Consider the following 57468-nt stretch of genomic DNA (forward strand, 5'->3'; position numbering starts at 1 on the left):
TCCATTTGTCCCCAACGTTGAGGGTTTGATGTCCTTCAAGGGGCAACAGTTGCACTCAGCTCAGTACGCATCTCCTGAGCCGTTCACAGGCAAGAGGGTTATGGTGGTCGGCGGAGGAAACTCCGGCGCACAGATCCTGGCGGAGGTCTCGCTGGTTGCGCAGTCCACGACCTGGGTCACGCTGGAGCCTCCAGCCTTTTTACCGGACGAAGTCGATGGGCGAGTACTCTTCGAGAGGGCTACTGCACGTTGGCAGGCATTGCAGGAAGGCAAAGATCCGGAGAACCTGCCGGGTGGCTTTGGCGATATCGTGATGGTTCCCCCTGTCCTTGACGCACGCCAGCGCGGCGTGCTGCAGTCTGTCGGCCCGTTTGAGAGCCTCACGGCGGACGGGGCCGGATGGCGCGACGGGAGTACCAAATCCTTTGACGCGGTCATCTGGTGTACCGGCTTTAGGCCAGCGTTACAGTCTCTGGAGACTCTTGGCGTTGTCAACGAATCCAGAGTCACGGTAGACGGCACCCAGGTGCATGGCGTCCCAGGTTTATGGCTTGTGGGCTACGGTGAATGGACCGGGCCAGCGTCTGCCACGCTCATTGGAGTCATGCGCACAGCTCGTAGCACAGCAAGCGAGATTACGCGGTACCTATTGAACTGAATGACCGCTGCTCCTGAATCTAAAGGTCTGCTGTGGGTCGTGAGCAGCCCCTTTTCGTTGGCAGCGACAGGCCAGAAGCGGGCATTGAGAGAGTCATTCCAAGCGACTGCTTGCGCTCCGAAGGACTCCACTTTGAGCCCGGTGCACCACTTCGATCCTAGACTGTCCCCCAAGGTCTGGGGCCCATGGGAGGGCTAATCGAGCCAGACAACCGCACTTGTATCAATTCCAGCAGTGCCCGGGCACGAGCAGTCACGGAATGGCGATGGCTGTATGCCCCCAGCAATTGCAGAGGGGCAGGACGAAGGTCCAGTGACACTTCCTGCAACCGACCCGTTGCAAGGTCTTCCTGGCAGGGATAGGCCGCCACAATCGCGAAGCCGATGCCTTGCCGTGCGCCTGCCACGGCCAGTTCTCCACTGTTGACGCGGTAGCGGCTGCGGACCGGCACCTTGACGATTTCTCCCGCGGCGTCCTGAAACTGCCAAGGTTGACCCTTCAGCGCACTGAGGGTGGTGATGCAGGGCAGGGATTTCAGTTCGCGCACATGGCGTGGCATACCGGTCCTGGCCAGCAAGGAGGGGGCGGCAACCACGATGCTGGGCAGTGTGGCGAGTTCGCGGGTGATGAAAGCACTGTCCTCTTGATGGCCCCGATGGAAGACGATGGAAAGGTCGACGTCCTCTCGAAGTACCTCCAGCCCGGTCATCCGGGTATCGCATTCGAGCTCGATGCCTGGATGGAGGCTACAGAATTCGGCGAGGATGGGAGCCAGCAGCCTTGGTGCCTCCCCGGGCATGCAGATCTTCAGAGGTCCACGCAGTTCGCGCTGCACCGCGCCAAGCTCCTCCTGTGTAGAGAGCAGTGTGTCGAGCAGGGGCTTGGCGCGTTCGTAGAGCAATCGGCCGGCTTCCGTCATGCGCAGGTGGCGGGTGCTTCGCTCCAGCAGGCGTGTACCGAGTCGGCGCTCCAGTGATGCAACGTGGCGGCTGACGTTGGACGAGGGCATGGCCAAAAGCCGCGATGCGCCGGCAAAGCTTTGCTCATCAACAACCGCCGTATAGACGCGTACGGTATTCAGGTCGAGTGCATCGCGCATTGATTATCCCGTTTGAGGTATGAAAACGTCCCAATTTTGCATGCTAGTTCTCTGTAGTGGCGAAATCTAAGATGCCCTTTTGCTCGATGCAACGCAGTGCGCCATACATCGGGCATCGTATGGACAGGAGAGATTCAGCGTGGAAATTGGAATACTTGGCGGTGGCATTGCAGGCTTGAGCGTGGCGCTGGCTTTGCGCAAGCAGGGTTACAACCCTCGGGTCTATGAGCGTCGAACGGAGCCGGCAACCATGGGGGCAGGCGTGACGCTCTGGCCCAATGCGAGCTTTGTGCTGGAAGAGCTGGGGCTGCTGCAAGACATAGCGGCCATTGGCGGTCGGCCGCTGACAATGCGCCGCCAGGATGCCATGGGCAATGCATTGGGAGGCCTCGATATCGCCTTGCTGGACCGGACGATGGGATACCCAACCTACACGGTGCTGCGCAGGCACTTGCAGAAGGTGTTGCTCGACCATGCGGCACGGCAGGGGATTCCGGTGGAGTTCGGATACCAGGCGGTGGCCATTGAGCTGGATACCCATGGCAGAGCCGTGGCCCGTTTCGAAAATGGCGCGAGCATCCGCCCGGATCTGCTTATTGGCGCCGACGGCCGCATGGAGTCGGTGGCGCGCAAGTTTGTCGCGGGTGACAACACACCTGTCTATCAGGGCTTTGTCAACTGGATCGGCGTGGCGCAGGGGCCGCATGCGCTGGTGGACGATATTGCGATTCAGGATTTCTGGGGGGCGGGCGAGCGCTTTGGTTGTGTGCCGATTCGACCCCAGCTGGTGTACTGGGCCGCGGCGCAGGCTCGGCCCCTGACTGAAGCCGTACCGGCCGCAGATATGCGCAAGGAGGTCGAAGATCTGTTCACAGGGTGGCCCGAACCGGTCGCGCATCTCATCCGGGCCACGCCCGGGCATGCCATCCGGCTGATTGCAGTGCATGACCTGGAGCCGCTGCATACATGGAGCAGGGCGAATGTGCTGCTGGTTGGCGATGCCGCGCATGCGCCGTTGCCGACGTCGGGGCAAGGCGCCTGTCAGGCGCTCGAGGACGCATGGCATTTGGCTCGGTGTCTGGATGGCGCAAGCGGCGGCTTGGACGATGTCTTCCAGGCGTTTGCGAAAATCCGAGCCTCGAAAACCGCAAGGCTGGCGGAGCAAGGTCGGGTCTTCGCACGCGGCTTGTTCGCCACAGATCCTGAAACCTGTCGTATCCGCAACGACAGGGCCAAGGCGTCCGATCCTGTGCATGACGTGCAGGTCTTGGCAGCCGGATGGGGGCAGGGCCTGCCAATGCCTAGCTGCATCGACGGCATGCCGACGCAGGAGGGGGGCTCCGGCAGCCTGTACCGCATTGAATGACGTGCGCTGGATTCCACCCGGATGGAAAGCCATGTCTGCCGTGACGAGAGTCGCGCGGCCGGCTGAGCTTTTCTAGATGCGGGATGTGCTGCGTCGATTTGTATTCAGTCGCCTTTTTCTATGCATCCGGCTAGCGCGCATGTGTGCACCAGCCGGTAAGCGCTGCATAGCAGGCATGGACATTGGCACTTGAACGACCGCAACGGGTTGATCTGCGACTGCCGCAGTCCGGCCAGGGGCTGCTGGTAGCTAACTCTGCGCATGCACCGCTGCTGTTACTTTCATGTCACACAGTACAAACGTCACGAAAAGTACTTATGTGTTGCTTAGAGTTTCGGTGGCGGTTGCAAGAGAGCCACCGCCATTCCCTCTGATAAGTTCCGTTCGTATCTCGCCAATGAAAAATCATAAAACGTGCTCGCGTACTCTGGCAGTCGTGGTTGGCTCATTCCTAGCCTCTTCATCCAGCCTGGCCCTGGCACAGTCTTCCATCACCATTTTTGGCGTAGTGGACGTCGGCATCACCAGTGCCAAGTCCGGCGGCAACAGGCTCAATGCTCTGAACTCCAGCCAAGGCAAGACCAGCCTGATCGGCTTTCGCGGCACGGAAGACCTCGGCGGCGGCAACCAGGCTCAGTTCTGGCTCGAAGGTGGCCTCAGCCCTGACACCGGTAGTGGCGGCAGCAGCGGCTCTTTGGGTTTCGAGCGCCGTTCCACTATCGGACTGATCAACAATTCCTGGGGTGAAATCCGCCTGGGTCGCGACTACACCCCCAGCTACAACATCTTCACCGCGTTCGGGGGCCCTGATACCACCACCGGCGTGCAGGCCAATCTGTTCCAGACGATCCGCCAGACTGCGTATAACGCCGCCAGCCAAAGCGGCACGGTGGATCGCACGCGCATCAGCAACTCCGTGGGCTACTTTCTGCCGCGCAACCTGGGCGGTGTCTATGGCCAGTTCTCGGTTTCCTTTGGTGATGAAAACGCCTCCAACTCTGGCGCAAGCAAGGCCCGCAGATACGTGGGCGGTAACCTGGGCTATCGCTCTGGCCCGCTGAACGTGGGTATCGGCTACGGCAAGATCGACGGCACTGCCGCTGTGACTTCGCCCAGCGCCATCGCTGCCACCAGCGATCTTGAAGACTTGGCGCTGGGCGCTTCATACAACTTCGGCAGCTTCGTGCTCAATGGCGGATACAACAGCTTGAAGTGGAAACCCGCCAGCGGCGCAACCTCCGGGAAGGTGGACGGCTTCTACCTGGGCGCTACCATCCCCGTGGGGCCCGGTAGCTTCCGCGTCAAGTACGCCAGCGCCAAGTTCAGCGGTAACGCCACAGCCCTCACGCGCAGCGGTGGCAAGACCGACAAGTATTCGGTCGGATATGTCTACGACTTCTCCAAGCGCACCTCCATGTACGCCGGGATTGCGCGTGTCAACAACAAGAATGGCGCCAGCATTGGCCTAATCGGAGGTCCTGCAGGTGTCGCCAACACCGGGTCGACTGGTGTGGATATCGGCATCAGCCACTCGTTCTGAGCGGCACAACGCCTCTTTGCGCAAAGAAGTCTCCAAGGTCGAGCAGGGCTTTGCCTCGTCGGGCTTGCTTTCGGGGACTTCCATCTTCCTCTCAAGCCATACTTGCCATGCGCCACCTCACTTCTTCATCCTGCCTGATGGCTGCGACCGCCGCCGCGGTTGCCTTGCTGAGCGCCTGCGCCGACACCCGCCCGTTCCAGGTCGCCAGCCCCGAGACGGTCGTGCAGACCACCGGCGTCGGCAGCATCAGCGCCGTCGTCACGCGTCAGGACGTACAGTTCGACGACAAGTTCTATTTCCCTTACGAAGGTCGCCACTCCGCCACCAAGGCCGATTTCCCCAAGGGTTTTCTGCCGGCCTATGGCTCGGGCCTGGCCTTGAAAGGCAGGCGCGCCGACGGCACGCTGGAGTTCTACGCCATCACCGATCGCGGCCCGAACGCCACCACTGGTCCGGTCACGCAGATCACCGACGGCTCCAACTCCACGGGCTTCGCCAGTTCCACGGTGTTTCCTTCGCCCGACTTCACGCCGTCCATCGGCGTGATCACCCTCGGCAAGGACGGAGCCAGGCTTGTTTCGACCCTGCCGGTCAAGTTCAGCGCCGCGCAGAACGCCAATGGTCGTGTGCAGCCACGGGGCATCACAGGCAACACGGGCGAGCAAGTTCTGGACGACTCCTTCACCTATCCCGGCAAGGCCAAGGGCTACAGTGAATTCGGCCTGGACACCGAATCCGTGGTGGTGGATGCAGCACGCAATGTGCTGTGGGTTTCCGACGAATACGGCCCCTTCATCGTGAAGATCGACCCGGCTACCGGCATCATCCTGAAGAAATACAAGCCCGGTACTGGCGCGGCCGATCTGCCTGCCATCCTCGCCAAACGCCGCGCCAACCGTGGCATGGAAGGGCTGAGCATCGATGTGGCCAGCGGAAAGCTGCACGGTTTTCTGCAAAGTCCGCTGAACGACGGCAAGGCCGACTACATCACTGCTGTCGTTCCCGATGCGACCGGCAAGTCGGAAAACGTGCGCGACTACGCCCGCTTTGTGCGCTGGGTGGAGTTTGACCCGACTACCGAGACAACCCGTTTGTTTGCATTGCCCGTGGACGGCAGCTGGTACAGCCAGGGCAGGACCGGCAACGCCAAGCTAGGTGATGTGGTCTCGCTGGGCAACGGGAAGTTCATCGCCATCGAGCAAGGCACAGGCAAAGACAAAAAAGTCTTTAACGATCTGGTGCTGATCGAGTTTCCGGCCAACGCTACCGACATCACCGCGCTGGGCTCCGACCTGGAAAAGAGCAGCCTGACCGGCAAGCCGGTCAATGGCTCGGACTATTCCAAGGTAGTTCCGCTCAAGAAGACCCGGCTCTTCAACTTGAACGCCACCGGCTGGGTGGCCGAGAAGGCCGAGGGTCTGGCACTGGTCGATGACTACACCTTGGCGCTGACCAACGACACCGACTTCGGTGTCTCGCTGGCCGTGCTGGACACCAGCGGCAAGGAGATCGAAGGCTCGGACGTCACCAAATGCATGGTGGATGCCGACGGCAAGATCGTGAACGATGGCAAGTGCGCCAAGGGCGCGGCGAGCCTGCGCTTTACCACCAATGACGTCAATGATCGCGCGCAGCGACTGTGGACCTTCAGGTTCAGCAAGAAGTTGAGCGAATACGGCGCTTTCTGAACGACAGCGGCGGCACAAGCCGCTCTCTGCTATAGCCAGGGCGCCGCACCGGCGCCAGTCGGCCCGCTCGCAGGAAGGCCGTGTTGATGCGGCGCACAGCGACTTGCGCTGGTGCTCCCACGGTCTGGATATCCAGTGCGACCCGGGCCAGACCGTGACAGCCACCACGCCCAAAATTGAGATGCGCATCAAATGTGCGAGCGCATGCCTGATTCGGGCGACTACGGGGCTAACTGCTCCCGCAAGCTTGCCAATATTTCTTCAGAAAGCGCCGGGTTGCCCGCTGCCGTGGCACGAGCGAGAACCAGGGCACCAACCATGCTGCTGAGGGTCACGATAGTCTGAGTACGTTTGGCCGCGTCATCACCTTGGAGCACGCTCATAAAGCGCTGGATATTGCGTTCCACTCCCTGGGCAAAAACCTCCGACATCTCAGGCCCCGCTCTTGCTGCATCTGCTGCCAATGCCGCAGCGGGGCAGCCCTCTCCGGGGTGATCGCGATGCGCCGCAGAAAGATAGCCATGCACCAGCGCGCGGAGTCTGGTGGCAGGCGCGCCATCCGCCTCCGAGGACTCCAATCCGTCTAGCGGCGTGATGGTCCACTCAAATGCACGCAGGCAGGCCTCGCGTGCGAGAGCATCCTTGGACTCGAAGTGCCGGTACAGCCCGCCATGTGTCAAGCCCGCATCGCGTGTGATCTCTGCCACGCCCACGCCATCCAGGCCCTTTTCTCGATAAAGGCGCGCAGCGGCATCCACGATTCCTTCGCGGTTCTCGGCGGCCTGTGCTTTGCTCACTTTCATACGTTAGATGATACTCATCATCAAAACTCATTTATGATTGCGATCATCATCAATAAAGTTGGGCTCAGCTCCTGGGTTCAATAGCGGAAGGTGCAGCATGGGTCGTCGGGTAGTCATCACCGGTTTGGGCATGGTCTCTCCTCTAGGGTGCAATGTGGAGCTGGCCTGGCAGCGCCTGCTGGCCGGCCAGTCCGGGGTACGTGCCTTGAGCGCCGGTGTGGGTGAGGGCACAGGCGTCTCCATCGCCGGACGGGTGCCAGGCCTGGAGGAGGATCCGCAAGCCGGGTGGAGCCCTGAAGCCGTGATCTCGGCCAAGGAGCTACGCCGCATGGATCGTTTCATCGCATTTGCATTGGGGGCAGCAGACCAGGCTTTGGCGCACGCGCAATGGGCTCATCCAGGCGTCGAGCAACAGGAGCGCGCGGCGACGGTCATCGGCTCCGGCGTGGGCGGCTTCAGCACCATTGCTGAAGCGGTGCGAACCACGGATGGCAAAGGGCCGCAGCGCTTGTCGCCTTTCACCGTACCGGCGTTCCTGGCCAATCTGGCTTCGGGACAGGTGTCAATCAGGCACCAGCTCAAGGGGCCGTTGGGTGCTCCGGTGACGGCTTGTGCAGCCAGCATCCAGGCCATTGGCGATGCGGCACGTCTGATTCGCAATGACGAAGCAGACATGGTGCTTTGCGGTGGCAGCGAAGCCACGATTGACCGAGTTGCGCTCGGCAGCTTTGCTGCGGCAAAAGCAGTGACCACTTTCTGCGGCGGCGATCCCGCGAAAGCTTCCCGACCTTTCGATCAGGCACGGGACGGTTTTGTCATGGCCGAAGGTGCTGGCCTGCTGGTGCTGGAGGCACTGGATCATGCATTGGCGCGCGGCGCCAGGCCGCTGGCCGAGGTCGTGGGCTATGGCACCTCTGCCGATGCATACCATGTCACCTCAGGTCCAGAAGATGGATCAGGCGCAGCGCGATCGATGTGCGCCGCGTTGCGACAGGCACAGTTGCACGCTCGTGATATTCAACACCTGAATGCTCACGCAACCTCCACTCCCGTGGGTGACCGGGGAGAGCTGGCAGCCATTCGTCAAGTGTTTGGAGCAGATACCGGCCCCTCCATCACGGCCACCAAATCAGCCGTGGGTCACATGCTGGGAGCTGCAGGCGGAGCTGCTGCGATCTTCACAGTATTGGCTTTGCGCGACCAGATCGCGCCACCCGTGCTCAACCTGGAGCAGCCAGACCTTTTGGCGGACGGCCTGGACCTGATCGCCGGGAGTGCGCGTGCTCATGCAATAGAGCACGCCATGCTCAACGGATTTGGTTTCGGCGGTGTAAATGCGTCGTTGATTCTGAAGCGATTTACTGCCTGAGCCATACCTGTATCAGAGGCCTCATCAGGCCATATCGCACATGCGGCTCTTGGTAGATCGTTCAGGCTTCTCACTCGAACGAATGCCAATGGCCGCTAGTGCAGGTTCTATAGACGCCTGCGTCAGCAGACGTTCGATGCGCGCAGCAAGTCGGCTGAAGACTGCTTCAGGGGCTCTGGCGAAATAGAGCTTTCGCTCACAAGCCGACGTTCGGGATGAAGGCAGAGTAGATCTCGGTCATGTTGTCACCATGGCCAAAAGAACGGCGATCAACAGTCCCAAATAGACCTTCGCGTGAACTCGGTCTGGAATGCGCCCGATCCAAAGCGATGCTGCACGGATACCAATCCAGGAGCCGGCCACGAGCACAGCAGCAGCTCGTATGTCGATATAGCCGAGGTGCCACTCCCCAAGAGGTAAAGGAGATTGAGTGGACAGGACGATGTAAGTCCCTGTCCCTGCCAGCGCGACCGGCAGTGATAGCGGATTCGCCATGGCGGTTGCTCGTGTCATTTCGATTCCACGGCGGCGCATCAGGGGAACGGTCATCACGCTGCCGCCGACCCCTAGCAATGCAGCAACCCACCCGATCACCAGTCCGGACAATGCATTCGCCAGCGGCCCATGGCGGTGCTGCTTTGCCACGGGCTGAGCAAGAAACCCAGGCCTCAACCAGCAGTCCAGAATAGTCAGCACCAGATATGCCGCAAAGGCCCAACGCAGCCATTCGCTTTGAACAACGGTTGCCGCAAGTGCGCCAAGTGCGGCCCCCGCGCCAATGGGGCCCAGCAAAGGCCTGACATTCGTCCAATCCACTGTTCCTGCACGTTGATGACGCCACGTTGCGAGGAGCGCACCAAAGACCATCACACAGGTGGATGTTGCAACGGCAATCTGCATGGCCGACTGCCCCACTGCGCTGCCTGGGGCATTCGGTGTAGACAACAAGCGATACAGCAGCGGAACGACCACGAATCCGCCACCGAAACCAAAGAGAACGGTAGTGACGCCTGTCACACATCCGCAGACTGCCAACAACAAATACAAGGACACGAAAAACTCCAATGATGCAGGAGTCGTCACAGTAGATTGCTCTGGAGTGGCGCGCTTTCGATGTTTGGTCAACAATATCTGCATTTCGGCCATTCGCTCCTTGCAGTCTCGCTGTGCGCAATCAGTCACTGAACTCCCTCGATGCCACGCCTCGTGCCGTTGTGGCCATTGGCACCGACTACGCGCCTGGCACCGTTCTGGATACTCATAGCCATCGCCGGGCACAGTTCCTCTATGGCGCGACCGGATTGATGGAGGTCGGTACTGACGATGGCGCCTGGGTGATACCTCCCCACTGTGGCGTGTGGATTCCTGCAGGCAAGCCGCACAGGGTGAAGATGGTGGGAGTCAATACTCGAAGCCTGTACATTGAGCCTGACGAGGTGCCACGGAGCCAATCGCATTGCGAGGTGCTGGCCGTGTCCCCGCTGTTACGGCAGCTGCTTATCGAAGCCATCGACTTGCCGGCGCTATATGACGAGCGCGGTCGCGATGGTGTGCTGATGTCGCTTCTGCTGTTGGAGGTCGGCCGCGCTGAAGCACTGCCGTTCTTTGCGCCGCTACCGCGAGATGAACGGCTGGCGACTCTATGCATTGCTTTCCTTCACCAGCCCGACGTGCGCTTGTCGCCACTGGCCTGGGCGCAGCAGCTGCACCAGAGTGAGCGCACCTTCAGCCGGTTCTTTCGCTCGCAAACCGGAATATCGTTTTCAGAGTGGAGAAGCCAGGCGTGTCTTCTTTTTGCAATGTCCAAACTGGGGTGCGGTGATTCGGTGACAACGGTGGCGCTTCAACTGGGCTATGACAGTCCGGGTGCCTTCTCCACGATGTTTCGCAAGAGGCTCGGGAGCAAGCCGTCAAACTTCATGGCGGCAGAGCGGTAATCCGAGCTGATGGCCACGTAGCTCATTCATTACCGGCTAGTGAACGTCTGCCTTCAGGAGCCGGTTTTTTCGAACTGGTCCAACTTGGTGCTTTGCTCTTCTTTGGAGACACAGCCATCAAACCGCTGAGCTCTATACACGCCTCCAGCCTGGATGTGCTCTGTTTGGATTGAGACATGCAACGGTCTTTTCTTTGATCGTCCACGCAATAGAAGCGTGTGGTGCGCAGAGGCTGAAAGTTGTGTATCGACCAGTGGCAGGTTGAGTAAATGAAAGAGATGGAGCGACTGCTGACACCGGCACCTTGGAGAGTAGTTGAAGCGGCACCAGCCTGGCTCCGGGTCTCTGTCGGTTGGCAGCTATCGGCCACTAGCAGCCGGCCACCGCAGATTTCCGAGCGGCGGCTTGCTGTCGGTGCTCATCAGGTATGCCGGTCGACATTGAGCCGAATAGAGGTCACGACCGACCAGTACCCGCAGTTCGCATCACATCGGATGCATTTATTGAGAATAAGTCGCATTAACAATTTATAATTTTGCCGTGTAGTTGATCGCAACTCTTTGCGCCTGGGCTCCAGGGCTGTCTTATCGCCGCGCACGTTCGACCTCACTCATTGCTACTGGCTTTTTGGATCGTGCTGACCCGCTACTACAGAGACCTGTTGAATTTCTGCATGCGCAAAGTGAGAGACCGCGATACTGCGGCTGACTTGGCGCAGGAAAGCTATGCCCGTGTGCTTTCCATGCAGCAGAAGGGGCAGGTCATTCTTGAGCCAGGTGCATTGCTGAGGCAGGTGGCCTTGCGCGCCAAAATCGATATGGATAGACGGGCTGAGGTGCGCCAGCATCAAAGTATCGATTCATTGGAGGAGCTGGATCAGCCTGCGAGTCCTCTGCATCTGCAGCCCGAGCATGCCTATGCATCGTCTCAGAGCATTCAAGCGTATCTTGACACTATCGAGGGGCTGCCGCCTCGGTGTCGTGATGCCTTCTGCATGTACATCTTCGATGAGTTGCCCAACAAGGAAATTGCAGAGCGGATGGGGGTGTCGCTGAGCATGGTGAATCAGTACATCAGCCGCGGAAAACTTGCTTGTGCTGCGCGCAGAATGGAACTTGATAATGTCGAGTGATCGCAAATTCGCGTGCGTTTTGCGTAGCTGTTTCGCCGAGGGTGAATTTTTGCCCCGCCCCGCGCATCCGTATCCCTAAGATGAGTCACTCTTTTGCATCCCAGCGCAATGTGCCAGCCTCCTTTGACGAGGCTGCGGAAGCGCGCGAGCTTGCGGATTTTTTCAGTCGACAGAATCCGGTAGATGTGGCTGCCGTCGAATGGCACTCGCGCTGGGAGCAAGGTTTGAGCGAGAGCGAGCATGAAGCCCTGCGTCAGTTGTTGGCTGAGGATGCTGCGCATGACACGGCGTTTCGTCATCTGACCCAAGACATGGCGGTGCTGCGTTCTGCTCCTGCCGACATGGTTGCAAAAGCACGTTCCTCGTTCAAGAGCGAAGTCATTGCAAGTGGCGGATCTTCTGCGCAGTCTGGCGGGGAGCCCGCGAAGCCGAAGGCGATGGAAGTATGGGTGCGCGCAGGCGCTCTGTTGAACTGGATGCAGCCGCGCTCTGCCTTGGTCGCTGCCTGTTGTGCTGCGGTCTTTGTGGCAGGGATTGGATGGCATCAATGGATGCTGCAGCCGACATTCGAGAGCAGCTATGTTGCGCAGAAGGGGCAGCAAAGGCTTGTTACCTTGCCAGATGGCACCGAGCTCGCCATGGACACCGACACCCAGGCTCAGGTCACCATGTACCGCGACCGCCGAGAAGTGCGGATTGCGGATGGACAAATCATGTTCTCGGTTGCCGCCGATCCCAAGAAGCCATTTCATGTCCTCGCTGGGCCTGCGCGTGTCACGATACTCGGGACACGATTTTCCGTTCGCTATCGCAACCAGGGGGCCGATGCCGGGGCTGTCAATGTTTCGGTGGAGAAGGGCCATGTACGGGTCGCCAGTTCCTACAGCACCGCCAGCGCGAAGGCTGATCTGCCTGTCGAATTGCTGGCAGGACAAGGCCTGAGGGTGTCATCCAGTGGGGTGTTAGGCCAGGTAGCCAGTGTTTCTCCCGGCAGTGTCGCCCTTTGGCGCAAGGGCTTGGTGCGTTTTGATAACACCTCACTGGCTGATGCATTGCTAGAACTGGAGCGCTATGCTCCAACGGGCCTGGAGATCCGCGACCCTGCGGTCGCTGCAATGACCATCGGCGGCAGCTACCAGATTGATAGACCAGGGGAGTTTGCGCGCATGCTGACCCAGATCCTGCCTGTGAAGCTGGTCAGCATGTCATCGGGGAAGACTGAAATCGTCAGTGCGCATTGAGCACTTTCAGGCTCGATGCGGCCATTTCGAATTTTTTCGGACTAGGGGTGTATTTCTGGTGATCTGATGCGTCTTAAAGAGTAGTGAGTTTCATTTTCATTCATTACTCGACGTTCGGAATCCCTCTCCATGCGCTTCACGCAGCCTCATTTCCAGCCCGCTCCTCTTGCTTTGGCCGCAGCCCTGGCAGTCCTCTCCCCGATGATTGCGCAGGCGCAATCCGCTGCTGATAGTGGAAAAAGCATCAGTTTCTCGATCACTTCCCAGCCATTGGGGAGCGCACTCAACGAGCTGGCAGCAGCCTCTGGCACATCGATCGGGTTTGCTCCCGCGTTGGTTGCAGGCAAGACAGCGCGCCCCGTCCATGGAGCACTCACGCTGAAGCAGGCAGTGGAGCAGGTGCTAGCTGGAAGCGGTTTGGTCGCCGTAACTCAAGGGGGTGGCCTGATCATCAAGGCCATCGCGTCAAATGATGATTCCGCATCGCTGGCCACAGTCACGGTGACTGCACAGCTCGAGAGGGACGGCGTTACCGAGGGCACCGGCAGCTACACCCAGACGGGTTCCAGCCGGACGGCAACGGGCCTGAATCTCTCGCTACGCGAGACACCTCAATCCGTGACCGTCATGACGCGTCAGCGCATGGATGACTTCAAGCTGGAGACGCTGACCGATGTGATGGAACAGACACCTGGCATCGCCGTCTACAGGCAGAACAATGCCACCGACTTTCAAGCGCGTGGGGCAAAGGTAAACCTGCAGACCGATGGCATGGCACAGCTGAGCAGCGGCTGGTACTACCTTACCAGCACCATGTTTTCGCTCGACGATATGGCGGAGATCGACCGGATCGAGGTCCTCAAGGGTTCATCCGGTCTGGTTGTCGGCAAAGGCGACTATGGCGCCACGGTGAACATGATCCGTAAGCGCCCGACTCGCGAATTTCAGGCCAGCGTGCGTGCCAATGCGGGGAGCTGGGACACTTATCGAACACAGGCCGATGTGAGCGGTCCACTGAACGAGGCGGGCACGGTACGGGGGCGTCTGGTCGCTTCTGCCATGGACGCAGGGGGATTCCGCGATCATGAAAAGAGCAGCAGCAAGATGCTGTTCGGGGCACTCGAAGCGGACATCACTCCCGGCACAGTCCTCAACCTCGGTATGACTTATCGCGAACGCGATGCACAAGGCATCGGCACTACGCAGCCGATCCAGCGCTACACGCGAACAGGTGGTGAGGTGGCGTGGATGCCGCGCTCTTTCAACACCGGTGCCCCCTGGGGCGGATATTCCCAAAAAGGTCTCAATCTCTTCGGCAGTCTGGAGCAACGTCTGGCGGATGACTGGACAGCCACGCTCAAGTTTTCACATCAGAACGTATCCATGGACGATATGAAGGCTGGCTACTTCTACGATCAGGACCGCGCAAGCTTCGGCCGATGGCGCAACATGGAGACCGATAACTGGAGCATCAATCTCGATGTGAAGGGGACATTCGAGCTGTTGGGCCGCTCGCATGAACTTCTGGCCGGCGCAGGCGTATCGCGTTTTCACAGCAATGTGCAATTGCCGCTGAATGCGTTGAACCTGGTGCCGCTAGGCAATCTCGGCATCAACATGGCACAGGGAGGCGCGGTGTTGCCTCAGCCTGATTTCAGTGTCTTGAACTACGGCAACAACAAATTCAGTCAGAAGCAGCGTTATGCCTATGCTGCCGGACGCTTCCGGGTGGCGGATCCTCTGCAGTTGATCACTGGGTTACGCGTTACACGGTTTGAAGAGCGTGACATCACACCCTACTGGTGGAACTATGACATGAAGGAGAACGGTGTGATCACCCCGTACGCTGGGTTGGTCTACGAGGTGCAGCCGAACGTGTCGCTGTACGCAAGCTATGCCAGCATTTTCCAGCCGCAGACGGCTCAGGATGCGCGGGGTGCAACGCTGGCACCGGAGGAGGGCAACACTTATGAGGTCGGCGCCAAGGCCGAATTTTTCGACAAGCGCTTGAATGCCAGCATCGCTCACTTCTGGATGAAGACGGAAAACACCGCGGAGGAAAGTGGTGATCTCACTCCTGCGGGTAATACGGCCTACCGTGCGGTCTCGTCTGCAACGCGGCGTGGCTGGGAGCTGGCGGGCGAGCTCGCGCGCGGCTAGCAAGCGCAGGGCAGTCTGGTGCAGCAAAGCAGCTCGCTCACCAGTGCCAGTCAATATCCCAAGTACCAGTTCAAGCTCGGCACGACCTATCGCTTTGACCAAGGCTCTTTGCGGGGACTGACTGTGGGTGCGGCTACACGCTGGCAGGGCAAGACCTCGATGAGCAATAGCGCTGCCACTTTGTCGCAGAGGGGTTATGCGGTGCTAGACCTAATGGCGCGCTATCAGGTCGATAAGCACCTGTCGTTCAGCCTGAACGTGAACAATGCACTGGACAAGAAGTACATGGCCGGGCTCACCAACTTTACCGCGGCAGGCTTGTTCTACACCTGGGGTGCTCCGCGCAGCGTAAATGTCGGAATGCGTTATGACTTCTGAGTGCCGATATTCAAAGTTGGGCGTCGGTACTTCGCTGCCGTGGAGCTCGCAATGATGGACCTCCACTGATTCTGGGCAAGGCGGATAGAAACTCCGCGCTGACCGGCAACAAGCCTGCCCAGCCTTTGTTATGTGCTGTTCGACGCAGGGCCTGGACTGCAGGTCCTGCGTCGAATAGGAAGATATCCAAAAGGCGCCAAGACGCCGGGCGCATTGGATACAACCTTGAAGATGAGGATCACTGAGTGCAATTGCTTCCTGTATTTCATCGAATGGCCTTGTGCCTGCTAATCAGTGGCCTATGGTGTTCAGCACAGGCACAAGCGGAGTATCTCTGGGTGCAGCCCGACGGGGCGGAGGTCCGAGCCTACGTAGGAGAGTTACACAAACCTTTAGACAAGTTGCCTGCGTTGCTGGAGCCCAAGGCAACGCAAGCTGATGGCAAATCATTGCCAATTCAGACTGCGATCAACCATATCGCTGTTCCCAAGCCCTTCAGCGATCTGCGCTTCTCAGCAACCGGGTTCGATGACGGAGTTCTTACCTACTATCAAGCTCGCTACGGTCGCCAGGACATTCAGGCCAGGAACGACCTGGAGCTGGTTCCTACCCACCCTGGCGGAAACACCTTTCGATTGATATTCAAGGGACGAGCTGTTGCAGCCAGCCAAGTGAATATCGAAACGGAGGAAGGGTGGCGCCGTTCACTGACCCCGTCAAAGGACGGTACGGTGAGCTTCACGCCGTCTTTCCCTGGCCTGTATGTGCTTGAGGTATCGGCTCGTGTCAATGATGCGGTGGTTACTGTGGGCGGTAAGAAATATACCGATGTACGCTATACCGCGACGCTTAGTTTTACTGTCCCTCGGCAAGAGGAGAGGTGAGTTGTCTGGCGCTGGAGGCGCACCGCAATCGACTCTGTTGACGAGTATGAGCCAGTCATCGCAATAATTGAGGCGAAAGACAGCCAGAAGCAGTCACTATCAAAACGTCAATGCGGAAGAACAACGCTCGCGGTAAGCCGCACCGTAGTGCGAAGCCGGAGGGCACACGCAACTGAAGCTTGTGCGTTTCGGCTTGACCAGCCAGTTAGGCCACAGGTACTGCGCGGAAATGCGACGGCACCTTTGATGGCTGGTTAGCTGGATTGAATCGAAACGCCAAGTTCTTTGCATGAATCCACGAAGCGTTCGCGAAGTAGCCTAATGTCGAAGTCGCCAACTCTGCGCCGCTTGGATTCGAGCGCCGCCAGAGACTCATAAATGAGTTGAACTATGTGCGATACAGACTCTTCAGTTGAATGAGTGGCCAAAAACGAAAAATCTGGTCGAACGCTATAGTGCCCAACATTGAACCTGTCTGGTATGGCTGGAAGACCAAAATGGCCTCTGCCAGAGACACGCTTCTGTAGTCGAAAAGTATGTAGGGGGTGGCCATCTGGCTTGGCCCAGCCTACGAGCAACTCTACGTCAATCCAAAGATGCTCCATTGGGCCGCCGTACTCGCCCGAGAGTTGCTCAGATAGCTTGTCAAAGAGCGGGCGAAGTGCATCAGCGAGACTTCGGGTGGACTCGTCGCAGATGCTCGCGTGAAAACCTAGCTTCATATCTTGAGTGGCCTGATGTTTGAGCTTAGCCGCCTGCAGAAGTGGCCTGTAATCTTGGTTGGCGATCGGTGTACCGCGACGTTCATCCAGAACTGAGTTGCACTTTAACTTGAAGGCTGCAAAGTACCTACCAATGTTCGCGCTGGTTCGAACAGAGACAGTCGCAGTTTGGCCAGGAGCAGTCCTTGAAGGCCTTCTCTCTGGTGAGTGCTTCTGGCGGGGCGAGGCAATTCATCTCAGAGACACCAACGACTGCTGCAGCGCATGGCAGACTTGCGTGCAGAGGTCGAGACTTGCTCTGACAGCGGGCGTTGACGCCTTCAAAGAAAAAGGCCGAGAGATTTGAGATCTCAAGGCCTTTTTGCGCTGGTGTTTATGTAGAGCGCAGGTTTCAGTGCTGTACCGCTTGCTGGCCATGCAAATCGCTCAACACTTGTCGGATATAGCGACCTGCAGCTTGAACCCTGGACATATCTACGCCGGTTTCATAGCCCATTGCATGCAAGGCATGGACCAGCTTTTCGGTGGCCAGATTGCCTGAAGCTCCTTGGGCATAGGGGCAGCCGCCCAGGCCCGCCACAGAGCTGTCGAAAATGCGCAGTCCCATCTCCAGCGAAGTGCAGACATTGGCTTCCGCCATACCATAGGTATCGTGAAAATGGCCCGCCAGGCGCGCGCTGGGAAGGTCCCTGAGGCAGACTTCCAACAGCTTGCGTGTGGACTTGGGCGAGCCGCGGCCAATCGTATCGCCCAGAGAAATCTCATGGCACCCCATGGCCAAAAGCTCTTGCGCAACCTGCAAGACCGCCTCTGCAGCAATATCACCTTCATAGGGGCAACCCAACACGCAGGACACATAGCCACGCACAGGGACACCGGTCTCCAGCGCCCTCTTCACCACAGGTCTGAAGCGATCCAGACTCTGCGCAATGCTGCAATTGATATTGCGTTGCGAGAAGGTTTCCGAAGCCGCACCAAAGACCGCCACCTCGTCACAGCGAGCAGTCAGAGCAGCTTCCAGTCCTTGCAGATTGGGCGTCAATGCGCTGTAGCAAACTCCAGGGCTACGTTCGATCAAGGTCATCACTTCGGCGCTGCCGGCCATTTGCGGAACCCATTTGGGCGACACAAACGAAGCCGCTTCTATAAAGCGCAGGCCTGCGCGGCTGAGCTGGTTGATCAGCTCGACCTTGGCATGCAATGGCACAGGCAGCTTTTCGTTTTGCAGGCCGTCGCGTGGCCCGACTTCCACGATCTTGACCCGGCGCTCTGGTGCATTCGACATTGCTGCTCTCGCTTTCAGAACAGCTTGAGCAGCGCAGGAACGCTGAGCACGGCTGTGTAATAGCCCATGAACTGCACGCCGGTGTTGAAGCCGAAGGTACGGGAGAGCAGGCCACCCATGAGGCCCATGGTCAAGATCACTAGCAGACCGCCTTCCCAGACGCTGATCACGATGATCAGGCCGACAAAGGTGGCAATGATGGCTTCGTGGCTGACTTTGCGCGATACAAACATTGCAGCACGGCGCGCGTAGTTCATTGCAAACGGATAGGACACCACTGCGGCAAGCAACACCGACAACATGCCGTAGCCCAGAAACTCCCAGTGGCTCAGCAGGTTGTGCAGATTGTGGGTCTGGCCCGTAGCAGCATCCACCGTAAAGCGTGGAGGTGCATTGAACAACGGTGCGGCAGGGCCGGCAGCCACAGGACTCAAGGGCAAGCCAAAGGCGATTAGCGGGATCAGCGCTTCGGCAATATAGGTGGCTTCTGTCACGCCGTTACGAGCGCTGAGCACCGTGGTCAGGCGGTGATAAGCGTGTTTGATGCGAGAGCCCACCAACTCGCCCAGCACCACGGTCATGGCCACAGGGCTGAATACAAAGGTTGCGCTGGAAATGGCGGCAGTCGTTAACGTCCAACGGGTCTGGGTTCTATCCAGCACCTTGAGCGGGTTGGGGAAATAGCCCGACCAACCTTTGACATCAGGAGCCAGGTTGAACTGGCGAACCTTGTCGCGCAACATGCTCTTGCGGCCTGCGGGCGCCATGACGGTAAAAAGATCGGCAACCAGAGGTCCAATGGCGATGCCCAGGAAGTAGCTGATGCTGAGCTTGGTGTCGTACTTGGCAGTCAGTGCCTGCAGCGCCAGAATCACCACCACAAAAGGCACGAGCAAAGCAATTGCCCCCCAGCGGCCTTTGGAGAAATAAGCAATCAGCACGGCTGCGGCCAGAAAAATCCAGGGTGCAGTCTTGGTAATGGTCGAGCCGAACGGCGCCAACATCACGGCAAACAGCACCGCCAGCGGCACGGCAACAAAGGCCGCGACGATGGCGCCCGAGACCATTTTGCGCAAGGCAATATGCGGCACGCCAAGCTTGCGCAGCAAGTCTGCATCCTGCAGCAAAGGCGTGGCGAGTGTATCTCCGGGGATACCCAGCAGCGCTGTCGGAACGGCATGGGTCATGTGCTTGGCAACGGCACCAGCCAGAAAGAAGGTAAAGACGCCTGCAGGCGGAACGCCGAGCAAAACGACAAGCAGGGTGAGTGGTGCCAGTGTCGTGGTTTCGTCGGTGCCGGAAACCAGTCCGATTGCAGCAAAGACGATGGCGCCGATCAGGCCCATGCCCGCAGCGACGCCGATTTGTTCAATGAGTTGAGGATCCATGCCGTGTACTCCTTGGGTTACTGGCCATCACGGCTTCTGGATGTGCCGGGCGTGACGAAAAGCTCATAGAGCTTGAGTTCCTTGAGCTCCTGCACCACGACTGGGGGCAGGTCAGACACAGAACCCAGACCACCGGGCTGCTGCTCCAGCTCACGCAGCACTTCGGCACGCCATTCAGGGTTGCTGGAGATGTCTTCTTCGGTCACCACACGTTTGGGAGGGAAGATGCGGGCGCAAATAACGCCAGCGAGCACACAGCCGGCCAAGCCAGCGAGCATGGCGTAGGCATGAGCCAGCTGTTTGGATTCGACCACCGAGCTCAGCCAACGGCTGGCTGCAAAAAAGCCGAGCACGCTGATGCCGATGCCGATCAGGATGGACCAGCTCAGGTGCTTGAGGTCAACGGTATCACCCCAGACCTCAGCGAGTTGCCAGTGCGAGGCTTGCTTGTCGGAACTCATAGCCTTGTCTCCTTGCTTGTTGTTGTTCCCGTTTCGGGTAAGAAAAGCCTCGCCCGGATGTGCCTGGCGAGGCTGAGGATGCTTAGCGCTGGGCGCGAATTTCTTGCAGCACTTCCAGTGCGCGATCGGTGCGCACGTCATGCTCGGTAGCCAGGCGCTTGGCGACGATCTCTACTTCTTCACCCACGGCTCCTGCGACCAGCGCAATATTGCGAGCATGAAGTGCCATATGGCCGCGCTGAATGCCTTCGGTGGCCAGCGCGCGCAAAGCACCCAGGTTCTGGGCCAGACCCACGGCAGCGGCAATCTCGCCCAGTTCCTGGGCAGACTTCACCTCCATGATCTTGAGCGCCAGGCGCGCCAGTGGATGGGTCTTGGTGGCCCCGCCCACCAAGCCCACGGGCATGGGCAGCTCGATGGTTCCCACCAAAGCGCCGGCATTGTCTTTTTCCCAGTGCGTCAGCGAGGTGTATTGGCCGTTGCGGCTGGCATAGGCATGGGCACCGGCTTCGACCGCGCGCCAATCGTTGCCTGTAGCGACGATGACGGGGTCGATGCCGTTCATGATGCCCTTGTTGTGGGTGGCGGCGCGGTAGGGGTCAATGGCGGCGAAAGTGTAGGCGTCGAGCACGCCTTCAATAATTGCTTCGCCGCTGCGCTCTTTGGTGGCCAAGGTTTGCGGTGTCAGGCGTACACGAGCACGGGCCAGGCGCAGGTCTGCCAGGTTCGAGAGAATGCGCAGGCGCACCGAACCACCAGTAATTTTCTCCACCAGTGGCGAGACTGATTCGGCCATGGTGTTCACGGTGTTGGCACCCATGGCGTCGCGCACGTCCACGATCAAGTGCATCACGACCATAGGGCCGCGTGGAGAATCGGGGAAGACGTGGATTTCGATGTCCTTGCAGCCACCGCCCAGGCTGATCAGCACCTTGTCTCGACTATTGGCTTGCGCGAGGATCTCATCGCGGGCCTTGAACAACGCCAGTCTTGCACCATAGGGATCGCTGATGCCGACGATTTGCACCTGCGCACGCATCAGCGGCAAGGTGCTCGATGTTTCAAAGCCTCCATCCTCACGGGCCAGCTTGGCCATATACGATGCAGCTGCAATGATGGAAGGCTCTTCCACTGCGAGCGGAATCAGTACATCGCGGCCGTTGATGCGGAAGTTGCCTGCGACGCCCATGGGGAGCTCGAACGTGCCCACCACATTCTCGATCATGCCGTCAGCCAAGGTGGCGGGCAGGGCGCCCGCCTGGGTCAGTAGATTGCGCTCTTCGGCACTGAGATTGCATGCGGTGGCGACATGCTCCCAGCGCTGTGCGGGGGTGAGAGCTCGGAAATTGGGAAGACGCGAATCGACGGCCATGAAAACTCCTACAAATCCAAATCTGGATATCAATACAAGGGGACGGTTGGCCGAGAATTTATTCAAACTGTACCTTTTAATACAGGTACAGTTTGCAAGAACAGTACTGCCGCAATGCAACATTGGACCCATCTGCATACATACTGGCGGCTCACGATCCAGGAGACTTGAATGGCGGGTGGTAGCAAGCGTCAGGCCCCTATTGCAGAGCGTTTGGCTGATTTGATAGGGCAGCAAATAACCGATGGCGTGTATCGTGCAGGGGACAAGCTGCCGTCCTTGCGTGAGCTGGCGCATTTGCACAGCTACGCCAAAAACACCGTGGTGGCAGCCTTTGATCTTTTGGTCTCACGCGGTCTGGTGGAGTCCCGGCGCGGCTCTGGGTTCTATGTTCAAGCGCAGGCACGCCATGCACCTCAGGATGAGGACGCAGGCCAGCTCAACCGTGCGATGGATGTGGTCTGGTTGATGCGCGAGCAACTCAAGACCCAGCCGGATGCTGTCGCGGTTGGCGATGGATTTCCGCCCATAGAGTGGCTGGCCGATATGCGCATGGATCGCTATCACCAGAAAGTGGTGCGAACCGGACTGGGGTCTTTGTTTCGCTATGGCAGCCGCTTTGGCTATGCGCCGCTGCGCGACAGCCTGGTGCGCAAGCTGGGCGTGTTCGGCCTGGGAGTCACACCTCAGCAACTGGTCCTGACCCAAGGTGCGAATGAAGCCATGGATCTGGTGATTCGCTACTTCGTTCCGCCTGGCGCGACGGTGCTGGTAGACGATCCTGGCTACTATTTGCTGTTCGGCAAGCTCAAGCTGGCAGGAGCGCGCGTGCTGGGAGTCCCCAGGCAAGCCGATGGACCCGATGTCCAGACGCTGGAGCAACTACTGTTGACTGAGCGCCCGCGTCTGTTTTTCACCCAGTCTGTGGCGCACAACCCCACTGGCTCAGACATCAGCGCTGCCAAGGCCTACCGCGTCCTGCAGCTTGCAGAGCGGCATAACCTCTTGCTGGTAGAGAACGACCCATTGGCCGATTTCAAACCGACCTCGTCAGTGCGTTTGTCCACGCTGGATCAGCTGGAGCGCACGATTTATATAGGCAGTTTCTCCAAGTCGTTTTCTGCAGCCCTTCGCGTGGGATTCATCGCCTGCGGCGATGCTTTAGCCAGCGACCTGGCAGATTTGCGATCGCTGATCCATGTGAGCGGGTCCGAATACTGCGAGCGCATGGTCGATGTGATGCTCCGCGAAGGCCACTACGAGCGGCATCTCGTGCGCTTGCGCCAGCGTTTGGGTAAGGCAACGCAGCAGGCGCTGGATTGGTTGGAGATGCACAACTGCGAGGTGTTTGTGCGTAACCCTCAATCGCTTTACCTCTGGGCCACGTTCCCCGGCAATCCCGATGCCGTGCGTCTGGCCGAGCGCTTGCTCGCCCACAAAGTCACCATGGCCCCGGGCCATGTTTTCAACCTCGATCCGAGCCAGACATCGCCTTGGTCGCGCTGCAATGTAGGTGCCATGCTGGACCCCCGCTTTGAGCTGGCCTATCGAGCAATGCAGGAGGTGCGCTGATCGCCTTTGCATAGCTTTGCGGAACTCACTCGTTGAGGTTCAAAAAAAGAGAAGTGGCCTTGGTCGAGAACCGCCTTCTCTGGATTGATCAACGCTACGGACTTATGGCTGCCGATTGCGGTCCGCTGCCTGAGCGGCCTCCGGCACCAACATCAGTTTTGGAGCGCCGTCTGTCTTGAGCGGCGCTTTGTCCTCGGAGCCGACTGCCTGGCTATTTGGCTCGCGCGTATGGGGCGATACCCAGACCAGTGCCAACAACTTGTTTATCCGCGGTTTCCTCGCGGAAGACAAAACCATCCCTGGATGGTCTGCGCATTCGTCCGGATGGTTATCTCGGCTACTTTGCGGAAAACCTTTTGCCTTGTAGCGTGTCGAGGTGCTTAGAGGCCCGGCTTCGGCCCCCTGTTGCCAGGCGTCTGGAGGCCGTGTCGTCAGTTGACCTGCATCTGGGCCTTGCGTGCAACATCGCCCAGTCGTTTGTATTCGGACTGTGTCAGCGCTTCGAAGGCTTGTGCCGCAGACCCCTTGGGGGTGAATCCGGCCTGCACCAGCTTGTCCTTGACGGCGGGATCGCTCAGGGCCTGGTTGATGGCTGTATTGAGTTTGGCTGTGATGGCGGGATCGAGCTTGGCTGGGCCATATACGCCGAACCATGGATCGACTGCGTAGCCTTTGAGTCCGCTCTCCGCGATTGTCGGCACATTGGGTAACGATGGACTGCGCTCGCTACCAGCCACGGCCAGCGCTTTGAGCTTGCCTGCCTGGATGTGCGGCAGGGACGCGGGCAGGTTATCAAACATGGCGGGTAGGTGGCCGCCAAGCATGTCGGTAATACCCGGTACGCTGCCTTTATAGGGCACATGGACAGTATCAAGGCCAGCCATTTGCGCAAACATCACGCCAGCCAGGTGCATGCTGGTTCCGGCGCCGGCAGTACCGTACTGAAAGCCAGGGTTCGCTTTGATGTAGGCGATGAACTCCTGCACATTGTTTGCCGGGAAGCTCTTGCCCACTTCCAGCACGATGGTGGAGTAGCCCAGCATGGAAACCGCCGTGAAATCCTTGCGAGGGTCAAACGCCATCGATTTGTAGATGTGCGGGTTGAGCGCATTGGTGGAGATGGCTCCGAAACCGATCGTGTAGCCGTCGGGCTTGGACTTTGCCACGACATCCATGCCGATATTGCCTCCGGCACCAGGCTTGTTCTCGATCACCACAGCCTGGCCCAGCGTGCGTGCCATGTGCTCGCCTACGACACGCGCCACAAGATCGGTTGTTCCACCAGCCAGATACGGAACGACAAAGGTAATGGGTTTTTGCGGGAAAGCTGCTTCTGCGCGAGCGGTTGCCATGGTGGTGAGCGCACCTACGGCAGCAATTGAGGCGAGTATCAGTCGACGGTTCATTGAGGTCTCCTTGGTAGTTCTATTGAGTAGCGTTTGAAGCCGATATCCGGAATCTGCTTGAGGCAAGGCCTTGGAGTCCGTTATCGCCCGAAGCAGGGTGAGAAGCAGTGTATTTGTTCAATGCAGTCCATGGGAGCTCAGTTTGGCAACTGCTGGTCAAGTGCCAGGTACAGATATTGGTCAACTCTGCTGCACAGAGTGCCTCCCGCTGCGTATTGCAGTTGACCTGACTATCTGTGCCGGCATGATTGACAAGTCGCGACCGGCTGCGTTCGACCGGAAGCGGGATTCCGGCTGATCTACACCTGCATCGACCGGTTGAATCCACAGCTGCTTGCTGTCGTTCAGCACCTGCGATACCAATGGCTGGGCACAATCACCACGTAGGAGAGGCAGTGTTCGAGCATCTGTTCGAGTCTTGTGAACATCTCCCGGAGCCCTCACTTCTGATCACTCGCTCTCTGCCCATGCTGTTCGAATATTTGCGAGCCACGCATGCGGTGGCGCCAAATGGGGTTCAGCCCTTTGTTCAAGCTAGTTGGCTACAGGTGCGGGCCCCGTCCCCTGGCCGTAATTGGCTTGCTGATACCTCAATCGCTCAAGAAGAGTCTGGTGGATCTGCTGACTGAGTGCTTGGTACGCACGCCATAGAGCACAGACTTTCCTATCTCGATTGCGCTGCGCCTATTGAGTTTTTCGCTTACTGACGACTCAGCAGGCGACCACGTTGACCGCCAGGCCACCTCGCGCTGTTTCCTTGTACTTGGTCTTCATGTCTGCACCGGTTTCTCTCATGGTCTTGATGACCTTGTCTAGGCTCACATGGTGTGAGCCGTCTCCGCGAAGCGCCATGCGGGCCGCATTGATGGCTTTGACCGAAGCGATTGCATTGCGTTCGATGCAGGGGATCTGCACAAGGCCTCCCACCGGGTCGCAGGTCAGGCCGAGGTGATGTTCCATGCCGATCTCCGCAGCATTCTCGACTTGCTTTGGGGTGCCTCCCATCACGGCGCACAGCGCGGCCGCAGCCATGGAGCAAGCCACGCCAACCTCGCCCTGGCAGCCCACTTCCGCGCCCGAGATCGAGGCATTCTTCTTGTAGAGAATGCCGATGGCCGCTGCGGTAAGCAGAAAGTCCACCACGCATCGGTCGGTGGCCCCAGGGTTGAATCGCATGTGGTAACTCAGCACGGCCGGGATAATGCCGGCGGCACCGTTCGTGGGAGCCGTCACCACTCGGCCACCCGCCGCATTCTCCTCGTTCACTGCCAGAGCGAATAGATTCACCCAATCCATCCGCACAAAGGGATCTACTTCAACCGAGGCTGCCAGGGCACGAAAAAAAATCGGGTGCCCGCCTTCTTACCTGGAGGCCGCCAGGCAACACTCCATCGGACCGGCAGCCGCGCTCGATGCAGGACTGCATCACCGCCCATATAGCCATCAGGCCGCTGACGGTTTCCCGCTCCGGCCGAAGCTGGAGCTCATTGAGGTGCATGATGCCGGCGATGCTGCATTGAAGCCGCGATGTGGCCGCCAGCAAGTCCGCGCCGGAGTTGAAGGGCACGGGGGGCTCGGTGTCGGAGGATGTATCCCGCAGACCTTGCTCGTCGATAACGAAGCCGCCACCGATCGAATAATAGGTTTGCGCGGAGAGTTCTTGCTCGTCCGCATCGAATGCAAGCAACCGCAGGCCATTGGCGTGGAGCGGAAGGGCCTTGCCGGCGATGAACAGCAGGTCCGTTTTCTCTATGTATGCAATGTGGTGCTTTCCTCCGACAGCGAGCGTGCCGCTGGCGCGAACGCGCTGAATCAGTCCGGGTGCACTGTCGACATCGATGCTCTCCGGCTCGTGACCGCACAGACCCAGGAGTACAGCGGTATCCGAGCCATGGCCTTTCCCGGTCGCTCCCAGCGATCCGTAGAGTTCGCATCGGATGCGATGGATACGACCGAGCATGTTTTCCCTTTCCAGTTTGTGGGCGAACATGCGTGCGGCCTTCATGGGGCCGACCGTGTGCGAGCTGGAGGGGCCGATGCCGATCTTGAAAATGTCAAAGACGCTGAGGTACATGGATTGGGTCTCACCTGCGGGTGCCAAGGGCGTGATCCTAGAGTGCATACTCCTGGAACTCCCTTCCCTCGTAGGGCTTGCGCGCCACCCACATGACGCCGTTGGCAGCATCCATCAATGTCGTGGCGACGGTTGCGGAAATACTGCTGAAATCGCCCGGCTTGGGGCTTCTCAGCACCCCGTCGGGGTAACCGAAGTCATCCGCCAGGATCGAGCGGATATCGTCCCAGCTGACGCCCCGGCCCTCGATGGCGCGCAGTGCGGTTTCGACGCGGTGCTGCCGGTACAGGCTGTCCGGCCTCGCTGCCAGCCCCGGATCCTTCAACCGGATCAGCGCGACGGGCGACAGCCAGTGGTTGGCATGGACAAGCACATCGGCCTGCGGCAGCATCGGGTAGACCTCGTCCGGGGCTGCCTCCAGGCTGATGCCGCAGCCATCGTCGGCACTGCTTTGCGCCAGGATCATGTTGCTGGAGCAGTAGCGCTGAGCACCATAGACTGCGCGCATCGCGTGCGCCAGGTTAGTGGCCTCCAGGAGCCGTCGGCGCAGTAGCACCACCGGCGCACCCGGGCCGTTCTGGAAATCCTTGTGACAGGACATCGCATTCCCGGTCAGGGACATGCCGTTACTGTTCAGGCCGTGCCTCGCCAGTGCTCCGGCTTCCGTGAAGCTCAGGATATCCGGCCCGTTCTTGCTGCGAATGCGCAGGACGATGCAGGTGTCGCCGCACTCTTGGCGCCAGTCCCAGTTGTGTGCATGGATCAGCCGGCCCGTGGCCGAGCGCCTGGGCAGTACCACCAACCCGGTGCAATCGCCGTCCTCCATCTCCTCGTGACGCATCGTATCGTCCTGCATTCGCGCAAAGCCATACAGCATCTCCGTGCGGCAGTTGATCGTCAGGATGTCTTCGAGGGTCGTTCCGGCTCCGTCGGCAATGCCGCGCATCTCTTCCAGGTAGGTTTCGTCAAATGCCTGGATTTGCGGCACCATCGATCGTGCGAGGGTATCGATGGTTGCACTATCCAGCCCCCGGTGGCTAAGCTGTGCGCGGTATAGCATCGCGCCAGCGGCAATGCGTTCGGGGACGGCACGCCCATGCTGGCGGCCGCGCTCGTAGGCATCGCCGGCCACGTCTACTAGCGGGAAAAATTGTGTTGCACTCATGCAGATCTCCATCCATCAGGCGATGCCGGGCACGCCATGCGCCCCGGCCTCAGTTCAATATGCAGTGTCATTGCACGCTGAGATTCAGGGACTTGATCAGCGGACCCCATTGCTCGGCATCCTGCAGCGCAGCATTTCGGACTGCGGCTGGCGTCTTGTCCGAGGGCTCAACCATGTACAAGGTGTTCAGCTTGCGGTGGGCGTCCTGATCCGCCCACATTTTCGTAGTCACGGCATTGAGCTTCTGGACGATGGCATCGGGCGTTCCCTTGGGCACGACGAGCCCGTACCAGCCACCACCGACGGACTTGGCGATACCGACCTCGGCCAGCGTGGGCACGCCCGGCAGCTCCGCCAGCCGTCGGTCGCCGAAGATCACCAGGGGCTTGACCTTCTTGTCTTTGATGAAGGGCATGGCAGAGAACACCACGGCGCTGGTCAGGGGAGTCTCGCCGGCGACGGTAGCGAGCAAGGCGGCGCCACTGCCTTTGTAGGGCACATTCAGCAGGTTCACTTGAAAGTGCCTGGCGATCACTTCCATGTTTAGGTGCGTGGAGTTTCCCTTACCTGCTGAGCTGTAGGAGTACTTGCCTGGAGACGCCTTTGCCAGCTTGACCAGATCGGCAATGCTGTTGGCGGGCAGCGTGGTGCTGGCCAGCAGGATTTGCGGCGTGGTCGCCAGGATGCCTACTCCCTCGAAGCTCTGGTCCGGGTCGTAGTTCAGCTTGCCGTAGGAGAAGCGGTTGAGCGCTAGATTGGACTGTGTGCCGAGCAAGATGGTGTAGCCGTCTGCCGGCTGGCTGGCGACATAGGCCGCAGCCAGCGATCCGTTGACGCCCGCGCGGTTTTCCACCACGACTGGGGTTCCCAGCGTGCGTGAAACATAGTCGCTCCAGACTCGGGCGATTCCGTCGGTGCCACCACCTGGGGGAAGCGGGACGATCAATCGAATAGGCTTGGCCGGATAAACGTCCTGCGCAGGCGCTGCACCTGCCATGGACGCTGCAATCACCGGCACTAGGACCTGGAATGCCTTGTAGATGCTGTTCATGTCTGTCTCCGTCTGTGGTTTGTGAATAGGCCGTGCTGCATCTGCAGCGTTGGACTTTCGGCGAAGTATGGTGGGCATGAATCTCCATGGGAAATCATATTTTCGAGCCCATATATACCTATTTGGGTATAGTCATGGCAGATGCTCACTACTGGCAGATGGCCCATGTGCCAAGCGCAATCGCTGCGTAATACGGGTGGTTGGGGCTGATTGCGAAAAGGCTGAAATGGATCTTCTGTCACTCAGGCGCTTTGACTTGAACCTGTTGCTGGTCTTCGAGTCCCTGATGGAAACCGGCAATGTCACCAAGACTGCGGATCGGCTCGCGCGCACGCAGCCGGCGGTCAGCCGCGATCTCGCCCGACTGAGAGAGGAGCTGTCAGACCCATTGTTCGTGAGAGTGCGTGGAAAGCTGGAACCCACAGCTCTGGCTCGCAGGCTCCGTGAATCTGTGCGGCGGGCACTGGAAGCCGTCGACAAGGCGCTGCTGGAGGGGGGAGGCTTCACCCCGCGTGAGTCCACCCAGGTTTTCAAGATCGGTACTACCAGTGCCATCGAACTGCTGTTGGCACCGGCGCTGCACACCTTCCTCGAGTTCGAGGCGCCTCAGGCTACTGCCTCCTTTGTCCCGACATACGGCGATGTTACGCCCGTTGAGGAGCTCGAAACCGGTGCGATTGACCTCGCTATTGGTCGTTTCGACCGGCAGGCGAGTAATACCACCTTTGTACCGCTGTTTGAAGAAAAGCGCGTGTGCCTGATGAGGCGCGATCACCCCCTCGCCGGCAGAAAGCTCGGGCTGGCGGACCTTGCGCAGATGCGGTTCATCAGCACGGCCAACATGCTGGGGCGCGACAACGACGTGGACGAACTGCTCAAGCAACAAGCTCTGCCAAAGCGCAAGCTTCCCTTGTTCATCTCGGCCATGTCGCTGGCGCCATTCGTCATGCGCGGCAGCGATGCGGTCATCACTTTGCCGATGCGTGTTGCCCAGATTCTGGCTCGTCAGTTCGACCTTGCCATTGTGAACATGCCGGCTGAAGTCCCAAACCGCATGTACTCCATCGCCTGGCATGCACGTTGGGACCCATCACTGTCCCACCGATGGCTGCGCGAAGCGGTCATGTCTCTGCTCGGAGACGATAGATTTGATTCCCTCTCTGCAGATTGAAGGGTTCTGGTTCATTAGATTTTGAGTAGTTGTTCGCAATGGGGTTATTAAAGACCGCTTCTGCTGGCCGCCTTTCAGCATTGGCGATACCAATGACTGCTGGTGAGCAACGCAAACCTTGCAAGCAGGTGCAGGCAAGCCATTGACCTGTAGCCAATGGAAGCGTCGAAAGGGGGAGGGGCCTTCATAATCAAGGCCCCCAACTTGTTCGAGATGTCTACCTTTCGTTATGGATAAATTGTTGTTGCAGCAACTGGTGCTGAAACGGCTGGCCGAAGACCTTCTGCAAGTCGAGCAGGCAGCGAGGGTCGCTCATGAAGCGGCGACTCATGAGGAAAATATCGCCGAAAACAAATACGACACATTGGGTCTCGAAGCTGCCTACCTGGCTGCTGGCCAAGCTCGTCGCGCGGAAGCCATCCGCCAAGCGATGGCCAATTGGCGCCAGTTCCGCCCGCAGCCCTACAACGCCAGCCAAGGTATACAGCTCGGCGCACTGATCTGCCTGGTGGATTCAGACGACAAGCAACAACAGATCTTTCTCGGCCCGGATGGGGGGAACATGAAGTTGCTCAACGGCGCTGAACTCATCCAGGTCATCAGCAGCAAAGCCCCCTTGAGCAGGGCTATGCTGGGTAAGTGCGAAGGTGATGAGGTGTCGGTACAGCTCGCTCCGGTCCGACAGCGGTTCGAGGTGCTGTGGGTTCAATAAGCCGCGAGCATGTTCACGCTGGCTTGATAGGAAATCCTTCGTTTCAGACCCTTCAGGCTGGCTCATGGCCGAAAGGCTGCGGGCGTCATGAATTCCTGGAGCAGACATTCGATGTGAGCGCCAAATCGTCCTGCGCCTGATTTCGGGGTCGCAAGTGAATGGAGCGTTCGGCCGGGGGGCTGACCTGGATGGCTTTCTCTCAGGTTGCTGCTTGGGGCTGGTCACCGCCTCACCGCCTCAGCGCTTTGGCAGCCGATGTCTGCAGTTCCTAAGCGGAGTTCCAAAAGAGCAGGTTCAGTGCTAGATGCGCAGAGGATGCCTTCCTTTACCTGCACGAAATCTGAGGAAAATCCACAGTTTAGTCGGCAGAATCAGAGGCCGCAGCGTCGGCTTTGGTCTGATCTCGCATCCGATGCCCCCATTGATCGGCCCACTGTGTCAGGGGTTTGAGGGCACTTCCCAGCTTCCTGCCTTCTTCCGTGAGCCGGTAACCCCCCTCCGCATGATCCACCAAGCCCACCTCACGCAGTTCGCCGAGTCGAATGTTCAATAGACGGGTGTTTGTCTCGCAAGCGTCCAGCAAAGCGCGGAACGTCAGCGAGCCGGACTGCAACTCCCAAAGAATCCGCAGCGTAGTCCGTCTTCCTAGCAGATCCAGGACGACCATGAGGGGTCGTCCTGACTTGGAGCCTCGGACTGGTTTGTCAATAACGGGTGTCATACGTGTGCTTTACTTTATACAGCACGCAATATAGCCTGAACCTCAGGTTAGGGGCACCGGTTGGCGGTTGCTTCAACCTGCACTTTTTGGAAGGCAATACATGACAGCACGCATCGCCCCCGCACAACCCCCCCTTTGAGTCCGATATTGCGGAGCGCATCGACAAGACCATGAAGGGCCGCCCGCCGCTATGGCTTTTCGCGACCTTGGCCCGCGATCCTCGTCTGGCCAGGAAGTTCTTCTCCGGCAGTCTGCTGGATCGCGGTCATTTGACAATACGGCAAAGGGAAATCGTAATTGACCGCACGACGGCCCTGTGTCGCTCTGAATACGAATGGGGGGTCCACGTAACCGGCTTTGCGAAGCTGGCCGAACTCACTCACGAGCAGGTTCGCTCGACCGTTCTCGGCTCGGCAGCAGATGCCTGCTGGAGCGACGAGGAGAAACTGCTGATTCGCGTCTGTGATGCACTGCACTCGCACTGCGATATCGACGACCAACTCTGGGCGAGCCTCAGTGCCACCTTCCCCGAGAACGCCTTGATGGAACTCCTGATGCTGGCAGGTTTCTATCGAACAGTCAGCTATCTGACCAACGCACTGCGGATGCCACTCGAAGACATCGCGGAGCGATTTCCCACGGCATAGCGCCGGATTGGGTCGTGTCCACGCGGAGCGCCTTTGGCATCCGCGTACATGCAGGTTTCCGTTGCAGAAGCTCGTTCACTGGAAACTGAGTCAACAGAGGCGTGAAGTTCATGCTCTGGGAACAGGCATTCACGAACGTCAGCTCCTGGCCAGACTGCGACAGTCGCAGTTCAGCCCAATGCAGACAGTTATTGATGTTCGACGTTAGGCGCTTCAGTCTCCATCGCAGACAATCTTTCGCGTAGGGGAGCTTGACAAGATGAGTGCGAGGAGCGAAGTGATGACGTGAAGCACTTCGAGCTTTTCGACTTTGCGCCAGTCTTCAGTCTGGACGGAAACGCTCTCGCCCTGCCAGCCAACGAGAACCAGCCAGGAGTCCGGCTTATGCGCGACATCCTGCATTGCTTGCTCGAGCTCGGTGCGAAGGCGATGCAGTTGATAACCTTCGATGACACCGCCACCGTAAAGATCAATCAGCTCACCTTTGTGGCGTTCGAGGTTTGCTGATTCAAAGTAGCGGTAAAGGAACCAGTAGTAGCCGTCGTCATTGAAGGTGACCGGCGATATATCGCTGCAAGGCGTCTGGAGATTGGCCTGATCGGCCAGGTACAAGGATACGGACATGGAGTGTCTAACGGACTAGGTAAGCCGACGGCAGAATGCAGGTCGGCTTGACTGAAGGGTTACCCCAGGGCGATATGAGAGGCGCAATGAAGCTCAGTTTGATGGCACTTTCAATTGTGGCTGCTTTCCTCCTTGTAACCCGAGGCTGTGCAAGCTTCAACAGCTACTGGTACGAAGGCTACCTACCTCAGGCGATCGAGATTGAAGAACTACTGTTTATCGAGGACAGCGGCGGCTTCAGTGAAGGTTGCGGAGCAGCTATCTACAAAATGGATGGACTATCGCTGGAACACATTCGCGCGAACGGGCTTGATGCTTTAAGAGACGCCAAGCAGGCTAGGCGGCATAAAGCTCGTGAATACAGTGACTGGAAGGAAACACCCTACATTGAGCCGAAGGACGAAATAGTTCGAAACGGCTGGCTGACCGGTATGAACGAGGGGTGCTCGGATATTCCCTCCGAAATGGAACGCGATATCAATGAGGCCTTGAGAGAGCCAGGCTCCTTCTATGCAACTGGGCATGAGTCTGGCTTGATCGTAATTCCCAGGCGGGGGTGGGTCATCTTCTCTCATTTCGGATGAAGATCGCTCGCGACCCCCTCGGTTGCATGTGCCTCCTCACCGCTATCCGATACCTGCGCTGAGCGCCAGTTTCGCCGGCCTCCGGCGACGGCTTATGACCAAGACCTCCATTTCACTCATGCCCTGAAAGCGGTCGCCGGCTGATGTGTCGTTCGCGTCGAATGCGTGCTTTGGGGATTGAGCCAGTGCTTGCCATTGGTTGCCGAATAGCCGAGATGGCTAGCGTACACGGCGTCGGAGCCTCTGGTGTAGGCCGCGCTCAATTCAGGGGGGCGACGGAGTTCAGGTCCATGTCGTACTTGAGTTGCCAGGAGGCTTCGCGCGGACCGTTGAAGTCGGACGTTGCATTGCGTTTCCAACCAGATGGAGCCACGATTCACATAGTCAAACGGGTTGTTCTCGCTGACCTTCTGGTGACCGAGTCCGAATTTGAGAGCACCTATGGCGCCACCTGGCTTTCTGGTAGACAGCCATGAAATTACGCTTTATGGCCGCTGTCGTGGGTGTGCATCCAATTTGCCGCGGGGATGAACTCTCTTGCCGATAACCGTCTTGTCGGTCGGCCTTGAATATCGATTCCATCCCAGACCGGCCATGTGATCTGTTGTCATGTCCGACATCATTTGGATGACTGCTTTCGTGTGTGCCGAAATGGTGCAGCAGACCCTTGTGGGCATTTGCAAGCGCACATCTGCGGCATGCCCGAGACCGCGCTGTCCTGCTTCGTACGACCACCTCGGATCTTGATGTTGTCTGGTGCCCCAGTGGATAAGTCAGGCGGCCTTGTCCTTGGCTACGCAATATGAGTTGACGAACATTGCAGTGTGCCGCAATGACTGGCGTATATCCGGTTTGGCTATTCCATGCCTGTTGGCAAATTGCTCGACCGCCGCTGTATCAAAGCGAGTGGTCTGGATAAAGTCCAAGGCTTCGGCGTCTGTGTTCAAGAACCGCGCGACGGGAGGAATACTCAGCAGCAGCTTCAGCAATCGCAGGGAAATGTGATGCCTGGGAGGCTTCAGGCCCATGGGTTGTGCCACCTGTCCCAGGAGCTCCCGCAAGTTGGGGCTTTGGTCATCGAGTGCCAGCAGTTCCTTGCCCACCATGGCGAGATCGAAAGCACAAGCCGCCACCAACTCGACCAGGTAATCAACGGTGACCAGCGGGAGCCAATGCTCGGCGCTACCGGGCACTGCAGCCAGCTTTCCCTGCGCAAGATTGCGTATTAGTGCCACCAGCGGCTGACCGTCAAGGATATGCCCGGTACGGCTGTGGCCGCAGACCGTCGCGGGGTGAACTACGGTAACTTCCCCGCCCCTGGCGGACATGAGCTGCAGGGTCGCAAAGTGCGCCTCCAGCTTGCTCGCTTCGTAAGCACCGACGTGCCGGTAGACGGCAGGCCAGTTCGTCAGCTCCGGATGACGAGGGTCAATTCCGATGCGCAGCAGATGTTCATGATTCTTCAGCATGTAGCCGCCGATCATCACCAGGCGGCTCTTTTGCGCAGCCGCCAGCAGCGCCACGCGCTTTGCCCCTTCTACATTGACCGAACGAGAATGCTCCAATGAAAGCCCCCAAGCGAAGTGGGCACCCAAGTGGAATACGACTCTGGCCTGCCTTAGCACTGCTTGGTCGGCAGGACTCAGTCCGAGGTTGTCGCGCTCAAGGTCGCCAGCAACGGCAAATATCCGGGTTGCAATCCCTCCCAGATTGTCGACTTGCTCTCGCAGTGCAGCCAGTCGCTCTGGGTGACGCATCAACACTCGGACGGTGTGACCCTTGGCACTCAGGCTCGCCAGCAAATGTTGACCGATGAAACCGGTCCCTCCCGTGACAAAGCACTCCACGCTCATTCTCCTGCTCCTTGGTAAGGTGAGAAATCAAATGTAGAGTGTCGACCTAACTCTATAGTCAAGCAGTATTTTCATGAGAATCGGCGAACTTGAGACCCGCAGCGGCGCCAGCCGCCATACTTTGCGTTACTACGAGCAAATCGGCCTGATCTCGCCGACGCGACGAACCAACAACTATCGCGTCTACACTGCCCAAACTCTGCAGGATCTGAACTTCATCCAGCGCGCGCAAAGCATGGGTTTTTCGCTGGGGGAGATAGGGCAGATTCTGGATGCACAGCGGAACAAGACGATCGATTGTGCTGACGGCGCCAAGCTCATTGAAAAGAAGATGGCGGAGATCAGACAGAAAATCGCCGACCTCAAAAGCATTTATCGCTATCTGGATGAAGAGCGTGCAAACCTCGAAGCCAGTGCTGCCAGGCAACTTGAGCTGCAGCAACTGACCAAGGCTTCGAGCTGAGCTATCGGTATCCAGGAACGGAAACTGCCGTAGGCTTACGGTTTCAAGCCCCTCCGCTCAAGTATTTTCTAGAACCTCGCGGCCAGACCCTGTCCGGTTCAGTGCAGGCCTGAGCTTCCACTCTGTCAGCAACTTCTGCAAAGCTGCTGTCGCGGCCGACTCACCGCGCCAATGTGTCAGCCTTCGCCAAGAGCCACTGATACAGCCCTTGATACGTCGTTGCTTCGCCTTGTCGTAGTTCTTGACTGTCTGCGGCTTCGCGTCTCGTCTCAACCGCAAACCCTTGGTTCACCGGGTCGTGTCAACCGCTCTGAGTGAGGCCGCCTGTACGACTTCACGCAGCAGCTTTCCCTCCACCATGGAATGGGCACTGAAACGGCTCTCGACCAACTTCCACGCTCCTGCAATTCGCTGATACAGGCCTCGATGTAGAACGGATTCCTGATTGTTCGTATCAGGCCAGTCTACTGCAGGCCAACGGAGTGACGTACCCAGAAGCCAGCTTCAGCTACCGGGCCACATAGCTTCATCCTAACCGGCGTGGAGCTGAATGCCCTTCAGTTCCACGCCCCAATAGATCAGCTACCCACCTGATTAGCCCCTCCGTCGATGTCCTCACCGGTGCGGTCGCGAATCCATAGCAAGACCACGGTGGACATGGCCACGGTCACCATCATGTACCAGGCCGGAGCCAGCGGCTGCTGTGTCACCTGCAACAGCCAGGTGACGAAGAACTGGGCGAAGCCACCAAACACCGAAACGCCGATGCCATAGGCCGCCGCCATACCGGTGGTGCGCACCGACTTCGGGAACATCTCGGGCAGCATGGTAATGCCGGGTACCGTCTGCAGGGTCAACAGCAGCGACAGCAGGCCGATGATCAGCAGCAGGTTGTGCAGACTGGGGCCTGCGTTCAGCCATTGGAAGCAAGGCACGATCACCACCAGCGTCAACAGCCGCGAGATGCAGATCACCCGCTTGCGTCCGCAGCGATCGGACAGCCAGCCCACTAGCGGCGACAGGAGGAAGCAGACCGCTCCCACCACCACGCTGGCGAGCAGGCTTGAGGTGGTTGGAAGGCCCAGCACCCTGGCGGCATAGGCCGGCATGTAGAAGGCGATGATCTGCGTCGAGACCATGGCCCCCAACATCAGCAGCACGCTCTTGAGGAGCGTCAGCTTGTGCCAGCCGAACAGCTCGCGCAGCGGACTGCTGCTTGCCGCGCGCGCTCTGGCCTGTTGGCTGCGACTGGTCGACAAACCGATTACAAGCGTGTCCTCCAGGCGTCGGCGAATGTACCAGCCCACAGGGGCGGTGAGCATGCCGATGAAGAACGGCACCCGCCACCCCCACTCGTTCATCGCCTGCTGACTGAGGCCTTCTACGAGCGCGGCAACCATGATCGCGCCAAGGAATATCCCCAGGGACTGGCTGCCGAACTGCCAGCTGGCGTAAAACCCGCGCTGTGAAGCCGGTGCATGTTCGACCAGCAAGGTGGTCGCCGCGCCTACCTCGCCGCCAGCCGCGAAGCCCTGAATCAGGCGCGCCAGCACGATGACCAGCGGCGCGACCATGCCGATCTGGGCGTGGGTTGGTGTCAGCGCCATCATGCCGCAACCCAACCCCATCATGAACAGCGTCAGGGTCATGGCCGAGCGGCGGCCGAAGCGGTCGGCATAGGAGCCAATCAGCAACGCGCCCACCGGGCGCATGAGGAACCCCACGCCAAAAGTGGCGGTGGTCAGCAGCAACTGGCCGTAGCTGGAGGCGGCAGGGAAAAACAACGGTCCAATGAACAGCATCAGAAAGCTGAACACCGTGAAGTCGAAGAACTCCAGGGCATTGCCAATGGTGGTGCCGACGATCACCCGCCGGCGAGAAACACTCATATGCGACGCCGCAACCGGCGCCAAGGATTGCGAAAGAAAGGCCATGACATTCTCCTTGCAGACAAGGGATACGCATCCACGAGCGGCCGGACCTGGGATGGCCCGACCGGAACGACATCCAGAGGCTTGGATCAGTAAGCCGGATCGAGATAGGCGCTCACCAACTTCACCCAGTAGCTGGCGCCATAGGGCAGGCTCGCGTCGTTGAAGTCATAGTCGGGGTTGTGCAGCAGGCAGCCCCCCTCAGTTCCTTCACCATTGCCCATGATCAAGTAGCAGCCAGAACAGGCCTGCAGCATGAAGGAGAAGTCCTCGCTGCACGTCATCGGCTGCATGCCGGCGACCAGTCCTTCCTCGCCTAGCCACTCCAGGGCTACCGAGCGCGCCAGGGCGGTTTCCTGCGGGTGGTTGTAGAGCACCGGGAAGGCGTTGGGGCTGACCGAGACGTCGGCGGTCGCACCGAATGACTCGGCCTGTGCGTGAGCTAGCGCTTCGATGCGTTGCAGCAACAGCTGGCGGGTCGTTTCCTTCAAGGCTCGAATCGTCACAGCCAGCTCGACATAGGTCGGCACAACCGTCGAGCTGTTGCCGCCATGGATGGAGCCAACACCGACGACCCCCATGTCCAAGGGAGGCAGGTTGCGTGCGACCACAGTCTGCAACACCATGACCAGGGAGGCCGCAGCCACCACCGGGTCCACCGTGTCCTGGGGCATGGCGCCATGGCCACCGCGGCCGTTGATGCGGATGGTGACTGTGTCGGCACAGGCCATGAACGGCCCCGCAAGGAATCCGAACTTGCCTACGGGCAATCCAGGCCAGTTGTGCATAGCGAACACCGCATCACAAGGAAACAACTCGAACAGGCCATCCTCGATCATCTTCCGCGCGCCCACGTGTCCTTCCTCGGCAGGCTGGAAGATCAGGCGGACTGTGCCGTCGAAGTCGACGTTCTTAGCCAGGCATTGACCCGCAGCCAGCAGCATCGCGGTATGCCCGTCATGGCCACAGGAGTGCATTTTCCCGTCATGCCGGCTCGCATACGGCAGGCCACTGGTTTCAACGATAGGCAACGCATCCATGTCTGCGCGCAGACCGATGGTTCGGCTACCACGGCCCTTGCGCAGCGTGGCAACGACCTCCGTGCCGGCCAATCCGTGGTGGACATCGTAGCCCCAGCCTCGCAGCTTCTCGGCCACCAGGCGGCTGGTTTCGAATTCTTCGTAGCTCAGTTCTGGATGGGCATGCAGATGCTGTCGCAGCGCGACCATGGGCGGCATCAATTCATGTATTTCAGGCAAGATCGTTGGGCACGACATGGTTGTCTCCTCAGCAATGATGGTCGGCCTGGTCGTCGGCTGAGACGCTGCCAGGCTCTTGTCGTTTGTAGGTAAAGCGGTCAGGCGGTAGGCCAGATTTGCGGGAACCAATCTTCCCTGAGACGCTGCCCCGCTTGCATGCCGTGGTCGGGGTATGGCGGCGAAGTCCGGCCGGGGCGTTCGGCGTAGCGTGCGTCCTCGCCGAGCCAGCGCAGGGACAGCACGCGTCGGCGGGCCGGGCTGAGGTTTCCGCGAGCGCCGTGTACGGTGCGGAAGTCGAACAACACCGCGTCCCCCGGCTCCATTTCCCACTCCAGTACCTGCATCCCAGGCTCCACATCTGGATCGGGCACCGGTCGATAGCGACTCACGTCGTCGTAGAAGTTGCTGTCGTCCTTCCATCGCAGAGGCAGTACCCACTGTTCCCACAAATGGGAGCCTGCGATCAGGCGCAAGGTCGCCTCGCGTACCGGGTCGACCGGAATCCACAGGCTGACGGTTTGTTCGCCGTCCACAAAGTAGTAGGGAATGTCCTGATGCCAGGGTGTCGGCTTCTGAGTCCCCGGCTCCTTGACCAGGACATGGTCGTGAAAGAACTGGGCGCGTGGCGACTGCATGACCGACGCAGCAATGGCGGCGGCCGGCGATTCGCGGACGATGGTGGAGAACTCGGGAATGCGTTCCCAATTGCAGTAATCATCGAAGAAACCACCGGGCTCGCCGGTGGCGACGACGTTGGTGGCGTAAGGACCAGGCTCGCGTTGATTGCGTTCGATGCCGTCAGCGATCAACCTGATCCAATCCTTGAACGCGCCACGTAGACAGATCGCACCGTCGCGTTGGAACGCCGCGATATCCGAGGCCGAAACCAGAGGGGTAACAGTCGTGTTCATAGGGACTCCTGCGTTACGGTCACCATGATCACGGCGGCCACAGCCGGACTATTCCCCAGGCATCACCTAAAATAAAATAATATATTCCGATCAGGCTCCTCGGAATTCCTTATGAAGATTACCTTGCGCCATATCCGCTGTGCCCTGGGAGTCGCCCGGCACGGCAATATCACCCAGGCGGCCGAGCGTCTAAACGTGTCGCAGCCGGCGGTTTCAGCCGCACTCAACGAGCTGGAAGAGCACCTAGGACAGGTACTGTTCGTCCGGCAGCGCGGCCAGGGTGTGACGTTGACGCCCTTTGGTCGCCTGGCTATGGAGAAAGCCCAGCAGATTGTGGCGAACGTGCGTGAACTGGAGAACCTCGCCAACGACGACGACACGCTGGCAGGCGAACTCACACTTGCCTGTTTTGAGGATCTGGCGCCGTATTGCTTGCCCAAATTGCTGCGCGGGCTCAAAGAGCGACATCCGCGTATCGAGGTGACGATTCGTGAATATGGCTTCGACCAGATCAGCAAGCAACTGAGCAATGGCAACCTGGATGCAGCGCTGAGCTACGACCTTGGGTTGCCTGATTGCATCCAAAGCACAGTACTTTGCGAGTTACCGGCCCATGCGCTATTGCCGATCGAACACCCACTCGCGCGCCACAGCGAAGTCAGCCTGAAGCAGCTCTGCGAATATCCGCTGGTACTGACAGAGCAAGCCTACAGCTCGCAGCACTTTCTTGATCTGTTCCGCTTCCATGGGTTGCAGCCCCAGAACGTCAGCAGAACGTATTCCTTCGAGCTGCAGCGCGGCCTGGTCGCCAACGGATTCGGCGTAGCAGTTGCGTATACCAGGCCATTTGGAGATCACAGCTATGATGGGCAAGCGCTGGCGATCCGCCCTATAGCCGACCCATTGCCTCTGCAACACATCGTGCTTGCTCAGCCACGCGGTCGTTGCGACACGCCGCTTGCGGTTGCACTACGGGAGCAAGCCCTGGAATGGTTCGCGCAAAGCCCGGGGTTTGACTGGCGCACGTAGCACGCAGGCGCCGACCATGAGTTTTCGTGCGTGCGTCTCCAGCACGAGCCAGGATCTGGGCGCACAATCCCGCGCTCACGAGCGTCGGCCTTGAGCGTCATGCTGATGCAATGAGGCGTCTGCTAGACCGGGCTGTGCGGGGACCAATTAATAGAGGGCGCGCGGACCGGATTGGAGCGCAGAAGCAGCCCAACACCAAACCGGCGAGCTCCGGTGTAGCGAACCATTGATGCCCACTCGGCATCCCAGCCTCGCGGCGGCGGTAGCGGGGCCTTTATTCCCCCTGCACCCTTGCTTTTCGGCGACCGCGGACCTCCGCTCGCCTCGTGGTCAGGCCATCCGTCCCTTTGAGCATGTTCAATACCTGCCAGCCGTTGCGGTCCAAGGGCGTCAGGCGGGGGTCCAGCATCAGGGCAGAGGGGGTAGCGAATTCCTTGGTCAGGGAGTGGGGCGGGGGGACGTGCATGGCGTTTGCTCCAGAAAATAGGGCCATGGGCCCAACGCCATGCATCTCACCCGAGCCGCTTTGATTTGTCGGGCAACAATGCGGTCTAGCTCATGTCCTAGTCTTGCGGTCTGCGCCCTTGGCTTCGCATGCCGGGCTGGGCTGGTTTATGATTCCGTGACTGCATGCGATACCCCCACGCAATCAAGGGGGGCTTCCTGAGGGTGCCAGAGCCTCGCCACGCCTCTTTTGCCGTGGAGAGCCAGCAGGGACGAGGCTTCCCGGCCGATGGCCATTTAGGCTTCCGCTTCAACGTCTGAAAAGTGACCGACTCTCAGTTGCTGCGTCTGCCGCTGCGCACAGCATTCGGCTGTGCAGGCATGCGCATCAATGGCAGGATCTGGCAGGGGCGCGACAGCCGCAGCCTGCCAGAAGCAGACATACCTAGCCTCTGAGAAGCATCACGGTGACGACAACGGGGCCAGGGCACCGCCGAAGGTGAAGTACATCCGGGCCGTCGCACTGGCTCCTGCCGAGGCCATGGGAGCATCATTGCGGCCGCCCTGGCGGAAGCGGGGCGAGCTCCATCCGGTCCCGGCCCTTGCGCTTTGATGCATAGAGGGCTTCGTCGGCCCGCTTGAGCCAATGTGACAGCTCGGTCTCGGGCTGGTCGAACAAGGTCGCACCGATGCTCAGGGACACTGGCTCCGGCGTTGCGAACATGGCGCGCGCCTGCTGCGCGAACGACTCACGCAGGTTTTGCCCAAACGCCTGTGCGGCGGCACCGGAGACACTGCGCAGCAGAATCACGAATTCGTCCCCGCCCAGCCGCGCTGCCTGTGCGCCGTGGGGCAGCAAGCTGCGGATGAGGTCGCTCAGGGTCACCAGAAGGCGGTCGCCGGCATCGTGACCGTGCAGGTCGTTGACCTGCTTGAAGTGGTCAATGTCGATCAGCAGCAGGGCGCCGGGGCTGGCCGGCGAGGCCTGCCGCAGCAGCTCAGGTGCGCGCAGATAGAGCGCTCGGCGGTTGTCCAGGGCGGTCAGTGGGTCGCGGGCGGCGATCTGCGCGATACGCTCTTCACGGCGATGGCGCTCGGTGCCGGTCATGGACATCGCGAGCAGCATGATCGCCATCACGCCTTCCACCAGGGAAACCAGTATCACCGCGCCTCGGAAACTGGCCAGGTTGACGAAGGCGTCCGGTGCCACGGCCGAGCAGGCCTTGGCGAGGTAGAACAGGCCGTGTGCCAGCAAGACGAAGCGCAGCTGCGCCGCACCCACACTCAGGGCTGCGCCATGGGGGCGAAGCAGCAGGCCGGCGCGCAAGGTGATGACGGCAATCATCAGGGACTGGACGCCCAGCATCGCCTTGGACCACCAGGGCCCGTCGGGCAGAAGCAGCATTGCCAGCCAGACGACGGCCAGCAGCCACCAGGTGTGCGGCAGCCGGGTGCGCGTGAATCCGGCAACGCCAGCCAGGAACAGCCAGTGGGCGACGATCAGCAAGCCGTTCGGGAACCAGATGCCGAACAGTACATAGCCACTGGAGCGCAGCAGGGCCAGCACGCTGCCCACGGCGATGATCGCAAACCCCGCGCTCCAGAGCAGCAGCGAGCGTTCGCGAACGCTGCTCCATTCTGCAGCCAGGTACAGCGCCGAGGCTGCGGCCATGGCCGCGGAGAGGACGAGCAGGGTGAAGGGATCGAGAACCATGGGCGGTGGATGTGTCAGCGTGGGAGCCGATCAGCTGCTCGGGGGCGACGGTCGGGGCCGTGGCATTGATTGAAATGGAACGGGCCGCACGCGAGGCGAATTGTCGCAGGACGCGGATCGTCAAGTATCTCTTGTGGGCTGGGTCGCCGGGAGGAATTAATGGATGGAGCCGGGCATAAGCAGAGGCTGTCCGACGCAGCTCCTGCCGCGATCGGCAGGCCGTCCTCGGTGACCCGGCCAGATGCGCAGCGGCCGTGCGACATCGCCGCTACGGCAGCGAATTCACACATGAAAAAGCCCCGGGGCAGGGCCGCGGGGCTTGGTGTCCGAGTCAGAAGAGCTTACTCGGCGCTGGGAGGCACATAGCCGGCTGCGGCATCGGCACCGCCGCCAAAGAAATGGTTTTCCATCTGGCGAGCCAGATACTGGCGGGCGCGGGCATCGGCCAGGTTCAGACGGTTTTCATTGATCAGCATGGTCTGGTGCTTGAGCCAGTCGGCCCAGGCCTGCTTGCTCACGCTTTCATAGATGCGCTTGCCCAGTTCGCCCGGGGCAGGAGGGAAATCCAGGCCTTCAGCGTCTTGACCAAGCTTGATGCAGTGAACGGTACGTGCCATGTGTAGGGTCCTCTTGGTTGATCTCAGATGTTTGGGTAATAACAAACTGAAATCTTAGTAGTTTGAGTTTTAAGAATGCGGCTCAAGAATGCACAGCAACGGGGCAGAAGCCCGTTAACCATTCACTCCAAGAACACAGTCCAATGAAAAATCGTCGCAACTTTATCAAGTTTCCTCTGGCTGCCGGTCTGATTGCTGGCTTGACCCTCTCGGCTCTGCCCACATTGCCCGCTTTTGCACAAACCGGTGTGCAGCTGCTCAACGTTTCCTACGACCCCACACGCGAGCTGTATGTGAACTACAACCAGGCGTTTGCCAAGCACTGGAAGGCAACGCAGAACCAGGATGTGACCATCAAGCAGTCGCATGGCGGCTCGGGCAAGCAGGCGCGCTCCATCATCGACGGCATTGAGGCCGACGTGGCCACGCTGGCCCTGGCCGGCGATATCGACGCCCTGGTCAAGAACGGCAATGTCAAGGCCGACTGGCAAAAGCGCCTGCCGCACAACAGCGCGCCCTACAGCTCCACCATCGTGTTCCTGGTCAAGAAGGGCAATCCCAAGGGCATCAAGGACTGGGACGATCTGGTCAAGCCCGGCATCCAGGTGATCACGCCCAACCCCAAGACCTCGGGCGGTGCACGCTGGAACTATCTGGCAGCCTGGGAATTTGCCAAGCGCAAGTACGGCGGCGATGCACAGGCCAAGGATTTCATCACCAAGCTCTACAAGAACGTGCCCGTGCTGGACACCGGCGCGCGCGGCTCCACCGTGACCTTTGTGCAGCGCGGCCTGGGCGATGTGCTGCTGGCCTGGGAGAACGAAGCCTATCTGGCACTCAAGGAGTTCGGCCCAGAGAAGTTCCAGATCGTCGCGCCTTCGCTGTCCATCCTGGCCGAGCCTTCGGTGGCCGTGGTCGACAAGGTGGTCGATAAAAAGGGCACGCGTGGCGTGGCCGAGGCCTATCTGAAGTATCTGTACTCCGAGGAGGCCCAGCGCATTGCCGGCAAGAACTTCTACCGCCCGACCGATGCCAAGGTGGCAGCCGAGTTTGCCGGCCAGTTCCCCAAGCTGGAGCTGTTCACCATCGACAAGGCCTTTGGCGGCTGGGCAGCAGCAGACAAGGCTCACTTTGCAGACGGCGGCAGCTTCGATCAGATCTATACCAAGAAATAAGTGAAACGCAGGGCGGGAGCGCGATCAGTGCTCCTGTCTTTGCAATAACTAAAAGATAGAGCCAAGCCATGTCGATTTTGCTGATTGCCGGTAGTCCCTCGCAGCCTTCGCGCTCCAGTGCCCTGCTCAATGCCGTGGCTGCCCGCCTGCAGGCTCAGGGCCTGAGCACCGAGCCCGTGCTGCAGCTCAACCAGCTGGACCCCGCAGCCCTGTTGCATGCCCGCTTCGATCACTCCGAGATTCGTGCCGTGACCGATAGAGTGGCCCAGGCCGACGCGGTGGTGGTGGCAACACCCGTTTACAAGGCGGCCTACAGCGGCCTGCTCAAGGTCTTTCTCGATGTGCTGCCGCAGACGGCGCTCAAGGGAAAGCTGGTACTGCCCCTGGCCACGGGCGGCAGCCCCCACCATATGCTGGCGCTGGACTATGCGCTGCGCCCCGTGCTGCAGTCGCTTGGCGCACGCCACATACTGCCGGGCATCTATGCCACCGACCAGGGGGTGCCCCTGCTGCCTGAAGGCGGTTACGGCCTGGCCCCCGAGATCGCCGAGCGCGTCGAGGATGCCGCCCAGTTGCTGGCCGGCGATCTGCGCCGCAGTGCCCAATGGGCCGCAGCCAATGACTTTGAAAGCATCGCGTTCTCCGACGTGCGATGTAGCGTTTGAACTAGCGCCCCCTTGAGCCGCTACGCGGCTTCCCCCGAGGGGACGGCAGCATCGCTGCGGGGCGCCCCTTGCTTGCTGCCTCACTGACGGGGCGGCGCCCATTTCTCCATGTCTCTGTTTTTGATAGCAGTCCCCGCACTGCGAAGGCCGAGTTGCGCCTGAAATCAGGCCGAAGGTGCGTCTGAAGTGTGTGGACGGCAAGCTCCAAGGATTGATTTCTCATGACCGATCGCAACAACACTTCTGTCGTCATTTCGTCGCAATTGCTGAACACCACACGCCGTCAGTGGCTGGCGGGTACGGCAGCCTCGGCGCTGGCCCTGGCCTCGGGCGCACTGCATGCACAGCAGGGCAATGGCACGGCAGGCGGGCAGCGCGTGCTGCGCGTGGGCCATCAAAAAGGCTGGCTGTCGATTCTCAAGAATCGCGGCACCCTGGAAAAGCGCCTGACCCCGCTGGGCGTGGCCGTGCGCTGGGTTGAATTCAATGCCGGACCTGTGCAACTGGAAGCGCTCAATGTCGGCTCGATTGACTTTGGCGATGTGGGCGAGGCCCCGCCCATCTTTGCCCAGGCCGCCGGCGCGCCCCTGGTCTATGCGGGTGCCACGGTGGCACGACCCGGCCTGGAAGCGGTGATCGTGCCCAAGGGCTCGGCGATCCGCAGCGTGGCCGACCTCAAGGGCAAGCGCATTGCCTACAACAAGGGCTCCAACGTTCATTACTTCCTGGTCAAGCTGCTGGAAAAGCATGGCCTCAAGTACGGCGATGTGCAGTCGGTCTTTCTGGCTCCTCCCGATGCGCGGGCCGCGTTCGAGAAGGGCTCGGTCGATGCCTGGGTGATCTGGGACCCGTTCCTGGCCTCGGCCCAGAAAGCTCTGGATGCACGCCTGCTGGCCGATGCCAAGGGCGTGGTCAACAACCGCGCCTACTACTTCACCTCACGTGACTATGCGAGCCGCAATGCCGATGTGCTGCGCATCGCGATCGAGGAAATTGCCGCCATCGATGCCTGGGCCAGCAAGAACAAGAGCGCAGCAGCGGCAGAGCTGTCGCAGATCCTGGGCCTGGACACCACCGTGACCGAGCTGTACCTGAGCCGCGCCGAGTTCGGCACCAAGGCAGTGAATGCCGAAATCCTGGGCGAGCAGCAAAAGATTGCCGACACCTTCTTCGATCTCAAGCTGATCCCCAAGAAGCTCAATTTGCTGCATGCCGCGCCCGTGGACTTGCTGGCCAGCCGCTGATTCATGAAAAGGTCATTGCCATGAGTCGTGCATCCTCTTCACCCCGTTTCCATCGCGGCCGTCGCCAGGCACTGCAGCTGCTGGGCACCACGGCTTTCAGCTGGACCCTGGCCGCCTATTACGCCGACGATGCACTGGCCCAGCCTGTGCCGGTTGTTGCGGCTCCGGCCCAGTTGCGCATCGGCTATCAGAAGTCGGCCGTCAATCTGGTCGTGCTCAAGCAGCATGGCGTTCTGGAAAAGCGCTTTCCAGGCACCAGGATCAGCTGGCTGGAGTTTCCAGCCGGGCCGCAGTTGCTGGAGGCGCTGTCGGCCGGAAGCCTGGACTTTGGCCTGACCGGCGATTCGCCACCCGTGTTTGCCCAGGCTGCAGGCAAGGACCTGCGCTATGTAGGGGCCGAGCCGCCCAAGCCTGAAAGCTCGGCCATTCTGGTGCTCGCCGATTCGCCGCTGAAGACCCTGGCCGACCTCAAAGGCAGGCGCGTGGCGCTGCAAAAAGGCTCAAGCGCCCATTACCTGCTGGTGCGGGCGCTGGACAAGGCAGGTATTGCCTGGGCCGACATTCAGCCTGTTTATCTGGCCCCGGCCGATGCGCGCGCGGCTTTCGAGCGCGCAAGCGTCGATGCCTGGGCCATCTGGGACCCGTTCTATGCGGCCACCGAGCTGAGCATCCGAGCGCGCGTGCTGACCAGCGGTGAAGGGCTGTCGGGCAACAACTCCTTCTATCTGGCTTCGCGAGGCCTGGTCGAGCACCATCCCCAGCTCATCAAGGCCTTGTTCGACGAGCTCACGCGTGCCGATCAGCTGGTGCAGGCCTCGCGCAAGGAAGCCGTGCAACTGCTGGCTGCCTTCAGCGGGCTGGATGCGAATGTGGTCAGCCGCTTTATCGGCCGCAGGCCCAGCTCGCCGACCACGCTGCTCAATCCCGCCATCGTGGTCGAGCAGCAGCGCGTGGCCGATACCTTTTTTCGTCTGGGCGTGATTCCACGCCAGGTGAAGGTGGCCGAGATCGTCTGGCAGCCCACAGCGGCTGAATACGCAGGCTATGGCCAGGCGAGAGCCGCCGCTTCATCCATCACGCCCGCCGTGGCATCCAGGTTCTAAGTCAGGTTCAAGGAGATTTCGTCATGCAAGTGTTCTGGTTCATTCCCACCCATGGTGATGCCCGCTACCTGGGTAGCAGCGAAGGCGCACGCCAGCTGAGCCATGACTATGTCAAGCAGGTTGCCGTGGCGGCCGACAGCCTCGGCTACGAAGGCGTGCTGATTCCCACGGGCCGCTCCTGCGAAGATCCCTGGGTAGTGGCGTCCAGCCTGTTGCCCGTCACCAAGCGCCTCAAGTTCCTGGTGGCCGTGCGTCCCGGTCTGCATCAGCCCAGCCTGGCTGCTCGCATGGCAGCCAGCTTCGACCGGCTTTCCGGGGGGCGGCTGCTGATCAATCTGGTCACCGGCGGCGATCAGGCTGAGCTGGAGGGTGATGGCGTGTTTCTCGATCATGCGACGCGCTATGAACAATCGGCCGAGTTCATCGAGATCTGGCGCGAGATTCTGGCACGCAGCCATGAGGGAAAGTCGCTGGATTTCGAAGGTCGGCATCTGCAGGTCAAGGGTGCCAAGCTGCTGTTCCCGCCGCTGCAAAAACCCTATCCACCCGTGTATTTCGGCGGTTCTTCGCCTGCCGCCCATGAGCTGGCGGCAGAGCAGGTCGATGCCTATCTGACCTGGGGCGAGCCGCCGGCCGAAGTCGCCAAAAAGATTGCCGATGTGCGCGAGAAGGCCGACCGCCGTGGCCGCCAGGTCAAGTTCGGCATCCGCCTGCATGTGATCGTGCGCGAGACCGATGAAGAGGCATGGGCCGATGCTGAGCGCTTGATCAGCCGCCTCAAGGACGAGACCGTGGTGCAGGCCCAGGCTGCGTTTGCACGCATGGATTCCGAAGGCCAGCGCCGCATGGCCCAGCTGCATGCGGGCGGCACCAAGCGCAGCCGCAAGGACCTGGAGATCAGCCCCAATCTGTGGGCCGGCGTGGGCTTGGTGCGTGGCGGTGCGGGCACGGCCCTGGTGGGCAGCGCCCAGGCTGTGGCCGACCGTATCAAGGAATATGCCGATCTGGGCATAGACACCTTTGTGCTCTCGGGCTACCCGCATCTCGAGGAAGCCTATCGCTTTGCCGAACTGGTCTTCCCGCTGCTGCCCGTCAACGTGCAGGAAAAGCTCGGCGGTGGCAACCCCGGCGGCCCCTTCGGCGAGACCGTGGCCAATCTGTACTCGCCGCGAGCCGCTGCTTCGGGAGCAGCCGCTTCGGAGCGCGAGCAGGTCCGAGTGTCGCAAAGCTGAAGGAGAGTGTATGAGTGATGTTCAAACGCTGACCTTGCAATCCGCTGCCCAGCCTGCAAGCCCGCCGGTGCCGCGCCTTGAGTTGCTGGCGCGTCAGTTCGCTTTGCGCCTGCTGCCCTGGCTGTTGCCGGTCGCGCTGATCGCTGCCTGGCAGGCCGCATCGGCCTATGGCTGGCTGTCCACGCGGGTGCTGCCCGCACCGCTGGATGTGTTGCGTGCAGCCTGGGCTCTGGCAGAGTCGGGTGAGTTATGGACCCATGTCAAGGTCAGTGCCGGGCGTGCGCTGGCGGGGCTGGCCATTGGTGGCAGCCTGGGCCTGCTGCTGGGTCTGCTTACAGGCTCGCTGCGCTGGGCCGAGACGCTGCTCGATTCCACGATCCAGATGGTGCGCAACATCCCTGCGCTGGCGCTGATTCCGCTGGTCATTCTGTGGTTCGGCATCGACGAATCGGCCAAGCTGTTTCTGATCAGCGTCTCTGTGTTCTTTCCCATTTATCTGAACACCTTTCACGGCATTCGCAACGTGGACCCTGGTCTGATCGAGATGGGCCGCAGCTACGGACTCACGCGCTGGCAGCTGTATCGCGACATCGTCTTGCCGGGAGCGCTGTCTTCCATCCTCGTGGGCTTGCGTTTTTCGCTGGGGCTGATGTGGGTGATTCTGATCGTGGCCGAGACCATCTCGGCCCAGGCGGGCATCGGCTACCTGACCATGAATGCGCGTGAATTTCTGCAGACCGATGTGGTGCTTGTGGGCATCTTGCTCTACGCAATTCTGGGCAAGCTGGCCGATGTGTTTGCTCGTTCGCTGGAGCGCTGGTGGCTGCGCTGGCATCCGGGGTATCAGGGGTGACTCCTCCTGAGCCGCTGCGCGGCTTCCCCCTCTCTCTTTGGGAGGGGGACGACATCCTCGCTGCGAGACGGCTCTTGCTGGATGTCTCTGGCCTGGGTAGTGCGCTTTTTGGGGCTTGGTGGAAAGAATGAGAGGAGCTTGCGATGAGTAGTTTGTGGAGTCGTTTGACGCAGTCGCTGGTGGGTGCCGGTGCCTTGAATGCGCGTCAGCCGCTGGTGGCATGGGAGGCATCCTGGGACGAGGCCGAGGCCTTGCAGGCGAGTGGAAAGCTGTGGCAGCGGACCAAGGATGAGGAAGAAGAGCAGCAGGGCAGCAGCAAGCAGCCGGATGTGCAGCAGAAAGCGGCCCAGGGTGTGCATCTGCAGACGCTGCAGCTGACCAAGCGCTATGGCGAGCGTGAAGTGCTCAAACAGGTGCAGCTCGATGTCCGGCCGGGCGAGTTCATCGCCATCGTTGGGCGCAGCGGCTGCGGCAAGTCCACCTTGCTGCGCCTTGTGGCCGGGCTGGAAGAGGCCAGTGCCGGACAGCTACTGATCGATGCGGGCGAGCAGCGCCGGCAGAATAGGGATACGCGCATCATGTTTCAGGACGCGCGTCTGCTGCCCTGGAAGCGGGTGCTGGACAACGTAATTCTGGGGTTGCCCGATTCGGCACGCGAGCGCGGCCGCAAGGTGCTGGCGCAGGTAGGACTGGCTGACCGCGAAAACGAATGGCCGGCGCGGCTGTCTGGCGGCCAGCGCCAGCGCGTAGCCCTGGCCCGTGCCCTGGTTCACCAGCCGCGACTGCTGCTGCTCGATGAACCGCTGGGCGCTCTTGATGCGCTGACGCGCATCGAGATGCACCGCCTCATCGAAGGTCTGTGGCGCAGTCATGGCTTCACGGCCTTGCTGGTCACGCACGATGTACAGGAGGCCGTGGCCCTGGCCGACCGCGTGGTGCTGATCGAGGACGGGCGCATTGCGCTCGACGAGCGCATCGATTTGCCGCGTCCGCGTGTGCATGGCGATGCCCGCTTTGCCACGCTGGAGACACGCATTCTGGATCGCGTGCTGCAAAAGCCCGAGTCAGAACAGGCAACCGGATTGCCGAGCTGGCCTGGCGTGCCGGCTACGGTTCTGCGCTGGGCGATTTGAGCATCCAACGAAAACAAAGAGAAACAGGCGGCTGGCGCAGCCACAAGCTGTGCCGCCTGCCATCAAGATATGAATTTTCAGCAACTGCGTTCGGTCCGGGAAACGGCAAGGCGTGGCTTCAATCTGACCGAGGTGGCGGCCATGCTCCACACCTCGCAGCCCGGTGTGAGCCGGCAGATTCGCGAGCTCGAGGAGGAGTTGGGCATCGATATCTTTGTGCGCGCCGGCAAGCGTCTGACGGGCCTGACGCCACCCGGCACGGCCTTGCTGCCTATTGTCGAGCGCATGCTGCTGGAAGCCGACAATCTGCGTCGCGCAGGAGAGGACTTCCACGCCAGCGAACGTGGCGGCCTGTCGATTGCTGCTACGCATTCCCAAGCACGCTATGCCTTGCCCCAAGTGGTGCGTGATTTCCGCAGGCTCTACCCCCAGGTTTCGCTGCATCTGCATCAGGGTTCGCCACGCCAGGTGGCCGAGATGCTGCTATCGGGCGAGGCCGATATCGGTGTGGCCACCGAGGCGCTGGGCAGTTATGAGAACCTGGTGACCCTGCCTTGCTACCGCTGGTCGCACAGTGTGGTCGTGCCGCCCGGCCATGAACTGCTCGATACGGACGGAGCACTGACGCTGCAAGCGCTGGCGCGCCACCCCATCATCACCTACGAGCAGGGTTACACGGGGCGTGCCCATATCGACAAGGCGTTTGCGGCGACCGGGCTGGTGCCCGATGTGGTGCTCACCGCCATGGATGCCGATGTGATCAAGACCTATGCGGAGCTGGGCATGGGCGTGGGCATTATTGCCTCCATCGCTTTCGATGCCGAGCGCGACCGCCATCTGCGCGCTATCGATGCCCGTCATCTGTTCGAGGTCAATCTCACGCGCCTGGCTCTGCGCCGCGATGCCTGGCTGCGTGGTTATGCCTATGCCTTCATCGAGAGCTTTGTGCCTACGCTGACCCCCGAGGTGGTGCGTGCGGCACTGCAATCTGCCGAAGACTGAATTTCAACTCGAACCTCCCGAAAGAGCTTCAAGCCCCTGATATTGCACTACATGGGGCGACTGTGCAGCAGGGGCTGGCACAGGTGGTGCTCAATGCCTCGAACTTTTTGCGCAGCCATATCGTGGTGTTGGGCGTCCTTGTCATCCGCGCGATCGGACTGCTGCGCGATGCATGGCCGCGCAGGCTTGTGCCACGCTACGGTCGCTTATTTTCATAAGATGTTTTTGATATAAAAATTTTTATTTTTATTCTTTTGAGTTTTTTAGAGAAGGTTTCAGAATTGTTTTCATGCAGTGCAGCAAACACTGTTTTTCAGAACCTTCATGACTTCTCAGGAGAATTTTGTATGTCCATTCAAGCCATCAACGTACGCAATCAGTTCAAGGGCAAGGTCAAGGAAATCATCCGCGGTGACGTGGTCTCGGAAGTGGATGTGGAAACGCCCTGGGGTATCGTCACTTCGGTGATCACCACGCGCTCGGTCAATGATCTGGGCTTGGCGGTGGGCTCGGAGGTTGTAGCTCTGGTCAAGTCCACAGAGGTGTCCATCGCCAAGCTGTAAATCTCATTGACTCTCAAAGAGCACCCAGCGCAGGTACTGCTTGCGCTGGGTGCTTTCTTTCTTGGCCCCGCTAATACCACCCTTGATATGTCGTTGCTTCGCCTTGCCGTACTTGGTACTGTCTGCGGCTTCGCGCCTGGTCTCAATGGCAAACCTGCGGTTGGTAGCGGTTCTGACGGGCGTGGTGAGCATCGGGCGCATAGCGCCAAACAGGCATGGCCTAAGCAGTGGACAGCAAGCAAGGGCCTTGGCGGACCCCCGCGAAGCAGAGAGGGGGAAGGTGCAAAGCGCCTCAGGAGGTGTTTGCCTATTCCAGAGTCATCAATGCCGCATTGCCGCCCGCTGCCGCCGTGTTGTGCGATAGAGCGCGTTCATGCCAGAGCCGCTCCAGCCGAACGGGCTGGCCAGCCACACAGCGTGTGGGCAGTATCAGCGGGCCGGGGCGCCTTGCCAGGGTCTGCGCCCAGCGTAGAAATTGGGGGGCGTCGCATTCCAGCAGTGCTGCATCCATGGCCTCGGTCTCCGCAATTTCCTCGACGCTCAGCTCGGCAGGCAACAGCAGCACATGGCGGCGCAGTACATCTGGCAGCTTGCCGTGAACTGTGATGCCGAGCGGGCCGGGTACCCACAGGGCTTGCGAGCCGCAGGCCAGTGCGGCAGCCAGTTGCAGCAGCAGCATGGTTCTTTCCTGCGCCAGGCACAGTGTGCGCGGCTTGCCCAGCAGCTGGTAGAGATTGCGCTCGCCTGTGGGGCCGGGCAACAGACGTGCGGCATGCAGATCGGGCAGGGCCGCTTGCAGGCGCTCGCAATCATGGCTGACGATGGCCTCACCATGCTGCCTGGCCCAGTGACCCAGCTGCTGCAAGGCGGTCGCCGCTGCTGCCGTGACGGGTGTGGCGCTTGCCTGTGCCTCTCCGGATTGATGCAGCAGCAGACTGAGCAAACGCAGGGGCGAGCCGGGTGTCTGCTGCAGGCGCGGCAGATACAGGGGGCCGCCGGCCTTGGGACCGGTGCCAGACAGCCCCTCGCCGCCAAAGGGCTGCACACCGACCACGGCCCCCACCATATTGCGATTCACATACAGATTGCCGACATGTGCCGCCTGGGCGACTAGCTGCGCGGTTTCGTCGATGCGCGTGTGCAATCCCATGGTCAGGCCGTAGCCCAGGGCGTTGATGCGCTCCAGCAACTGCGGCAGCTCGCGCCTTTGATAGCGCAGTACATGGAGCACGGGGCCGAAGACTTCGCGCTTGAGATGATGCAGATCGGGCAGCTCGATCAGCGTGGGCGCCACAAAATGCCCTTGCGCGGCAGTTTCCGGGCTCAGCGGCGATTGATGGATGCGCAGACCCAGAGCCCTGAGTCTGGCGATATGCCGCTCGATAGCAGTCTTGGCATCGGCATCGATCACGGGTCCCACATCGGTGGCCAGCTCGGCCGGATTGCCGCAATGCAGCTCTTGCATGGCACCGCACAGCATGGTCAGCAGCCGGTCGGCGCAGTCGTTTTGCACGCACAGCAGGCGCAGAGCCGAGCAGCGTTGGCCCGCGCTGTCAAAGGCGGATGCAGCAATGTCCTGCACGGCTTGTTCGACCAGGGCGGACGAGTCCACCAGCATGGCGTTCTGGCCGCCGGTTTCGGCCACCAGCACCACGGGCTGGCCGTCGGGGCGCAATCTGGCGGCGGTCTGCAGAGCCAGCAGTCGCGCCACCTCGGTGGAGCCTGTGAACAGCACGCCTGCCACGCGCGCATCGGCCACCAGTGCTGCGCCCACGGTCTCGCCCCGGCCGGGCAGCAGTTGCAGCACGTCTGGCGCAATGCCGGCCTGATGCAGCAGGCGAACGGCTTCAAGGGCGATCAGCGGGGTTTGCTCGGCGGGCTTGGCCAGCACCACATTGCCAGCGCCCAGGGCGGCTGCGACCTGGCCGGTGAAGATGGCCAGTGGAAAATTCCAGGGGCTGATGCAGACCACAGGGCCTATGCCGGGGGCGAGCAGATCCGCATCGGCTTGCCGCCGAATCTGAGCCGCGTAATAGCGCAGAAAGTCCACGGCCTCGCGCACCTCGGACACGGCATTGGCCGCAGTCTTGCCGGCTTCGCGCATCAGCAGGCTCATCAGCGGCTGCATCTGCGTTTCAAAGAGCTCGGCGGCGGTCTGCAGCAGACTGGCGCGCAGCTCGGTCGGGCTGGCTTGCCAGGCGGGCTGAGCCCGTGCGGCCGCCTGCATTGCCTGCTGAATCTGCGCGGGCCCGGCATCGCTGACATAGCCCAGCAGCTCCTGATGGCTGGCCGGGTTGGTTATGGCTGTGCCGATGGCATCGGCGGCATGCACGGCATGGACACCCTGGCGAAGTTGTGCGGGCCGGCTTTGCGCAAGCGCTTGAGACAGAGCGCTCAACACACCGTCATCGCTCAGGTCCAGACCAGAGGAGTTGCGGCGCTGTTTGCCCAGCAGCTCGCGCGGCAGCACTATGCGGGGGTGGGGCAGGCCTACGTCATCGGCCGCAAGCAGTGTTTCCACCTCGGCCCGGGTTTGGGGATCCGGCTGCCCCTCAGCCCACGTTTGGTCTGCAGGGGCAGCTATCAAATCAGAGATGGGCCAGTCGGGGTTGGCGATGCGGTGCACGAATGAGCTGTTGGCGCCGTTTTCCAGCAGGCGGCGAACCAGATAGGCCAGCAGTGTCTCGTGCGTACCCACGGGAGCATAGATGCGGCAGGGGCGGCGTGCGGCCTTGTCCTCGGCCTCGACCACATGCAGGTAGAGTTGCTCGCCCATGCCGTGCAGGCATTGAAACTCATAACGTCCAGCGCTGTAGGGCTGGGCACCTGCCAAGGATTCGATGCTGGCCACGGTCTGGGCGTTATGGGTGGCGAATTGCGGGTAGATGGCGCTGGGTGCGGCCAGCAGCTTGCGAGCGCAGGCAATATAGGCCACATCGGTGTGGTGCTTGCGGGTGTAGACCGGGTAGTCGCTCAGACCGTCGATTTGGGCACGCTTGATTTCGCTATCCCAGTAAGCGCCTTTGACCAGGCGCACCATCAGGCGGCGTCCGCTGCGTCGGGCCAGGTCGATCAGATAGTCGATCACATAGGGACAACGTTTTTGATAGGCCTGAATCACAAAGCCCAGGCCGTTCCAGCCTGCCAGGCCAGGGGCATGGGCCAATTGTTCCAGCAGGTCCAGCGACAGCTCCAGGCGGTCGGCTTCTTCGGCGTCGATATTGAGTCCTATGTCGTAGCTGCGTGCCAGCTCGCACAGTTGCAGCACGCGTGGCAGCAGCTCGCTCATCACGCGCTGCCATTGCGCGCGGCTGTAGCGCGGGTGCAGGGCGCTGAGCTTGATGGAAATGCCCGGCCGTTCATAGACGCCCTTGCCGTCAGCGGCCTTGCCGATCGCATGAATCGCATTCACATAGGACTGCATGTAGCGCTGCGCATCCTCTGCGGTGAGTGCGGCCTCGCCGAGCATGTCGTAGGAATAGCGAAAGCCCCTGGCCTGCAGCTCGCGTGCGCGCTCCAGAGCCTGGGAAATGGTCTCGCCCATCACAAACTGTTCGCCCATCAGGCGCATGGCCATGTCCACGCCCTTGCGCACCAGCGGCTCGCCGCCCCTGGCTGTGATGCGTTTGAGCGCCGCGAGCAGGCCTGACTCGCTATGCGTATCGACCAGCTTTCCGGTGACCACCAGTCCCCAGGCAGCTGCATTGACAAAGAGCGAGGGGCTCTTGCCCAGATGAGCCTGCCAGTCGCCGCCGCGCAGCTTGTCGCGGATCAGTGCATCACGGGTAGCCGCATCGGGGATGCGCAGCAAGGCTTCGGCCAGGCACATCAGCGCCACGCCTTCCTGCGAGGACAGCGAAAACTCCTGCAGCAGACCTTGCACCAGCCCCTGTCGCCCAGCGCTGGCGGGTTGGGCGCGCAGTTGCTGGACCAGCTTTTGCGCATGGGCAGCGACCTGGGCAGCCTGGGCGGGCGGCAGCGTGGCGGCAGGCAGCAGCCGGGCCACGGCATCGGACTCGGCCATGCGGGTGGCGCAACTGATGGCTTGACGCAGTTCATCGGCAGGGCGGCTGGAATCTGGCAGCGCAGTGAAAGTCGGCATGTCTGTGCAGGTGTCGTAGAGCCTGGACGCGAGCGGGTGCGCGGCCTTCACCATGTTCACAGCTGCATTGCATGCGGCCCGGGCGCAGCTGTCTACATAGGGAAAATCATTGCTGGTTTGTCGAAAAATGAATCACTATATTGAGCGAATTAAAAAGAGGAATTCACCAGTGAATGACGCTTCAGAAGTGGATATCGACAGGATTGATCGAAAAATACTGGCAATTCTGCAAACCGATGGGCGCATCTCCAATCTGCGCCTGGCAGAGCAGGTGGCGCTGTCGCCCACAGCCGTACAGGCCCGTGTGGCCCGGCTTACACGCGATGGTTACATCCTGGGCTACGAAGCGCGGCTGAACCCGCAGAAGCTGGGCGTGGGCATGACGGTGTTTGTCGAGGTGCTGCTGGACCGCACCACGCCCCATGTGTTTGACGAGTTCAAGGCCGCCGTGCTGGCGTACCCGGCCATCATGGAGTGCCATATGGTGGCAGGGGGATTTGACTATCTGCTCAAGACCCGCATGGCCGATATGGCGGCTTACCGTGACTTCGCGGGCCGGGTGCTGTGGCAGCTTCCGGGCGTGCGCGAGACCAGAACCTATGCGGTGATGGAGGAGATCAAGGATGATGCGCGGCTGCCTTTGTAGGAGAAAAGCGCGTTTGAATGAAGGGTTCAGGACTCTGTATCTACGTTGACGCAGGCTAGCAACAACTGCTTTTTCAGGAATGGATGGGCCGCAAAAAACATGTAAATAATTGATACACACAGAGGTGGTTGCCGCAGTGAAGGCTGCGGCACAAGCTGTGCAGTTTTTCTCGATTAATGACCAAAAAGCGGCATCTATGAGAGTCAATGCACCAGTGACACAGCGGGAGTACAGCTTTGATGAGCACGCGACTCTGATGTCCACCACGGACACCGAGAGCTACATCAAATATGCCAATCAGGCGTTCATGGAGGTCAGC

The 57468-nt window shown here is 60.2% G+C and carries 46 protein-coding genes and 5 pseudogenes; 29 read left to right on the forward strand and 22 right to left on the reverse strand.

Annotation, left to right across the window (positions count from 1 at the left end):
- Positions 1–658: pseudogene (locus V8Z78_RS23910) on the forward strand (pyridine nucleotide-disulfide oxidoreductase); the annotation flags it as partial.
- 157 nt (positions 659–815) lie between these two features.
- On the opposite strand, the gene V8Z78_RS23915 reads toward V8Z78_RS23910, so the two are convergent.
- Positions 816–1757: a LysR family transcriptional regulator gene (locus V8Z78_RS23915; protein WP_003066621.1), complete on the reverse strand. Its 942-nt coding sequence runs from the start codon at positions 1755–1757 to the stop codon at positions 816–818.
- Between the two features lie 139 nt (positions 1758–1896).
- Between V8Z78_RS23915 and V8Z78_RS23920 the strand changes: the two genes are divergently transcribed.
- From V8Z78_RS23920 to V8Z78_RS23935, 4 genes and pseudogenes are all read left to right on the forward strand, one after another.
- Positions 1897–3123, forward strand: a complete 1227-nt coding sequence (locus V8Z78_RS23920) for an FAD-dependent monooxygenase (protein ID WP_349732296.1) — start codon at positions 1897–1899, stop codon at positions 3121–3123.
- Positions 3124–3520: 397 nt separating this feature from the next.
- On the forward strand, positions 3521–4663 hold the full coding sequence (locus V8Z78_RS23925) for a porin (protein WP_003066617.1): 1143 nt from the start codon (positions 3521–3523) through the stop codon (positions 4661–4663).
- 107 nt (positions 4664–4770) lie between these two features.
- Positions 4771–6351, forward strand: a complete 1581-nt coding sequence (locus V8Z78_RS23930; RefSeq protein WP_349732278.1) for an esterase-like activity of phytase family protein — start codon at positions 4771–4773, stop codon at positions 6349–6351.
- Positions 6352–6382: 31 nt separating this feature from the next.
- A pseudogene (locus V8Z78_RS23935) lies at positions 6383–6526 on the forward strand (IS3 family transposase); the annotation flags it as partial.
- A 46-nt stretch (positions 6527–6572) separates the two neighbouring features.
- On the opposite strand, the gene V8Z78_RS23940 reads toward V8Z78_RS23935, so the two are convergent.
- Positions 6573–7154 (reverse strand): TetR/AcrR family transcriptional regulator, encoded by a 582-nt coding sequence (locus V8Z78_RS23940; RefSeq protein ID WP_003066613.1) that lies wholly within the window; start codon positions 7152–7154, stop codon positions 6573–6575.
- Between the two features lie 97 nt (positions 7155–7251).
- Between V8Z78_RS23940 and fabF the strand changes: the two genes are divergently transcribed.
- Positions 7252–8523, forward strand: coding sequence for a beta-ketoacyl-ACP synthase II (fabF, locus tag V8Z78_RS23945; RefSeq protein WP_349732279.1), 1272 nt, complete (start codon positions 7252–7254; stop codon positions 8521–8523).
- A 237-nt stretch (positions 8524–8760) separates the two neighbouring features.
- On the opposite strand, the gene V8Z78_RS23950 is transcribed toward fabF, so the two are convergent.
- Positions 8761–9669, reverse strand: a complete 909-nt coding sequence (locus V8Z78_RS23950; protein WP_314353735.1) for a sulfite exporter TauE/SafE family protein — start codon at positions 9667–9669, stop codon at positions 8761–8763.
- 20 nt (positions 9670–9689) lie between these two features.
- Between V8Z78_RS23950 and V8Z78_RS23955 the strand changes: the two genes are divergently transcribed.
- The 5 genes and pseudogenes from V8Z78_RS23955 to V8Z78_RS23975 all read left to right on the forward strand — a co-directional run bounded on the left by V8Z78_RS23955 (position 9690) and on the right by V8Z78_RS23975 (position 16255).
- Positions 9690–10460: an AraC family transcriptional regulator gene (locus V8Z78_RS23955; protein WP_280042293.1), complete on the forward strand. Its 771-nt coding sequence runs from the start codon at positions 9690–9692 to the stop codon at positions 10458–10460.
- Between the two features lie 634 nt (positions 10461–11094).
- Complete coding sequence (locus V8Z78_RS23960) at positions 11095–11592, forward strand: RNA polymerase sigma factor (protein ID WP_034362310.1); 498 nt, start codon at positions 11095–11097, stop codon at positions 11590–11592.
- A gap of 80 nt (positions 11593–11672) precedes the next feature.
- Positions 11673–12833, forward strand: coding sequence for a FecR family protein (locus V8Z78_RS23965; protein ID WP_349732280.1), 1161 nt, complete (start codon positions 11673–11675; stop codon positions 12831–12833).
- A gap of 129 nt (positions 12834–12962) precedes the next feature.
- Positions 12963–15371, forward strand: a pseudogene (locus V8Z78_RS23970) (TonB-dependent siderophore receptor).
- Positions 15372–15643: 272 nt separating this feature from the next.
- Positions 15644–16255, forward strand: coding sequence for a hypothetical protein (locus tag V8Z78_RS23975; RefSeq protein WP_349732297.1), 612 nt, complete (start codon positions 15644–15646; stop codon positions 16253–16255).
- Positions 16256–17368: 1113 nt separating this feature from the next.
- On the opposite strand, the gene V8Z78_RS23980 is transcribed toward V8Z78_RS23975, so the two are convergent.
- From V8Z78_RS23980 to V8Z78_RS23995, 4 genes are all read right to left on the reverse strand, one after another.
- Positions 17369–18262 carry a hydroxymethylglutaryl-CoA lyase gene (locus tag V8Z78_RS23980; protein ID WP_003066595.1) on the reverse strand — a complete coding sequence of 298 codons (894 nt, stop codon included), beginning with the start codon at positions 18260–18262 and terminating at the stop codon, positions 17369–17371.
- Positions 18263–18276: 14 nt separating this feature from the next.
- Complete coding sequence (locus tag V8Z78_RS23985; protein ID WP_349732281.1) at positions 18277–19650, reverse strand: tripartite tricarboxylate transporter permease; 1374 nt, start codon at positions 19648–19650, stop codon at positions 18277–18279.
- 17 nt (positions 19651–19667) lie between these two features.
- Complete coding sequence (locus tag V8Z78_RS23990; RefSeq protein WP_003066592.1) at positions 19668–20111, reverse strand: hypothetical protein; 444 nt, start codon at positions 20109–20111, stop codon at positions 19668–19670.
- An 82-nt stretch (positions 20112–20193) separates the two neighbouring features.
- Positions 20194–21483, reverse strand: a complete 1290-nt coding sequence (locus tag V8Z78_RS23995; protein WP_003066590.1) for a hydroxymethylglutaryl-CoA reductase, degradative — start codon at positions 21481–21483, stop codon at positions 20194–20196.
- A 171-nt stretch (positions 21484–21654) separates the two neighbouring features.
- Here V8Z78_RS23995 and V8Z78_RS24000 point away from each other — a divergent pair, with 171 nt between their 5' ends.
- Positions 21655–23055 carry an aminotransferase-like domain-containing protein gene (locus V8Z78_RS24000; protein ID WP_349732282.1) on the forward strand — a complete coding sequence of 467 codons (1401 nt, stop codon included), beginning with the start codon at positions 21655–21657 and terminating at the stop codon, positions 23053–23055.
- A 431-nt stretch (positions 23056–23486) separates the two neighbouring features.
- On the opposite strand, the gene V8Z78_RS24005 is transcribed toward V8Z78_RS24000, so the two are convergent.
- The 4 genes and pseudogenes from V8Z78_RS24005 to V8Z78_RS24020 all read right to left on the reverse strand — a co-directional run bounded on the left by V8Z78_RS24005 (position 23487) and on the right by V8Z78_RS24020 (position 28751).
- Complete coding sequence (locus V8Z78_RS24005) at positions 23487–24461, reverse strand: Bug family tripartite tricarboxylate transporter substrate binding protein (protein ID WP_349732283.1); 975 nt, start codon at positions 24459–24461, stop codon at positions 23487–23489.
- 711 nt (positions 24462–25172) lie between these two features.
- Positions 25173–26535: pseudogene (locus V8Z78_RS24010) on the reverse strand (L-serine ammonia-lyase).
- A gap of 37 nt (positions 26536–26572) precedes the next feature.
- Positions 26573–27700: a C45 family autoproteolytic acyltransferase/hydrolase gene (locus V8Z78_RS24015; RefSeq protein WP_349732284.1), complete on the reverse strand. Its 1128-nt coding sequence runs from the start codon at positions 27698–27700 to the stop codon at positions 26573–26575.
- A gap of 67 nt (positions 27701–27767) precedes the next feature.
- Positions 27768–28751 (reverse strand): Bug family tripartite tricarboxylate transporter substrate binding protein, encoded by a 984-nt coding sequence (locus tag V8Z78_RS24020; protein ID WP_003066578.1) that lies wholly within the window; start codon positions 28749–28751, stop codon positions 27768–27770.
- A gap of 256 nt (positions 28752–29007) precedes the next feature.
- Here V8Z78_RS24020 and V8Z78_RS24025 point away from each other — a divergent pair, with 256 nt between their 5' ends.
- Entirely contained in the window at positions 29008–29922 is a 915-nt protein-coding gene (locus V8Z78_RS24025) for a LysR family transcriptional regulator (RefSeq protein ID WP_280008552.1), read from the forward strand.
- 229 nt (positions 29923–30151) lie between these two features.
- The gene (locus tag V8Z78_RS24030; RefSeq protein ID WP_003066574.1) at positions 30152–30634 is read left to right on the forward strand and encodes a GreA/GreB family elongation factor; all 483 of its coding nucleotides are present in this window, start codon (positions 30152–30154) and stop codon (positions 30632–30634) included.
- A 358-nt stretch (positions 30635–30992) separates the two neighbouring features.
- Here the strand turns inward: V8Z78_RS24030 and V8Z78_RS24035 are convergent, their stop codons facing one another.
- The gene (locus tag V8Z78_RS24035; RefSeq protein WP_003066572.1) at positions 30993–31301 is read right to left on the reverse strand and encodes a winged helix-turn-helix transcriptional regulator; all 309 of its coding nucleotides are present in this window, start codon (positions 31299–31301) and stop codon (positions 30993–30995) included.
- 224 nt (positions 31302–31525) lie between these two features.
- On the opposite strand from V8Z78_RS24035, the gene V8Z78_RS24040 reads away from it, so the two are divergent.
- Complete coding sequence (locus V8Z78_RS24040; protein ID WP_349732285.1) at positions 31526–32002, forward strand: carboxymuconolactone decarboxylase family protein; 477 nt, start codon at positions 31526–31528, stop codon at positions 32000–32002.
- Between the two features lie 213 nt (positions 32003–32215).
- Here V8Z78_RS24040 and V8Z78_RS24045 read toward each other — a convergent pair whose 3' ends face one another.
- Positions 32216–32626 (reverse strand): hypothetical protein, encoded by a 411-nt coding sequence (locus tag V8Z78_RS24045; RefSeq protein WP_349732286.1) that lies wholly within the window; start codon positions 32624–32626, stop codon positions 32216–32218.
- Between the two features lie 86 nt (positions 32627–32712).
- On the opposite strand from V8Z78_RS24045, the gene V8Z78_RS24050 reads away from it, so the two are divergent.
- Complete coding sequence (locus tag V8Z78_RS24050) at positions 32713–33210, forward strand: hypothetical protein (protein WP_349732287.1); 498 nt, start codon at positions 32713–32715, stop codon at positions 33208–33210.
- Between the two features lie 259 nt (positions 33211–33469).
- Here V8Z78_RS24050 and V8Z78_RS24055 read toward each other — a convergent pair whose 3' ends face one another.
- Together V8Z78_RS24055 and V8Z78_RS24060 are read right to left on the reverse strand one after the other, a co-directional pair.
- Complete coding sequence (locus tag V8Z78_RS24055) at positions 33470–33583, reverse strand: OprD family porin (RefSeq protein WP_231879699.1); 114 nt, start codon at positions 33581–33583, stop codon at positions 33470–33472.
- A 400-nt stretch (positions 33584–33983) separates the two neighbouring features.
- Positions 33984–35063 carry an SDR family oxidoreductase gene (locus V8Z78_RS24060; protein ID WP_349732288.1) on the reverse strand — a complete coding sequence of 360 codons (1080 nt, stop codon included), beginning with the start codon at positions 35061–35063 and terminating at the stop codon, positions 33984–33986.
- Positions 35064–35136: 73 nt separating this feature from the next.
- Between V8Z78_RS24060 and V8Z78_RS24065 the strand changes: the two genes are divergently transcribed.
- Positions 35137–35526 (forward strand): MerR family transcriptional regulator, encoded by a 390-nt coding sequence (locus V8Z78_RS24065; RefSeq protein WP_003066563.1) that lies wholly within the window; start codon positions 35137–35139, stop codon positions 35524–35526.
- A 578-nt stretch (positions 35527–36104) separates the two neighbouring features.
- On the opposite strand, the gene V8Z78_RS24070 is transcribed toward V8Z78_RS24065, so the two are convergent.
- From V8Z78_RS24070 to V8Z78_RS24080, 3 genes are all read right to left on the reverse strand, one after another.
- Entirely contained in the window at positions 36105–37460 is a 1356-nt protein-coding gene (locus tag V8Z78_RS24070; protein WP_349732289.1) for an MFS transporter, read from the reverse strand.
- Between the two features lie 86 nt (positions 37461–37546).
- A complete protein-coding gene (locus V8Z78_RS24075) occupies positions 37547–38734 on the reverse strand; it encodes a M20 aminoacylase family protein (RefSeq protein WP_349732290.1) in 1188 nt (395 codons plus the stop codon).
- Between the two features lie 80 nt (positions 38735–38814).
- Positions 38815–39627, reverse strand: a complete 813-nt coding sequence (locus V8Z78_RS24080) for a phytanoyl-CoA dioxygenase family protein (RefSeq protein WP_057092650.1) — start codon at positions 39625–39627, stop codon at positions 38815–38817.
- A 111-nt stretch (positions 39628–39738) separates the two neighbouring features.
- Here V8Z78_RS24080 and V8Z78_RS24085 point away from each other — a divergent pair, with 111 nt between their 5' ends.
- Positions 39739–40656, forward strand: coding sequence for a LysR family transcriptional regulator (locus V8Z78_RS24085; protein WP_349732291.1), 918 nt, complete (start codon positions 39739–39741; stop codon positions 40654–40656).
- Positions 40657–41650: 994 nt separating this feature from the next.
- Here the strand turns inward: V8Z78_RS24085 and V8Z78_RS24090 are convergent.
- On the reverse strand, positions 41651–42814 hold the full coding sequence (locus V8Z78_RS24090) for a GGDEF domain-containing protein (protein WP_349732292.1): 1164 nt from the start codon (positions 42812–42814) through the stop codon (positions 41651–41653).
- A 341-nt stretch (positions 42815–43155) separates the two neighbouring features.
- Complete coding sequence (locus V8Z78_RS24095) at positions 43156–43431, reverse strand: oxidative damage protection protein (RefSeq protein ID WP_003053502.1); 276 nt, start codon at positions 43429–43431, stop codon at positions 43156–43158.
- A 143-nt stretch (positions 43432–43574) separates the two neighbouring features.
- Here V8Z78_RS24095 and V8Z78_RS24100 point away from each other — a divergent pair, with 143 nt between their 5' ends.
- The 9 genes from V8Z78_RS24100 to V8Z78_RS24140 all read left to right on the forward strand — a co-directional run bounded on the left by V8Z78_RS24100 (position 43575) and on the right by V8Z78_RS24140 (position 52401).
- The gene (locus V8Z78_RS24100) at positions 43575–44606 is read left to right on the forward strand and encodes a sulfate ABC transporter substrate-binding protein (protein WP_057092646.1); all 1032 of its coding nucleotides are present in this window, start codon (positions 43575–43577) and stop codon (positions 44604–44606) included.
- Positions 44607–44674: 68 nt separating this feature from the next.
- Positions 44675–45271, forward strand: coding sequence for an NADPH-dependent FMN reductase (gene ssuE, locus V8Z78_RS24105; protein ID WP_057092645.1), 597 nt, complete (start codon positions 44675–44677; stop codon positions 45269–45271).
- Positions 45272–45492: 221 nt separating this feature from the next.
- A complete protein-coding gene (locus V8Z78_RS24110) occupies positions 45493–46515 on the forward strand; it encodes a sulfonate ABC transporter substrate-binding protein (protein ID WP_349732293.1) in 1023 nt (340 codons plus the stop codon).
- Between the two features lie 20 nt (positions 46516–46535).
- On the forward strand, positions 46536–47618 hold the full coding sequence (locus V8Z78_RS24115) for a sulfonate ABC transporter substrate-binding protein (protein WP_057092643.1): 1083 nt from the start codon (positions 46536–46538) through the stop codon (positions 47616–47618).
- Between the two features lie 23 nt (positions 47619–47641).
- Positions 47642–48850: an FMNH2-dependent alkanesulfonate monooxygenase gene (ssuD, locus tag V8Z78_RS24120; RefSeq protein ID WP_003066540.1), complete on the forward strand. Its 1209-nt coding sequence runs from the start codon at positions 47642–47644 to the stop codon at positions 48848–48850.
- A 10-nt stretch (positions 48851–48860) separates the two neighbouring features.
- Positions 48861–49703, forward strand: coding sequence for an aliphatic sulfonate ABC transporter permease SsuC (ssuC, locus tag V8Z78_RS24125; protein WP_003066538.1), 843 nt, complete (start codon positions 48861–48863; stop codon positions 49701–49703).
- Between the two features lie 143 nt (positions 49704–49846).
- Positions 49847–50836: an ATP-binding cassette domain-containing protein gene (locus tag V8Z78_RS24130; protein WP_349732294.1), complete on the forward strand. Its 990-nt coding sequence runs from the start codon at positions 49847–49849 to the stop codon at positions 50834–50836.
- A 69-nt stretch (positions 50837–50905) separates the two neighbouring features.
- Positions 50906–51838, forward strand: coding sequence for a CysB family HTH-type transcriptional regulator (locus V8Z78_RS24135; protein WP_063664192.1), 933 nt, complete (start codon positions 50906–50908; stop codon positions 51836–51838).
- 347 nt (positions 51839–52185) lie between these two features.
- The gene (locus tag V8Z78_RS24140; protein ID WP_003053517.1) at positions 52186–52401 is read left to right on the forward strand and encodes a TOBE domain-containing protein; all 216 of its coding nucleotides are present in this window, start codon (positions 52186–52188) and stop codon (positions 52399–52401) included.
- A gap of 3 nt (positions 52402–52404) precedes the next feature.
- Here the strand turns inward: V8Z78_RS24140 and V8Z78_RS24145 are convergent, their stop codons facing one another.
- Both V8Z78_RS24145 and putA read right to left on the reverse strand, forming a co-directional pair.
- Entirely contained in the window at positions 52405–52593 is a 189-nt protein-coding gene (locus V8Z78_RS24145; RefSeq protein ID WP_003066532.1) for a hypothetical protein, read from the reverse strand.
- Between the two features lie 115 nt (positions 52594–52708).
- On the reverse strand, positions 52709–56557 hold the full coding sequence (gene putA / locus V8Z78_RS24150; RefSeq protein WP_349732295.1) for a trifunctional transcriptional regulator/proline dehydrogenase/L-glutamate gamma-semialdehyde dehydrogenase: 3849 nt from the start codon (positions 56555–56557) through the stop codon (positions 52709–52711).
- A gap of 115 nt (positions 56558–56672) precedes the next feature.
- Between putA and V8Z78_RS24155 the strand changes: the two genes are divergently transcribed.
- Together V8Z78_RS24155 and V8Z78_RS24160 are read left to right on the forward strand one after the other, a co-directional pair.
- Positions 56673–57149 carry an Lrp/AsnC ligand binding domain-containing protein gene (locus tag V8Z78_RS24155; RefSeq protein WP_003066527.1) on the forward strand — a complete coding sequence of 159 codons (477 nt, stop codon included), beginning with the start codon at positions 56673–56675 and terminating at the stop codon, positions 57147–57149.
- A 124-nt stretch (positions 57150–57273) separates the two neighbouring features.
- A pseudogene (locus tag V8Z78_RS24160) lies at positions 57274–57468 on the forward strand (hypothetical protein); the annotation flags it as partial.

It is taken from the genome of Comamonas sp. wu1-DMT (assembly GCF_040187805.1).
GTDB classification, from domain to species: Bacteria; Pseudomonadota; Gammaproteobacteria; order Burkholderiales; family Burkholderiaceae_C; genus Comamonas; species Comamonas thiooxydans.

Coding starts and splice junctions, on each gene's coding strand:
- V8Z78_RS23915 (WP_003066621.1), bottom strand. CDS start 1,757: ATGCGCGATGCACTCGACCTGAATACCGTACGCGTCTATACGGCGGTT.
- V8Z78_RS23925 (WP_003066617.1), top strand. CDS start 3,521: ATGAAAAATCATAAAACGTGCTCGCGTACTCTGGCAGTCGTGGTTGGC.
- V8Z78_RS23930 (WP_349732278.1), top strand. CDS start 4,771: ATGCGCCACCTCACTTCTTCATCCTGCCTGATGGCTGCGACCGCCGCC.
- V8Z78_RS23940 (WP_003066613.1), bottom strand. CDS start 7,154: ATGAAAGTGAGCAAAGCACAGGCCGCCGAGAACCGCGAAGGAATCGTG.
- fabF (WP_349732279.1), top strand. CDS start 7,252: ATGGGTCGTCGGGTAGTCATCACCGGTTTGGGCATGGTCTCTCCTCTA.
- V8Z78_RS23950 (WP_314353735.1), bottom strand. CDS start 9,669: ATGGCCGAAATGCAGATATTGTTGACCAAACATCGAAAGCGCGCCACT.
- V8Z78_RS23965 (WP_349732280.1), top strand. CDS start 11,673: ATGAGTCACTCTTTTGCATCCCAGCGCAATGTGCCAGCCTCCTTTGAC.
- V8Z78_RS23975 (WP_349732297.1), top strand. CDS start 15,644: ATGGCCTTGTGCCTGCTAATCAGTGGCCTATGGTGTTCAGCACAGGCA.
- V8Z78_RS23980 (WP_003066595.1), bottom strand. CDS start 18,262: ATGTCGAATGCACCAGAGCGCCGGGTCAAGATCGTGGAAGTCGGGCCA.
- V8Z78_RS23985 (WP_349732281.1), bottom strand. CDS start 19,650: ATGGATCCTCAACTCATTGAACAAATCGGCGTCGCTGCGGGCATGGGC.
- V8Z78_RS23990 (WP_003066592.1), bottom strand. CDS start 20,111: ATGAGTTCCGACAAGCAAGCCTCGCACTGGCAACTCGCTGAGGTCTGG.
- V8Z78_RS23995 (WP_003066590.1), bottom strand. CDS start 21,483: ATGGCCGTCGATTCGCGTCTTCCCAATTTCCGAGCTCTCACCCCCGCA.
- V8Z78_RS24000 (WP_349732282.1), top strand. CDS start 21,655: ATGGCGGGTGGTAGCAAGCGTCAGGCCCCTATTGCAGAGCGTTTGGCT.
- V8Z78_RS24005 (WP_349732283.1), bottom strand. CDS start 24,461: ATGAACCGTCGACTGATACTCGCCTCAATTGCTGCCGTAGGTGCGCTC.
- V8Z78_RS24015 (WP_349732284.1), bottom strand. CDS start 27,700: ATGAGTGCAACACAATTTTTCCCGCTAGTAGACGTGGCCGGCGATGCC.
- V8Z78_RS24020 (WP_003066578.1), bottom strand. CDS start 28,751: ATGAACAGCATCTACAAGGCATTCCAGGTCCTAGTGCCGGTGATTGCA.
- V8Z78_RS24030 (WP_003066574.1), top strand. CDS start 30,152: ATGGATAAATTGTTGTTGCAGCAACTGGTGCTGAAACGGCTGGCCGAA.
- V8Z78_RS24035 (WP_003066572.1), bottom strand. CDS start 31,301: ATGGTCGTCCTGGATCTGCTAGGAAGACGGACTACGCTGCGGATTCTT.
- V8Z78_RS24040 (WP_349732285.1), top strand. CDS start 31,526: ATGAAGGGCCGCCCGCCGCTATGGCTTTTCGCGACCTTGGCCCGCGAT.
- V8Z78_RS24045 (WP_349732286.1), bottom strand. CDS start 32,626: ATGTCCGTATCCTTGTACCTGGCCGATCAGGCCAATCTCCAGACGCCT.
- V8Z78_RS24050 (WP_349732287.1), top strand. CDS start 32,713: ATGAAGCTCAGTTTGATGGCACTTTCAATTGTGGCTGCTTTCCTCCTT.
- V8Z78_RS24060 (WP_349732288.1), bottom strand. CDS start 35,063: ATGAGCGTGGAGTGCTTTGTCACGGGAGGGACCGGTTTCATCGGTCAA.
- V8Z78_RS24065 (WP_003066563.1), top strand. CDS start 35,137: ATGAGAATCGGCGAACTTGAGACCCGCAGCGGCGCCAGCCGCCATACT.
- V8Z78_RS24070 (WP_349732289.1), bottom strand. CDS start 37,460: ATGGCCTTTCTTTCGCAATCCTTGGCGCCGGTTGCGGCGTCGCATATG.
- V8Z78_RS24075 (WP_349732290.1), bottom strand. CDS start 38,734: ATGTCGTGCCCAACGATCTTGCCTGAAATACATGAATTGATGCCGCCC.
- V8Z78_RS24080 (WP_057092650.1), bottom strand. CDS start 39,627: ATGAACACGACTGTTACCCCTCTGGTTTCGGCCTCGGATATCGCGGCG.
- V8Z78_RS24085 (WP_349732291.1), top strand. CDS start 39,739: ATGAAGATTACCTTGCGCCATATCCGCTGTGCCCTGGGAGTCGCCCGG.
- V8Z78_RS24090 (WP_349732292.1), bottom strand. CDS start 42,814: ATGGTTCTCGATCCCTTCACCCTGCTCGTCCTCTCCGCGGCCATGGCC.
- V8Z78_RS24095 (WP_003053502.1), bottom strand. CDS start 43,431: ATGGCACGTACCGTTCACTGCATCAAGCTTGGTCAAGACGCTGAAGGC.
- V8Z78_RS24100 (WP_057092646.1), top strand. CDS start 43,575: ATGAAAAATCGTCGCAACTTTATCAAGTTTCCTCTGGCTGCCGGTCTG.
- ssuE (WP_057092645.1), top strand. CDS start 44,675: ATGTCGATTTTGCTGATTGCCGGTAGTCCCTCGCAGCCTTCGCGCTCC.
- V8Z78_RS24110 (WP_349732293.1), top strand. CDS start 45,493: ATGACCGATCGCAACAACACTTCTGTCGTCATTTCGTCGCAATTGCTG.
- V8Z78_RS24115 (WP_057092643.1), top strand. CDS start 46,536: ATGAGTCGTGCATCCTCTTCACCCCGTTTCCATCGCGGCCGTCGCCAG.
- ssuD (WP_003066540.1), top strand. CDS start 47,642: ATGCAAGTGTTCTGGTTCATTCCCACCCATGGTGATGCCCGCTACCTG.
- ssuC (WP_003066538.1), top strand. CDS start 48,861: ATGAGTGATGTTCAAACGCTGACCTTGCAATCCGCTGCCCAGCCTGCA.
- V8Z78_RS24130 (WP_349732294.1), top strand. CDS start 49,847: ATGAGTAGTTTGTGGAGTCGTTTGACGCAGTCGCTGGTGGGTGCCGGT.
- V8Z78_RS24135 (WP_063664192.1), top strand. CDS start 50,906: ATGAATTTTCAGCAACTGCGTTCGGTCCGGGAAACGGCAAGGCGTGGC.
- V8Z78_RS24140 (WP_003053517.1), top strand. CDS start 52,186: ATGTCCATTCAAGCCATCAACGTACGCAATCAGTTCAAGGGCAAGGTC.
- V8Z78_RS24145 (WP_003066532.1), bottom strand. CDS start 52,593: ATGCTCACCACGCCCGTCAGAACCGCTACCAACCGCAGGTTTGCCATT.
- putA (WP_349732295.1), bottom strand. CDS start 56,557: ATGGTGAAGGCCGCGCACCCGCTCGCGTCCAGGCTCTACGACACCTGC.